Here is a 57,671-nt window from a genome sequence, read left to right on the forward strand (position 1 = left end):
CAAGCCTGGGAACTGGACAATCTTCCCTTTTTCTTCTTCGTTTCCCTTTGTCATATTACATACCTGCCTATACTTATTAGTTGCCTTTAGTTTAGCACGATATCATTTGGATAACAAAAAAAGCTTACCTGTATGAAGGCAAGCTTTGAATATGTAGGTTTATGGCGTCCCAGGAGAGATTCGAACTCCCGACCGACGGCTTAGAAGGCCGTTGCTCTATCCTGCTGAGCTACTGGGACGTGATTTGTTTTTCAAGGACAATATTTATTATATTCACATAGCATCAATAAGTCAACAGGTTTTGAAAAAAAGTTTAAATTTATTTTCATTAACATTTTCGCACCTTTTATTTGAAAGGAAAAGAACCTGCCGCAGCAGGTCCTAAGCTTTTAGAAAGACACTAGGTTCCTCTAAAAGCTTGGCTGCAAGGCTGAAATGATTATAACGGCGAAATTTTAAATTTAACGGCGATATCTTGGATATAACGGCGATATTTCAAATTTAACGGCGAAACTCTGGATATATCGGCGAAATCCACATTTTCCATACTCTCAGAACCTCCCAAAGCAGGTTCTACAGATCAAATGTTTGAGTCAATTCATCAAGTACTTCATGTTCATGCGTCAGGAACTCTACCGTTATTTTTTGATCAACAACATCTACCAATGCATATGTGCGCTCACTTCTTCCACGGGGTAGTAGAATGCTCCCTGGATTGAGAAACAATGTCCCATTGGTCATTTCTGCGCCCGAACTGTGGGAGTGACCAAAGAAAACAAATTCAGCACCAACTTCTTCTGCTCTGTAACGCAGCTTCATCAATGACATTTTAATTCCATAGTGATGACCATGAGTCACCATAATCGAATGTCCTTCTACTTTTTCTACGAGATCGTCCGGCAATCGTGCATCCATGTCACAATTCCCGCGAACATTCAAATATGGTGACATTGCAGGGTCATCCGCACTCAATTCTGAATCTCCACAGTGAATCATGGCATCTACGCTAGATTGATACTTCTTATTGAGTTCCATCAGTTCTTCTTTGGATCCGTGACTATCACTTACAACTAAAAGTTTCATTATGCTCACCCTTTAAATAAAGTCTGAGATTATATTCCTAAGTTTCTTTAACGCATGGCCACGATGACTGATTTGACTTTTTTCGTCTGGAGTTAATTCGGCCATCGATTTTTGGAGTGTAGGAACAAAGAAAATGGGATCATAACCAAATCCGTTCGATCCTCTCTTTTCTTTCAAAATCATTCCTTCGCATGTTCCTGTCACCGTTTTCGTTTCCATATCAGGGCCAGCAATGGCTAATACACAGTGAAAACGGGCAGTTCGCTCAGATTCTTCAACAGATTGGAGTTCACTCAAAACCTTCTCCATATTCGCCTCGTCACTTTTTTCTAAACCTGCATAGCGTGCAGAATACACTCCTGGTCGACCTTCGAGAGCATCTATTGCCAACCCTGAATCATCGGCAATCACCAGTTCACCTAATTCTTTCGCAACGGTTTCGGCCTTCAATATGGCATTTTCCTCAAACGTTTCGCCAGTTTCTTCGACATCCTCTATGTGAAGAAGATCTAGTAATGTTTGTACCTCATATCCGTACGGTGCAAACATCTGTTGAAACTCTTTTGCTTTTCCACTGTTTTTCGTTGCTATGATTACTCGTTTTGTCATCGGTCAACTCATCCCTTTATTGAAATCTTTTTACTATTTCACCTAATGCCTGTTGTTGAATTTGGAATAGCTCGTGGATTCCTTCTTGACCTAGCTTTAACATTTGGTGCAGCTCGTCCATTGTGAATGTTGCTTCTTCACCAGTACCTTGTAGCTCTACAAATTCACCTTCACCGGTCATGATAATATTCATATCAACTAATGCACTGCTATCTTCAATGTAATTCAGATCCAGTACCGCTCCATTCTCTTCAACAATCCCGACACTTGTTGCAGCTAAAAAGCTTTTCAAAGGAAAAGATGAAATTTTCTTATTATCCTGAAGCTTGGCAAGGGCCACTGCCATCGCAACGAAAGCTCCTGTAATCGAAGCTGTTCTAGTCCCGCCGTCAGCTTGAATCACGTCACAATCAATCCAGATTGTACGTTCTCCCAAAGCATCCAGATCAACTACCGCTCTTAAGGCACGGCCAATCAGACGTTGAATTTCCATTGTTCTTCCGGAAATTTTCCCTTTGGAAGATTCTCGGATATTTCTCGTTTCCGTTGCTCTTGGCAGCATGGAATATTCTGCTGTAATCCAACCTTTTCCACTGTTTCTCATGAACGGTGGCACTCGCTCCTCGATGCTTGCATTACAAATAACCTTCGTTTCCCCCACCGTTATTAACACGGAACCTTCCGGGTGCTTTACATAGTCTGTCTGGATATCGACATTTCGCAACTGATTCTTTTCTCTACCATCTGTTCTCATACTATTCCCTCCTGTATTTTCATTCGTTATGTAAAAATGGGTCCAATCAAAAATAGAAGAGGCGGCAATCTGCCAACCTCTTTTTTAGGTGATTCTATTATAGTATATCAAAAAATCGTTATTTAAAAACTAATTGCATTCACATTTTCTGGTCTTGTCACTGGTTCAGTTATCGTTTTTCCGTCTTTCGATACTGTGGTAGCCTCTCCATTCACTAGTACCGACACCCCTTTGATCCCTTTTTGCTCCGTTAAAGAAAGCACGAGGGAATTGAGCATATGTTCAGACACGATTTTTTCTTCAATGCTTCCGTAGACAGCTTCGTTAAAGTTTAAAGTCACTGTTCCGTCTTCAAGCTTGGGATCATCCAATAGCTTCGCACCGGTAAAATCGCTTGCAAGTGAAGAGGAATATCCAGGTCCATCAATTAATTCATTCACCACTGCCGTTATTTCATCTACTGATTTTGAGCTTACGCGCTTGGTCACCGGAACATAGTACGTCTTATCATCGGTTTGTGATACATAATAAACTGTTAGCGGTTTAGTACTCGTAGGATCTACCACACCCGAAGTATCGACATTGATTCCGACTTTTCTCGTTAACCCTTTGTCATCGATTGGTGTACCGTTGACAGGCATTTCAGTTAGCGGATATCCATTCACTCGAAGTTCTACCTTTTCAACCGAATCGAACTGAGTCAACGTCCAAGTTACCGATTGTAGAATTTTCTGCTCATCTTCAGGCTGGTAATTGTTAAACTCTGGAGAAAAATCTGCAATTGCCTTGCCGTCTTTAATATCAACTGTCACTTGTGTATCTGCCGGAAGTACAGCTCTAAACCCATTCGGTAACACATTTTGTACCGGACCGTTCACTACAAGGTATTCCAGGGCTTGTTTTGCCACGCTTTCCTGACCTGGAAGCGGTAAAGATTGGGAGACGACATAACCTTTTTTATCGATTAGATAAAGTTCTGTCATCACAGTTTCTGCATTTGCTTCTTCCTTGCTCACTTTTTTCTCTGATTCTCCTCCTTTAGCTGTATCTACCTTCTCCCCTTCTTTTAAGTAGGAAAGATCTTGAGGAGGATCAATCTTTTCTTTACCATCACCGAAACTAAGTAATCCACAACCTGAAAGATATACAGAAGATGCTAAAACTGTTACAGCAATTGACACCTTTGCTTTATTTGTCATTGGGAAACCTCCTAAAAGACAGTTTGTACTAACATATATACGAGCCCAATCCAAAAAATAGACCGAAACTTTTTGAAATAGGGTACAAACGATATAAAAACCTTTTTCAAAACAAAAAACCATTCAATCACAAGACTCTACTCTTGTAATTGAATGGTTTCTGCCTTTACTTCTCCAACATCCAGCCAATCCGAGGCAATGCTCGAAAAGATCGTCTGGGATCCTGTATTGAAAAAGCGATGTTCAGGTTCAAGCACGCCTCTATATAAAAGATTGTAATAATCAAGAATCGTACTTACTTCCCTGGCTGTTTCATCTCCTGAGCTTATTACACTGACTTCCTGCCCCATATAGGCTTGAATCTTAGGCTGCAGGAGTGGGTAGTGGGTGCATCCCAGAATCAACGTATCGATCCCTGAACCCTTTATCGAATGAAGGGTTTCTTCTACGATGTCCTCCGCCATTTGGCTGTCATACTCTCCACTTTCAACTAATGGAACAAACTTCGGACAAGAGAGCGATGTGACATTCAAGCTGCCGTGCAGGGAATGAAGAGCCTCTACATAGGCTCCGCTATTTATCGTTCCCACGGTACCGAGAACACCGATTCTCTTATTATAGGTATGCTTGATTGCCGCTCTCGCTCCAGGATGGATGACCCCTATCACCGGGATATCCAAATGGGTCTGTATTTCGTCCAGGGCAACCGCTGTAGCTGTATTACAGGCTATAATCAGCATTTTCATATCGTATTGCATAAGATATTGAGTCATTTCCCATGTGTACGCTTTTACATCCTGAGCTGATCTAGGTCCATAGGGGCAGCGGGCTGTGTCCCCGAGATAATAGATGGTCTCTTTCGGTAACTGCCTCATCACTTCTTTTGCGACGGTCAACCCGCCTACACCTGAATCAATGATGCCAATTGGTTGAATCACATTATTCCCTCATTCTGGTTTTATTTCTTGATGAAGTTTTGCTAAATTATCTTTTAATAATAGCACTTCCTGATCTGAGAAATCCGTTAAGACGCTCTGTAAATAATTCTGCCTTTTTTTAATTACTTCTTCAATAATTCTTTCGCCCTCTTTTAACATATGAATACGTACGACACGGCGGTCATTTTCATCCTTGACCCGTTCTACCAACTGATTTTTTTCCATTCTATCAACCAGATCCGTTGTCGTACTGCAGGCAAGATACATTTTATTTGAAAGGTCTCCAATTGTCATATCCCCATACTCAAATAGCCATTGCAAGGCGATGAACTGAGGGGGAGTAATCGTATATTGACTTAATATTTCCCTCCCCTTTTGTTTAATGATCGATGATATGTAACGTAGATCTTTTTCAATATCTGCAACGAGTTGTGGATCCCCGTTTGATTGATTATTCGTATTCGTCATCATGACTCTCCTTTTTATATCAGAAACTAGGTATGTACGCCTTATGAAAAAAGGGAAGTGATCGACATTCCTGTTTTTAGTTTCGATTAAATGATGGGACATAGGGCCCCTTACTAGCATTTTCGCCTTTTTCGGGTAAAAATTCAAGACAAGTTCACAAATGGCACAGAACTAAAAGAGACTGACTCTCTTTCAAACAGTAAAAGGTATTCTCGGAGAATCCTATTATTGTTTGTCTTTTAGAATCAGTCCCTTACATTTAAAGCTTGAGTTCCCCCATGCGAAGAAGCTCTACAACAGCTTGAGATCGCCCCTTCACTCCAAGCTTTTGCATGGCGTTGGAAATATGATTTCGAACTGTTTTCTCGCTAATAAATAGATCACTAGCAATTTCTTTAGTGGTTTTGTCTTGTACTAACAGTTCGAATACTTCTTTTTCTCTTTTGGTGAGCAACGGTTTGTGTGTAAAATCATTGTCCTTCAATTATGGTAACCCTCCTTGCCTTCGCCAGCTTTAAACCGCGGGGATGGGTATTATTGGTCGTCAGGATATCATATGTGAAGGTAGGGTTTAGAGTGACATAGAGAAGGAAGTTAAATGAAAAATAGGCAGCGCTTACTTTCACAAACTACACTGGGCTCGTGACCACCCTTTTGCAGTCGAGCTTCTTCTTCATTTCTTCCGTCCAAGGAACGCCTTTTCCAGTTTGCTTAGAAATTTGCACCATGGTCCCTCTACCTGTAAAGCAAATCTCATCTTTTTCATTCAGACCCATATAGTGTAAATCCACCGAAGAATGACCAACACGATTCGCCTTCACATATACCCTCAACATTTCGTCAAAGAATACTTGTTTCACAAAATCACATTGTAGATCTGCAACGACCGGAATCGTGTCGTGATTTGGCTTAATCCAGTTCTGCATAAATCCAATGTATTTTAAAAATTCGATTCTGGCTTCTTCGAAATAAGTGAATGGAATCGTATTATTCATATGTCCAAACATATCCGTCTCAGAAAACCGAACCTTTATATGGATAGAAAATGAGAATTCTTTTTGCCATGTTTCTATATCTTCAATGTATGTAAAATGTTTCAAATTGGCTCCTCCTTTTGTAAATGAATACAGAAATAAAAATGAATGATGGTTCATTTTTTATTATACCCTTTTTCTGAAAAATAAGAAACCTGTAAATGAAAGTCTTTTCTAACGCATTGGTAGCTATTAAAAAAAAACAGTAAAGGCCACTATACACTAATTTATGGGGATTCCTTGCCTTCTTCCTTAATTCTCCCCTCGACTTCTGGAGAAATTGGGGAATGTTTTTCGAGGTATTCGCTCATTACCTCGTACAGACTGAGATATAGTTCGGATATTCTACCGTTTTCTTTGGCATTTAGAAACATAGTAAACCCATCTCCCCCATTTGCCAGAAAGGCATTGGTGGCCACCCGATACATTTTAGTACGGTCAAGACTTACTCCTTGCACATGCGCGTCAATGATTCGTTCGCCTACAGGTTTGGCCGGCTCAAAATGAAATGAAAGGCCAGATACTTGAAGAAATTGTCCCGCTTCTTCCCCTACCTTTGCGACACTATGTTCTAATGCCTGCAGGATTTCCTCTCCTGTCAGTTCCAGTGTAACAAGGGCATTCCCAAACGGCAGTACTTCCAAGACTTCTCCTATAGTAATTGTTCCTTGATCGATGGAATTTCTAATTCCTCCCCCATTTTGGAATGCGATTTGGGTCGGGGCGAATTGATTCGCTTTTTCCAGCATGCTATCTGTTATGAGGTTTCCTAAATTGGTCTCTTTTGTTCGCACGTCATGACGAATTCCGTTTAATGGAACTGTTGTTGAGCCTATGGGCGTGATCTTTAATTGTTCAATCGGTTTCAATAATTGTGCTAATCGATTTTCAGCCCATGGATCTGGAGGGAACAATTCTTTCCCATGTTCATCTTGTGCTAATACCTCAATCACCTCTCCATTCCAGTCCGTTAGAACACCCTCTTTTGAAAAAGTGGCATGGACTTTCCCAAGAGCTTTCCCATACTCATAGGCTTGAACAATCAGTGTTGGCTCTGTTTTCACATTGTAGACAAGGGGAGTGGTCAGCTTCGTGTGAGAATGACCACCGATGATGATATCGAGTCCTTTTACTGTTTGGGCCATTCTTTTATCCTGGAGTAATCCTAAATGTGACAACAAAATAATATGCTTTACACCCATTGCCTGAAGCTTCGACACTTCCTCCATCACTCTTCGTCTCCCGTTTTGAAACTCTATTTCTTTACCAGGATCAGAAATAGTAGCTGTATCTTCCGTTGTCACCCCGATGATCCCTACCTTTACCCCTCTTACGGTTTGAATGATAGCGGGATAAATCTTCCCTCCTTCTGCGTTATCAGAAATCTTTTTTCTCAATAGGGGAGCAAGATAACCGTCTGAACCGACATCCACATTGCTACTCACAACCGGAAAGGACAACGTTTTGATAAATTCAGCCAATACACCGCTCCCTTTATCGAATTCATGATTCCCAAGCGTCATAGCATTATAGCCGATCTTATTCATTAATTCAGCATCAGCCTGACCGAGGTATTGATTAAAAAACAACGTACCAGAAAACACATCGCCTGCATCCAGAAGAAGGGCTTCTTTATCCTTTTTCCTTTCTTCTTTGATGGCTGTGTGGAGATATGGGATGTTTTCTAAATGTGCATGGGTATCATTCGTATGTAATATCGTTAAGCCGAATAAACCGCCCTTTTCGCTTGCCATCGTCTTTTCATCCAAATTCAAAGAGAGTGAGATAATCAATAATACAAGTACGACTAAATATCCAAACCGCTTCACATTCATCCCTCCTGTTTTCTTCAATAGTGTCTTATGTGTCTACTATGCATCAAAAGCCTATGATTTATGAGAAAAACAAAAAAGCACTCCCCCGAAGGAAAGTGCTTTTCATTAGTAGTGATTAATCAACCATATGGTCGCTTCCGAAGAAGTTTTTAAACATTTGGAAAGAGGTTTCTCTGTTTAGGGCTGCAATCGATGTCGTCAAAGGAATCCCCTTCGGACAAGATTGAACACAGTTTTGAGAGTTACCACAGTTTGCAAGCCCACCGTCGCCCATAATCGATTCAAGGCGCTCATCCTGGTTCATGGCACCTGTTGGATGCGCATTGAATAAGCGAACTTGAGATAATGGAGCTGGTCCGATAAAGTCTGATTTACTGTTTACGTTTGGACATGCTTCTAAACATACGCCACATGTCATACATTTCGATAATTCATACGCCCATTGACGTTTCTTCTCTGGCATACGCGGTCCAGGACCAAGATCGTAGGTTCCATCAATTGGAATCCACGCCTTTACTTTCTTCAAGCTGTCGAACATGCGACTGCGGTCTACCTGCAAGTCACGGACAACCGGGAAAGTACGCATTGGCTCAAGACGGATTGGCTGTTCCAATTGATCAACTAACGCAGTACAAGACTGTCTTGGCTTTCCGTTGATCACCATTGAACAAGCTCCACACACTTCTTCCAAACAGTTCATATCCCAGTTGATTGGAGTAGTATGTTCCCCTTTTGCATTGACCGGATTACGACGAATTTCCATTAATGCAGAAATGACGTTCATATTCGGACGATAGTCAAGCTCGAACTCTTCTTGAAAAGGGGCTGTTTCCGGGCTGTCTTGACGAGTAATGATAAAACGGACTCTTTTGTTTTCACTCATCATTTATTTCCCCCTTTACTCTTAGAATAGTCACGCTTACGTGGTGCAATAAGTGAAGTGTCTACTTCCTCGTAATGGAATTCAGGAGAATTGGTCACAGCATTGTATTTCGCCATCGTTGTTTTCAAGAATTCTTCATCATTACGATCAGGGAAGTCAGGCTTATAATGGGCTCCACGACTCTCGTTACGATTTAATGCGCCGATTGTAATTACACGTGCCAGTTGAAGCATGTTCCACAATTGACGAGTGAAAGTAGCTCCTTGGTTGCTCCATTTAGCCGTATCATTAATATTGATATTTTTGTAACGCTCCATTAGTTCCTGGATTTTCTCATCGGTCTGTTGAAGCTTATCATTATGACGTACCACCGTTACGTTATCCGTCATCCACTCTCCAAGCTCTTTATGGATGACATAAGCATTCTCAGTACCGTTCATAGACATGATGTTATTCCATTTTTCCTCTTCTTGTTTCACATAACGATCGAATAGAGAAGATGGAACCGACTCAGACGTTGTTTCTAAACCTTCAATATATTTAATCGCATTAGGACCCGCAACCATACCGCCGTAGATAGCAGACAGTAATGAGTTCGCTCCTAATCGGTTTCCACCATGCTGAGAATAATCACACTCACCAGCTGCGAATAAACCAGGGATATTCGTCATCTGGTCATAGTCAACCCATAATCCACCCATAGAGTAGTGAACAGCAGGGAAGATTTTCATTGGTACTTTACGTGGATCGTCACCCATGAACTTCTCATAAATTTCAATGATTCCGCCAAGCTTGATATCAAGCTCTTTTGAATCCTTATGTGAAAGGTCAAGGTAAACCATGTTCTCACCATTGATACCCAGCTTTTGATTCACACACACATCAAAGATTTCACGTGTAGCGATATCACGTGGTACCAGGTTTCCATAAGCAGGATACTTCTCTTCAAGGAAGTACCAAGGCTTACCATCTTTATACGTCCAGACACGTCCACCTTCACCCCGTGCCGATTCACTCATAAGACGAAGCTTATCATCCCCTGGAATGGCCGTCGGGTGTATTTGAATGAACTCACCATTAGAATAGTAAGCACCTTGTTGATACACGATCGATGCAGCTGAACCAGTATTGATGACAGAGTTTGTAGACTTCCCGAAGATAATCCCCGGTCCACCTGATGCCATGATTACGGCATCGGCTGCGAATGATTTAATTTCCATTGTCTGAAGGTTTTGAGCAACAATTCCTCGTGCCACTCCTTCGTCATCCACGACAACACCAAGGAATTCCCAACCTTCGAACTTGCTTACTAATCCTGCTACTTCATGACGACGTACCTGCTCGTCCAAAGCATATAATAATTGTTGACCAGTCGTAGCACCTGCGAAAGCCGTTCTATGATGCTGCGTTCCACCGAAACGACGGAAATCAAGTAATCCTTCAGGTGTACGATTAAACATGACTCCCATACGATCAAGTAAATGAATGATCCCTGGTGCCGCTTCCGTCATTGCTTTAACAGGTGGTTGATTTGCTAAGAAATCCCCACCATACACAGTATCATCAAAATGTTCCCAAGGAGAATCCCCTTCTCCTTTTGTATTAACGGCTCCGTTAATACCACCTTGTGCACATACAGAGTGAGAACGCTTAACGGGTACCAGTGAGAATAAATCTACTTGCGTTCCTTTTTCTGCTGCTTTAATTGTGGCCATCAGGCCGGCTAAACCGCCACCGACAACGATGATTTTGCCTTTACTCATCGTGACTCACTCCTTTTCCTACCATACTTCAGAGCATTTACTTATTCTATAAGACTCGTATATCGTTTCTGCTTATACGAAGGCGAAGATTGCACGCATACCAACAACGGATAATGCTACAAAAATTCCGATCGTAACATATGTAGCAATTAATTGAGAACGAGGTGTAACCGTAATTCCCCAGCTAACGCAGAATGACCATAGACCATTTGCAAAATGGAAAATCGTTGAAAGAACACCAAGTACATAAAAACCTAACATCAATGGATTAGATAGAATGTTTTCCATCATCTGAAAGTTCACTTCAGCTCCAAAGGCCGCTGCGACCCTGGTTTCCCAGATATGCCATGTTACGAAAATAAATGTAATCACTCCAGAAACACGTTGAAGTAAAAACATCCAATTACGGAAATAACCAAACTTACTTGCATTATTCTTAGACGTGAATGCAATGTAAATTCCGTAAATTGCATGGAAATACAATGGAAGGAAGATAATAAAAATTTCAAGGAAATAACGGAAAGGAAGACTTTCCATAAAGTGTGCCGCTTGGTTAAATGATTCTTCCCCACCAGTGGCAAAATGGTTCACGACTAAATGTTGTGTTAAAAATAATCCAACTGGAATAACACCTAGCAATGAATGAAGCCTGCGATAATTAAATTCTCGATTTCCAGCCATGATTTACCCCCCTTAATGATAAAATATGAATTCGTTTTCTAATGTAATTGATGAATGATTAGACGACGATACATATTTTATGTTGTTACACTAATGTGACAAGTTCATTTTACTCCCAAGGAGTGGAAGCGTCAAGAAAACGTATACAATAATTCGACAATATCGCAAAAATGTTTTTTGATATTTTGATAACAGAAAAGACGAGGTTTTGCCCGTTTAGTTGTTCGAAAATTCTAATAAATAAGCAATAATCATTATACCACCAAAATATCCCAAGGTCATTTTTTCAAGGTATGGGATGATAATTCCCCTTTTCATGTATATAATAGTTTTATAGAAAGAGGGGATTTACTTGGAACAGAAAAAAGAAGAAGTGCAGCAACCGTCCGTTCCAATCTTCGGATATGAAATGTTACGAGACATATTGATTCCAGACATCTTAGGCAAGCACACACCTGATATTTTATACTGGGGCGGAAAACAGCTTTCCCGTAAGTTCCCCCTTCATTCAACAGAGGAATTGTCTTCCTTTTTCAATGAAGCAGGTTGGGGAATCCTTACACTCCTGGAACAAAAGAAAAACGAGATGACCTTTGAATTAAACGGACCTGTGATCGAACGACGCCTGTCCCTGAAAACAGATGTTAACTTCAAACTCGAAACAGGGTTTATTGCAGAACAAATTCAGCTTCAAAGAAAATGCGTGGCAGAAGCTGCTGATGAATTACATAAACGGAGTCATTCCGTAAAAGTGGTTGTACGATGGGACGATAAAGACTTGATCGAATAGTCCCACTCTACTCCTAATAAAGGGTTGCCCTGAATATGCCAGGGCAACCCTTTTCTATATTGATCCTACAATGTGATTTCTTCCTTTTTCACTGCATCCAAGTGAAAGGCCGTATGTAAGACGCCGGCAGCTTTTTGCATGTTTTCTCCGTCCACAACTGCAGACACTTTAATCTCTGAGGTGCTGACCATTTTCACGACGATCTCATTCTGAGCCAATACTTCGAACATTTCCGCTGCCACACCTGGATTTGAAATCATCCCGGATCCGACAATGGATACTTTCGCAAGTCCTCTTTCATGTTCCACATGGGTGAAATTCAACCGTTCTTTATGTCGCTCCAGAACGGATAGTGTTTCCTCCAGGTCCTGTTCTTTAATGGAGAAGGATAAATTGGTGGTATTCTGATCGGTCTGGCTCTGAATAATGATGTCTACATTCAAATGATTTTTTGCTAATGTGGTGAATACAGAAGATAATCCTGTTAATGCGTTTTGAAGTCCAAAGACAGTTACCCTGATGATTGCATCTTCAAAGGCTACCCCTCTTACAATCAGGTTTTGTTCCATGCTTGCTTCCTCCTCAATATATGTTCCTTCAACTCTTTCAATGCTGGATCTTACCTCTAACGGAATTTGATAATTCTTAGCAAATTCCACAGCCCTTGGATGCAGGACCCCAGCCCCTAAATTGGCTAGTTCAAGCATTTCATCATAAGAAATTGAAGGTAATTTTCTTGCCCCTTTAATATAACGGGGATCGGTTGTATACACCCCGTCTACGTCTGTATATATATCACATCGCTCAGCTTTCAGCGCAGCCGCAATCGCAACCGCCGTTGTATCAGAGCCCCCACGGCCGAGTGTAGTGATCTCACCCGATTCAGTCATACCCTGGAATCCTGCTACAATGACCACCCTTCCTTCCTGAAGATGAGACGCCATTTTCTCAGTATGAATGTTTGTGATTCTTGCATTGCTGTGAACTGATTCGGTTTCAATCCCTGCCTGCCATCCCGTGAATGAAATGGCATCATGGCCTGATTGGATGAGAGCCATTGTCAGGAGTGAGATGGTCACCTGTTCCCCGGTTGAGAGCAGCATATCCATTTCTCTTTTACTCGGTTGCGATGTAATCTCCCTCGCCAGGCCTACGAGTGTATCCGTCGTTTTCCCCATGGCAGACACAACCACGACGACTTCATTTCCTCTTTCTTTCTCTTCAGCAATTCTTGACGCAACATTTTGAATTCTGTCCACAGACCCTACAGAAGTCCCACCGAATTTTTGTACAATAATACTCACAACTTCTCCCTCTTTCTGAGCGCATATTCATGACTCATTTTTTGATAGTGAAGAGTACAATCACAATCATCCTAACCGTTCATGGACATGGCCAGTTATTGACCCTGCGCTGATAATAAAAAAAAGCAATGAGAATAATATCTCATTGCTTTATGAACATACAGCAGAACATACGTAATAGGTTCATCGGCATTGTGAGATAGCTCTCCAAGATTAGATCATCTTGACAATCCTACATTTCTTAAATGTAGAACCAGCGGGAATAGTATGAGACTATAACCACTTCGGCGACTCTCCCCTTTCCAAGCATCTCAACGGAGCCCATACTCCTCTTCACCTGTACTCTTGAAGTTCGCACCTCTATCACCACTTTAAAAAGTGATAATGGTATTAAATTTTTGTTAATTATATCACACAGAATTTTGTGATTCAATGCACAATTCAAAATTAACTTCTGTTTATTTATTTGCTGTTTTCCGGAAACATTGTTGCTATTTCAATTAGCGAGTGATGGTTGATTTCCGCTCCAGGTGCTCGCTTTCCGCGGGGCGTGAGTTGAGCCTCCTCGGGCTTTGCCCTGTGGGGTCTCAACTTTCCCGCTATTCCCGCAGGAGTCGAGCACCTTCCGCTCCAATCAACAGAATGAAAATGAAAAACTTCATTTAGTTACTATGAAGCCATTAAACAATACCCTTATTAATAGAAGCTTAATCATCTGAAACTATCCTTCCTCGTTTCAAATATCCCTATTTCAGCTTCTCCACCAATTCCTTTGCCACTACTTCCGGAATTCCTATGTCAGTAAAATCCTCAACCGTAGCTTCCTTCATTTTCTTCATGGATCCAAAATGTTTTAGTAGCTGCTTCTTTCGCTTAGGTCCAATGCCTTCAATATCATCCAAAATGGATTGAAAGGCGCTCTTTCCTCTGAGCTGACGATGAAAGGTAATTGCAAATCGGTGAACCTCATCTTGAATTCGCTGTAAGAGATAGAATTCCTGACTTCTTTTTTCCAGAGGGACGATTTGCAATGGATTCCCATACAACAGCTCCGACGTTTGATGCTTATCATCTTTTGCCAATCCACCAATGGGGATATCGAGTCCTAATTCCAGTTCAAGGACCTCCCTGGCTGCTTCAATCTGACCTTTTCCTCCATCGATAATAATGAGGTCGGGAAGGGGAAGACCATCTTTTAGCACTCTTGAGTATCTCCTGCGAACAACTTCCCTCATGGAATCATAGTCATCAGGACCCTTCACGGTTTTGATCTTGTACTTTCGGTACTCTTTCTTCGCAGGTTTACCGTCTAAGAACACAATCATCGCAGAAACAGGGTCCGATCCTTGAATATTCGAGTTATCAAACGCTTCAATCCGGAACGGTGTGTAAATGCCCATATGTTCCCCGAGTCGTTCAATGGCTTTAATCGTACGTTCTTCATCTCTTTCGATAAGGGCGAATTTCTCTCCTAGTGCTTGATTCGCGTTTTTCTCTGCTAGTTTCACCAGCTCTTTTTTCTTTCCACGTTTAGGCTGTGTAATTTTCACATCCAACAGTTTTGTAGCCAGATCCACATCAATTTCTTCAGGCAAAAATAATTCCTTTGGCTTAAAGTGATTCGATTTCGAATAGAACTGACCTAGGAACGTAAGGAATTCATCTTCCGGTTCATTGTATAGGGGGAATAAAGACACGTCCCTTTCAATGAGCTTTCCTTGCCGGACAAAGAATACCTGTACACACATCCAGCCTTTATCAACAGAATAGCCGAACACATCCCGGTCGGTGAAATCTGTTGTCGTCATTTTTTGCTTTTCCATCGTAGCTTCAATATGAAGGATTTGATCACGGAATTCCTTTGCTCTTTCAAATTCCAGATTTTCTGATGCCTCGTTCATTTTTTCGGTTAACTGTTTCTTAATGCCTTTGTACCCTCCGTTTAGAAACCTGGAAATTTCATCTGTCATCTCTCTATAGGTATCCTTACTTACTTCTTTGATACATGGTGCGAGACATTGCCCCATATGATAGTAAAGACATGCCCGATCAGGAAGGTTCGTACATTTTCGTAATGGGTACAGCCGATCAAGTAGCTTCTTCGTTTCATTTGCTGCTCCGACATTTGGGTATGGCCCAAAGTAACGGCCTTTCCCACGTTGAACTTTACGGGTAGTGATAAGCCTTGGGTGCCGTTCATTCGTTAATTTAATAAATGGGTAACTTTTGTCATCCTTTAACATAACGTTGTATTTAGGATCATATTTCTTGATTAAGTTCAATTCGAGCACAAGGGCTTCTAAGTCGGATGACGTCATGATGTATTCGAAATCTTCTATTTCCCCTACCAGGCGTTGAGTTTTTGCATCATGGGATCCTGTGAAATAAGAACGCACACGGTTTTTCAAGACCTTTGCTTTTCCCACATATATAATTGTCCCTTGCCTGTCTTTCATTAAATAACATCCAGGCTGATCGGGAAGGAATGATAATTTATTCGAGATGTTCTGGTTCATTCATCTTCCTCCTTCCTAATATGATCTTACTTGTCTTTCCATTTATATAACGTAATGTCATGATAGATGGGATCCATGAGCTCATTCGAATGAAATTGTTTTTCTACTTTAATGAAGCGGTCAATCGGTACGCCTTGCTGCTTAAATCCTTCCACCACTTTATTCGTTAAGTAAATATCCCGATTATGATAATAGTCTGCATCCACCGAGAAGACTTCAAAGGTTTGCACTTTTTCATGACGATAAGGGACTTTGAGATACTCAAGCACCCTGGATTCTTCCCATGTATAAATGATAAGTGGATGCTCTTTCTCCTCTAAATAATGAGCGAGCTGGTAGACAGCCGGAACTTCTGACATATGACTATTTAATAGCTTCCCCGTATGGAAAACCTGAAACGTTAATAAGAGAAGGAGTAAAAGCAAGCGGGCGAGTGATTGTTTCCCTGAGCATATTTTCACAGCAATTAAGAATAATCCCATTCCGATTAAAGGCAGGGCATGTCGCGGCTTCATCACATTCTGAGCAAATAATGCCCATAGAAGATAACTAACTAAAAGGACAAGGAGAAGTCTGATGATTATACTACTCTCTACCCGCGCCTTCCATGCCATGAATAAGACGATAATCATCACGAGCAAAAGAGGAATGGATTCGCTCACCCCTCCTGTCCAGATCGTGTTCCGAAACACAAGCTTGATCACCCGTTGGTATAGACTGAGATCCGATGCCCCGATTGTGCCACCCCATTCTTGAAAATGTCCATTTGTAAAGGAAAGAGCTAATCGAAGAAAGCTGCCATATCCCCCTTCTGACATACTGATAGCTGAAACCCAGAGAAGCTGGAACAGAATCCCAATAAGAAGATAGAGAGGTGTCTCTTTTAATTTGATCAGTCCGCTCTTCCATTTCAAGTACAATAGCATCAGAATTCCCATGCCTAGGGCTAAATAGGACAACCTGATACCAAGCAGTATGCTGAACATGAACAGAGGGAGGATTAGAAATCCGTTATGATGTCTATCGTGAGCGAATAGTAACCCCCATATATACCACCACATCATACCGATTGCAGCCCCTTCGGACATCGGTTGATCCACCATCAGAATAGTAAAGCTGCTTGTATAAATGATAGCGAGCGCCAAGACTGAATAAGACGGATGAACGATTCTTCTTACTAATAGAAAAATGGGGATCGTCGCGCTTCCATATACCATTATATTAAAAAGTGACAACGCTTTGGCAGGGTCACCCACCAGTAGATGAAGGGCTTTTCCTCCCAAAATGAAATAAGGGTAGCCAGGAAAATGGGGCTGCATCTGGTACATATCAAAATGAAGGACACCTAGGGAGAAATCCACCATGTCCCAGGTAGCTGCAAAGGATGGGACCCATATCCATTGCAGGAGAAAAACAAGAACCACCGCTAATGCCCCCACCCCATTCGGCCAACTAATGTACTTCTCAACATTCCCTTTCACCAGCTTCACCCTCATACTTTGTCGACTATAGAATCATTTGTATAAAACAAAACTTAAAAAAAGAACCAAACGCCATTCCTTTAAAGAGTTTACACCTTTCGAAAAGGGTGTTCAATCTTTAAGAACAATGGGGTTTGGAACTTCTCCGCATTTATTTAGCTTGTGGACGTAGGTCAGAGACTCCCGTTTTCACTTTCTCCGCAGCTTTAACTGTCTTCGGCTTTGAAGAAGTCAGGAAGTAGATCGCTACGAAATAGCCGATATACGAGATCACTTCCTCAATGGAAGGCATAGAAGAATATCCGAATAACGCTTTAAGGAATATGCCGACATCACCAGATAACCATGGTGCACTTCCCGTATCCCTTAAGTAATGAGCATAATCGATCGGATGCTCAGGTAATAACCAAGTAAGGTCGTAAAGATGTGGAATCACACTGCCGATCATCCCTAAATCTTGCATCATGGAGATGGCCTGAACGAGCAAGCCTGCAGAGATCAGAATAATAAATGCACCGGTTACTTTAAAGAAGCTCTTCAAGGAAATTCTCATTGTGCCTTTGAAGAATAAATAGGCCACAACAGCACCGATCACTACGCCGGTAATAGCGCCCCATCCTTGCATTGCTGCTCCAATATCGCCACCTGTGATGGCTGCAAAAAAGAAGACGGTCTCTACTCCTTCTCGAAGCACAACAAGGAAGGAATGGATGACCATCCCGACGATGTTCCCGGTCGTAATAAATGTATTCATTTTCCCTTCCATATTGCCTTTTAAATTTCGACTATGTTTCGCCATCCAAAAAACCATTTGAGTAAGGAGGATAGAGGAAATCAACATAATGCTTATTTTCAAATACATTTCACTGCCCATGGCAGCAAATCCGGTAAAGACGACCTGGAAGAGCATAGCTACTCCGACACTTGCTAATACCGCTAAACCAGCTCCAAGCCAGACGAACTTTGTATAATGACCAAATTCCATTTTCTTAAGGTAGGTAGTAATGATCCCAATAATCAGTAAAGCTTCCAGCACTTCACGAAAGGTGATTAGCAATGCTTGTATTTCCATAGTAGCTCCTCCTTACTAGGTAAAACATTAACAGTTAGGTTTATTTGCGTTTTCGTATGGCATAGACGATTGCCGCTGCCAGTCCCCCGACAATCAGGATGATGGGCAGCCAGTTTTTTAAGTTCGAAATATCTGTCCATTCTTGTTTTTGGCTGGATTTATCGGTTTCACTTTCAGCGAAATGCCCCACTTCCAGGCTTTTAATGCTGAATTGCTTTTGAAGGGAAGAAAGTATCGACTTCTTACTTTCTTTAAACACATCTTGATCGGAATCTTTTGTCCCGACTCCGAATAAACCAGGGTTTCCTAGGGATTCAAGTGCTTGATCGAACTCTGAACGTATTTTTTGATCCAGTTCAGGGTTCTCACTTTCCACCTTTGGAGATAGCGTTTTATATGTAGCAAATCCTTTTGCCAGTAATCGCTTACTAGTATCATATTCAGAAAAGTTTTTATCAATGCCCTCTAACCTTCTTGCGATATTAAGGACGAGTAATTCATCTAAATGTTCGATTGCTTGTTCTTTTTCATTCTTTTCAAGTTCGGCGAGAATGACCTCGGAAGGCTTTTCACCCATATGTTGGTCCACTTCTTCTTGAACTGTTTTATAAATCTTTATAGACTCTGAATAGTTTGGAGGGTCTTCATCGAGCTTAATTATAATATTTTTATAAGCCTCAGCTATTTTCTCTTCACTGGGATCGCCATATGAGTAGGCTGATGCTGGTGAAGGTAGCACAAAATTACAAAGTAAGAATAGTAGTGCAACTGTGAAGAATGTCTTTTTCATGTGTGTTCCCCTCCTATTTTCAATGATAATGATTATCATTCGTATTGTCAATAAAAAATAAGCACTTCATCATTGGAATGAGAGTACTTATTTTCTGCGAAAAGAATGGAATTATGAGTATTCAATCACTTATTTTGCAAAATGATTCGCTCTTTCATTAACCGGAATTAGATGGGCATGTTCTTGAACATACACTTTCTCAACGGGTTTCTTCATTTCTTTAAAAATGGCCGGAAGTACTGAGGACATATAAGATTGAAACTTAATAAAGGATCTCCCCGTTGTACGAACATAGTATAAAATCGGGATTTCTTTCACCCTGAATCCTTTTCGTACAAGGTTCAGCGTCAAAACCTGAGCATAATTATAGTCATGGATAATGTCTGCATGTTCCATCGCCTGCCTGGAGAAAGCTCTCATTCCGGACTGACCATCATAGATCCATTTTCTCAGGAGCATGGATTGAAGTGCCGTAAAGCAATAGTTCCCCAATCGACGATGAAGCTTCATCCCATTGATCGTACCTAGGAACCTTGATCCCATTGTATAGTCTGCCTCCCCATTAAAGATTGGCAACAAAAGATCCGGTATCTGTTCGGGCGGATATTCACCATCTGCATCGATCATCACCCCTATATGGGCACCTAAATCAACCGAAACATTCAAACCCTCTCTTACAGCAGCTCCGAGACCCCGATTTTCTTCAAACGTTACAATGTGATCTGCACCAGCCTGTTGTGCGACTTCAACGGTATGATCCGTTGAGCCATCGTTGATCACCAACACTTCTACCTCCACCCAAGGATGAATCGATCGAGGAACTCGCTTAATGACGTCGCCAATCGACTCTTCTTCATTATGAGCAGGCATAAATACGATGACTTTCTGTTTATTCATGTTGCTTCCAACTCTCCTTTAATGCCTCTTTTAATACAGGTCCTCTGCTATGACTTGGGTAGGGAGCACCCAATAGGTAAGCGATGGTTGGCGCCATGGAGACAAGGCTCCTTTTCTCCTGGACTTTCTCCCCTTGTTTCACACCTGGGCCGACCATAAAGAATGGAACATATCTTTCTCCTTCATCAAGGTGACCATGCCCTCCGATTCCATCTGCCTGACCATGATCTGCACATATCATTATAGTAGTATTCTTCATCTTTCCTTCTGATTCCAACCACTCAACGTATTCTTGGATCAAAGCATCTGCCTCTTCAATTTTTTCAATATATTCATCGTACAAGACGCCTCTACTATGGCCGATTTGATCGGTACCGATCAATTGAACAATGAATAGATCCGGGTCTTGTTCTTGCATGATTTTTTTCGCTTTATTAATAATATTTCGATCTGCTTTGTCTTTATGCATAACAGCCGTTACGGTTTCAACATCCTTGCCGAAGGAATCAACCAAATGTGCGATCCCTAACATTTTTCCCTTTTTACCTACTTTTCGAAGGGAATCAAAGATGCTTTCTACCTTGATCCCAAGCCTCCACACCATATTCGATTTCATTCCGTGTTCTCTCGGATAGGTGCCGGTGAACATGGAAGAGAAGCAGACAACCGTCCTTGCAGGATAGACCGTTTCCATATTTAAGTATTCGGTCCCCTTGTCCATCAATTCATCCAGATACGGAGTATTCGCTTCATAGAACCGCTCTTTCCTCATCCCATCAATAACAATCACAACTACTTTATCGTTTAAGGATTCCTCTTGCGCCGGTTCATCATTCGTAAAGGAATCATACTGCTTCGGCTTCCAGTCAAAGAGAAAATAATGAAGGATGAACGCAAGAGTCACCACTCCTCCGTAAAGATAGAAATACGTCATCGGAAGGACTTCTCCATTAGACAAATTCGTCATGATCCCATCCCATACTGCTAAAAGTAATAAAAATTTCGGCAGTTGTTCTTGGGCATTCCCGCTGGTGGAGTCACTGTTTTTCAATACTAGCTTCCAAAACCGGGTGAAATTCAACCAATCCGTCCCGATGCGAAGATGATAGTAAAACGTTCCCCAGAAAAAGACAGTAAAAAAGAAATAGAGTCCGATCGCTAGTCCCCATAGTGCTAAATCAGGTGACTCAAAAAGCAGTAGGAATCCTATGACGGGGACCCACAAATAGTTACGTAAGAACAATGGAAAGTCATAAAAGAAATAGATAATAAATAATGGAATAGTAAGCAGTAAACTGATTAGGAAAGGAAAGACTTCACCGTGAAGCAATCCTTGAAAATGAAAGATCATCATCGTACCAATTACAAATATCGGGGTGAACGGCTTTCCTTCATTCAGCAGGTTCCATCCTCTGGCAGCTACTTTTTCAAATTTTGATGCACTTTTCAAACTCATTCATCCTTTCATCCTGATCCAACGTTTAATATGTTTGATCGAAACAGGTGATAATACTATTACAACTCCTCCTACTAGATAGGAGAAAAGAAATTTTAAACCATGACTAAACAATGCCATTGAAAGACCATACTCAAGTGGAATCCCAATTGAGCGTAAGGTATAACTCATAATAGACTCATACGTACCAATTCCTCCGGGAGCAAATTGAAACAACTGTCCAAGGATGGTTACACTATTGACCCAAACCGCTTCTCCAATGGCTAACGGATTCCCCATGATTGTTCCGACACCATAAAGAATCGCTCCCTCTAATAACCAGCTTGTGAGGATAAGGGCGGTAATCCATACACCCCTTGCCCCTCTCAAGGCATCTTTCAGCATATTGACATGTCTTTTAAACAAGTCAGGGAAGATCATCCTAATGCCAAACCCACCAGCTAATAGGAAACAAACTAATAAACCAATCGAATACAAACTGGGAAGCTTAAGGGCTAGTGAAAAATACGGGAAACCCAGTACAACCAAGAATAGTAAAGACAATGTGTCCATTACCCTTAGCACAAACACGGAATGGAATGACCTCTCGACACTGATGTTTTCACGTTGATTCATCACCATGACACGTACCCCGTCCCCAACTTTCAAAGGCAATAAGTGATTCAACAGCAAACTATAAAACAATCCGATTAAAGTGCTGGTCAATCTTACGTTAGCATTCAGGTAAACTTTCCATGCGACCCCTTTTAAGAGAAACGAAAAGAAATAGATTCCCACTATCATAATAATCGTAAACGAATGGGAGAGCATTTGCCTACCTATTTCAAGCATATATTCTTTATCAAAATAAACATAAAGTAAAATGAAAAATAAACTCAAAAGGAGGATTCGGACGCCATTTATGACGAGTCTATAATACGCTTTGTTCATGTTCTTTCATCCATTGAACCGTCCTCTTTATGCCTTCCCTAAATGAGACCGCTGGAGAATACCCTAGAACCTCTTGCGCTTTTCCGATATCCGCCCAAGTCGAAGTGACATCCCCGACTCTCCTATCACTAATCTTCAATTGAAGAGATGGAAAGTGGATTTTTAGTTCACTTATCAATTCACTCATGGACACGGGATGACCATTTCCAAGATTAAATGTCCCTGTTTCCTTACTTTCGATCGCCTTGCTGGTACCACTCACGATATCATCTATGTACGTATAATCCCTCTTGTTTTCAAGCCCGTAAATCGGGATTTCCTGCCTATGCATAAGTTTATTGATGAAAGAATAAATGGCCATGTCAGGCCTCCCCCATGGTCCATACACTGTAAAGAAACGAAGTATCGTCAAATCCAAGTCATAAATGGACGCATACGCCTTGCAAAAAGCTTCGGCACCATACTTTGCAGCAGCATATGGAGACACGACCGCTCCCGTTGCATCGTCCTCTTTGGAAGGTCTTTGATCGATATTCCCATAAACAGATGAGGATGAGGCAAATAAGAATTTCTTGACGCCACTTTCCCCAGCCAACCTTAACGTGTTAATCGTAGCTTTGATATCATAGTCTACATATTCATTTGGGACATGTAACGAATGGGAAACCCCTGGAATAGCAGCTAAATGAATGACGCAATCTGCTTTAAATTGATGAAATACATCCTGCAGCTCTTCTTCATCAACTAACAAATCCTTTTGGACGAAGGAAATTGTACCCTTGTCTTGCACAAAGGATAACTGTCTTTCTTTCCTCTCTTGGGAATAATAGGGATGAAAACTATCTATTAGTAATAACTCATGACGCTCTTCAAGCAGCTTCCTTGATAGATTGGACCCAATAAAACCGGCTCCACCTGTAATAATGATTTTCAATTTCTTACACCTCGTACCATTACGATTTAATCATTTTATATTGTATCTTACTTTGATAAGAATGTGAAAAAGGGTTGACCCCCTTTGCGTCAAAAAGCACTGCCTCTTCAAATTCATACGAACTTGAAAAGGAGCCTTCTCACACTTGATCAGGGTCAACCCAAATGACTATTTATTCGCTTTCGCAATCACATCATTCAACATTTTTTCAATGTTGGTTCTTACCGTTTCTGCTTTTTCTTTATCTTGTGACTTAACAGCTTCTAAGTAGCTTTGAGCATCCGTTGATAAGGCTTGATATGACTCTTCCCCCATGAGAGACTTGATATCTGAGGAAATAAGATCAATGAACAATCCGCCTTCTAAGGCAGTGATAACAGATTTATCTTCTCCCCAATTCTCTTCGCTTTCTTCATATTCATGGAGGGCGATTTTAGAGAACCCACGAATAAATGCGTGGTTTACCACTTCAGGATCGATCGATTTCACATCCGTTTGCAGATCAAATTGTTTGTTGATGGATTCTGCTTCTTCAGGTGCATTTCCTGATAAGTAACTGGCAAGAGACTGATAGAATGCCCAGCCTTCTGCTTGCTCCGCTTTTGCAGCCTCAGGATTTTCTTTCGCTTCTTCAGAGGCTTTCGTAGCATATCCGTTAGGAATGGCCCCAGAAGCTAGATAAAAGGTCTTCATTAACGTTTTATCAACGACTTGTTTCCCAAGCTGGAAGCCCAGTTCATCATCTTCTTCAACCGCTTTCTCTATTTCCTGGAATCCTCCGTTTATTGCATCAACCATATTCGTACCATAAGCTTGATCCCTTTTTTGTACAGTCGGTTCAAGAATTTCATAAAATTCTTTTGCTTCTTCCATTTCTTCGTTTACTTCTTCTTTGTTGCTCCAGTTTTCAGCTATTTCAGTGAATTCATGCTTCACTGTTGTATAGAATACCTTTTGCATTAATTTATCGAATAATTGAGCTACTACCACTTGATCAAGGGACCCGTCTTTTCCTGCAGCAAGTGCTGTTGAAATATGTTCATCAACAGAGTCTTCAAACTCCTGGTCACGCTTTTGAACTAGTTCCTGTAATTGATCTTCATAGATTGAAGTCACTTTATCATAATCAACTTTTTCATCTTCTTTTGCGTTCGCAAGTTCAGCATTTGCTTCTTTAAATGCAGCTTGGAAATCAACTTCTGCAGCTTCGCTTTCCTCTTCTACCTGTTCTGTATCACCGGATGAAGAGGATGTTTCTTTCCCCTCATTCTTCTCGCCGGATCCGCAACCTGCCAACACAGTTCCTGTCAGTAAGAATGCAGCAAATATCTTGGTTAAATCTCTCTTTTTCATATGTATAAACCCCCGAATGTTGTTAAATGATAATGATTTTCAATTCCATTTAAAATTATATCGAGAATGATTATCATAGTCAACGTTTTTTGACAGATTAGTGAAGGAAGTTTTATTTGGTCAAAAATGGGATGATACTGGAGCAGTACGGGGACGAGGATCGGATGGAGAAGTGTGAAGTACTAGTAGAGTTCGTTCAGATATTAAATGGAATGCGGTAATAGAGATGAAACCAGTGCGGAAAGCGGGTATGGTGCGTAGCTTATGAGGTTTATTGGGCCACTATTGTAGTTTATTGGGCCACTTTCAGAGTTTATCGGGCCACTATTGTAGTTTATCGGGCCACCTTTAGGGTTTATCGGGCCAAATTGTGAACAGTGACACCATATTCCTCCAATCAAGTATAACTCCCCCTTCCCAAAACACAAAAAAAAACCGGAGCCACAATCGCAGCCCCGGTATTTCTGTCACTCGTTATTAAGCATGTTTGTTCAATAATTCAGCAAGTGCTTCCTTAGGTTGGAAACCGATTACTTTGTCCACCACTTCGCCATCTTTAAGGACAACTAGAGTCGGGATACTCATAACCCCGTATTTACCTGCTGTTTCTTGGTTTTCATCTACGTCAACTTTGACGATTTTTACTTTGTCGCCCATTTCGCTATCTAGCTCTTCAAGAACTGGAGCGATCATTTTGCATGGTCCACACCAAGGTGCCCAGAAATCCGCTAGTACCAGTCCAGAATTTGTATCAGTTGAAAATGATTGATCAGTAGCATGTGTAATTGCCATTTATATGCGCCTCCTAAAATCTTTGAATGTACCGTTAGTATATCACCGTTTATTTGGGGATGCCATTAATCTGCTCGTAGGTAATATTCCCTTCTCAAAACGGAATATACAAATGAAGAAAAAAATAAGGAGCAGCCATTGAAGCAGCTACACCCTTATCCTTAATATATGTCTACCCTCTAACCGCTCCTGTAAAACGCAGGATTATGAAGAGGATACCTTCAGCTTTTTGAATTCTTCTGTAAGCATCGGTACGACTTCAAATAAATCCCCAACGATTCCATAATCGGCTACGTTAAAGATGTTTGCTTCAGGATCTTTATTGATCGCCACGATCACTTTCGAATTCGACATACCAGCTAAATGCTGGATGGCTCCAGAAATACCACATGCGATATAAAGATCAGGCGTTACGACTTTACCTGTTTGACCAATCTGTAAGGAATAGTCACAGTAATCTGCATCACATGCCCCGCGGGATGCACCGACTGCTCCACCTAGAACATCGGCTAGTTCATTAAGCGGGTTGAATCCATCTTCGCTCTTCACTCCACGTCCACCGGCAATGACAACTTTCGCTTCAGAAAGGTCCACACCTTCGCTTGCTTTACGAACGACCTCTTTAATAATCGTGCGTAGGTCTTTGATATCAACGGAAAGGGAAGAAACTTCTCCTGAACGTGAATCATCTTTCGCTAATGGCTCGATGTTATTTGGACGGATTGTTGCAAAGATCACTCCGTCAGTGACAATTTTCTTTTCAAATGCTTTCCCGGAATAAATCGGTCTTGTGAATACGAGATTTCCTCCAGCTTCCTCAAGGTCAGTCGCATCAGATATCAATCCGGTGCTCAGCTTGCTAGCCACTTTAGGTGATAAGTCTTTCCCTAGTGCAGTATGTCCGAAAATGATTCCTTCAGGCTTCTCTTGTTCGATGACCGAAAGAATCGCTTGAGAATAGCCATCTGACGTATACTGTTCCAACTTGTCGTCTTCCACGATCACAACTTTGTCTGCACCAAAGTGAATCATTTCTTCACCTAAAGCGCTTACACTTTTGCCGATTAAAACACCTACTACTTCTCCGCCTTCTGATACTGTTTTACCAGCTGCAATGGCTTCAAAGGAAACATTACGTAATGATCCGTCCCGAACTTCTCCAAGTACCAATACTTTTCTCGCCATGTTAAATACCCCCTGAATGTTAGTTATTCCTGTGACTTTACTTTATATAACTTTCGCTTCATTGCGAAGAAGTGAAACAAGTTCTGATACTTGAGCATCCAATTCGCCTTCTAATACTTTACCTGCTTCCTTCTTCGGTGGAAGGTAGATTTCAATTGTTTTGGTCTTCGCTTCTACATCATCTTCGTCTAAATCGATGTCATCCAATTCCACTTCATCTAAAGGCTTCTTTTTCGCTTTCATGATTCCTGGAAGTGATGGATATCGCGGTTCGTTCAAACCTTGTTGAGCTGTTACTAAAAGTGGAAGAGTTGTTTCAATTACTTCTGAATCCCCTTCTACGTCACGTGTAACTGTTACAGTTTCACCGTCAATTTCCAGTTTCGTGATTGTTGTTACATAAGGAATATCAAGTTGTTCTGCTACACGTGGTCCAACTTGTCCAGATCCGCCATCAATAGCAACATTACCTGCAAGGATTAAATCTACTTCCTGCTCTTTTAAATAGTGGGCAAGAATTTTGGCTGTCGTGAATTGATCTCCATGATCTAGATCATCTTCTGTATTGATGAGGACTGCTTTATCTGCACCCATCGCTAATGCCGTTCTCAGCTGCTTTTCGCTTTCTTCTCCGCCAACCGTTACGACAGTTACTTCTCCGCCATGTGCGTCGCGAACTTGAATCGCTTCTTCCACTGCATATTCATCGTAAGGATTTATGATAAATTCCGCTCCATCTTCAGCAATTTGACCGTTTTGGATCGCAATTTTCTCCTCAGTATCAAACGTTCTTTTCAAAAGTACATAGATGTTCATCCGTAGTCCCTCCTAATAATGTAAACATTCTTTCCCTTAAAAAGATTTCGACAATTTAACCCCTTTGAATGGGCAGCTTGAAAAAATGTTTCATTCAAACTGCCCCTCACTAAGAGTTTACTATATTACTAGAATGTATTCTAGCCTTTAAAGTGCGGTTCTCTCTTTTCTACAAATGCTGAGATTCCTTCTTTGGCATCATTCGATACAAAAATTTCACCAAAAAGATCGGATTCTCTCATTACGCCTTCATAGAAGCGATCATCTTTTGTATAACTTAGCAGCTCGATAGCTGCTTTCATCGCACCAGGGCTTTTCTTGGCAATTTTATCGGCCATTTCCTTCGCTTTATCAAAAAGTTGATCTTCAGGATATGCTTTATTGGCAAGACCCCACTGAACAGCTTCATTTCCACTGATTGGCTCACTCGTTAACAGCATTTCAGCGGCTTTTGCTCTTCCTACCAGTTTCGGTAGTCGCTGAGAACCAGCAAATCCAGGAACAAGCCCCAATTGAAGTTCTGGTAGTCCGAGTTTCGCATTTTCACTTACTAACCGGATGTGACAACCCATGGCAAGTTCTAATCCACCGCCTAAAGCGGCCCCATGGATGGCTGCAATGATCGGCTTAGAAAAATTCTCCATCCGTTCAAAAACATCCTGGCCTTTTTTCGCCAATTTAGAGAATTCCTCACCGGTCTCGATAGTCGTGAATTCTTTGATGTCAGCTCCTGCTGAAAAGAAGCGCCCTTCTCCTTTCAGTAAGATCACCCGTACATCTGCGTTGTTTTCCAGTTCGTCAAGCATGGCATCTATTTCTTTAATGAGCCCGCTCGCTAATGCATTAGCGGGGGGTCTTTGAATCAGAACCGTTGCTACTTGCCCCTCTAATTCCCATGATAAATTTTCCATCTCTTATCCCCCTATGCTAATTTAGTTCCTGCCGCCACATCCATGAATCAATAGCTTGTGAATGGCAGGGACTTGAGCTACTAAGTCATATTTCTGGTCATTCATCACCCAAGTTGTGGCACTCTCATCCAACGTACCAAAAATCATTTGGCGTGCCAAGCGAACATCTAGATCTTGAGAAAATTCCCCGGATTCAATTCCGCTGATCAATATTTTGTCGACTAATTGGAGATAGCCCTTTAACACGTCATTAACTTTCAAGCGGATATCCTTATTGGATTGTCTCAATTCTAACTGTGTAACGATGGCCAGGTGATGATCATCCGACAGTATTCTACAATGATTTTCAATCATCACTAATAATTTCTCTGAAACTGTCTGTTTTCCTGCTATAACTTCTTCAATTTTTTCGACAAAGAGAACCATCTTCTCTTCGAATAAAGAAATCAGGATATCTTCTTTATTTTTAAAATAAAGATAAATCGTTCCATCGGCCACTCCTGCTTGCTTCGCGATCTTTGACACTTGTGCCTGATGATACCCATTCTCAGCGATAACAATCACAGCAGCGTCGATAATTTGTTTGTATTTAGGTTTATTTCGTTTCATAAGTTCTTGACCTGCCTTAACAAAATATGAATGACTGTTCATTCATATTTTAATAATAAAATGTTTCTCATCGATTGTCAAGAATAGACACCCTGTCCATTTCCGGACCAAAAAGAAAAACCATTGAGTACTAGTTTAACTTGTTTTCTGTTCATTATCTATTCTTTCACGCTCTTCTTCTACAAGTGCCCTTCGTAAAATTTTCCCTACAGCTGTTTTCGGGAGTTCTTTTCTGAATTCATAAATCCGTGGGACTTTATAGGCAGCCAGGAATTTACGTGAATATTCATTGAGTTCCTCTTCCGTAAGGGACTCTCCTTCTTTCAGTACAACATATGCCTTCACGGTCTCTCCCCGGTAAGGGTCAGGGACGCCTGCTGCCACGACTTCCTGGATGGCCGGATGTTCATAGAGGACCTCCTCGATTTCTCTCGGATAGATGTTAAACCCTCCGGCAATGATCATATCCTTCTTGCGATCGACAATATAGAAATAGCCTTTCTCATCCATGTATCCTAAATCACCAGTGAGCAGCCAGCCGTCCTTTAACGTTTGTTCCGTTTCTTCAGGTCGATTCCAATATCCCTTCATCACCTGTGGTCCTTTGACGACAATTTCTCCGATTTCATTCGGGGGAAGAGGTTCTCCCGTTTCCATTGAAAACACTGCACTGTCCGTACCTGGCCATGGTACGCCGATGCTACCCTTGATCCTCGCTTTATCCCAAAGGAAGTTGGAATGCGTGACGGGGGATGATTCAGTTAAGCCATAACCTTCTACGAGCTTCCCACCAGTGACTTCCTCGAATTGTTGTTGTACTTCCACGGGTAATGGTGCACTTCCACTAAGACATGAATCAATCGATGACAGATCATACTTCTTAATATCCGGATGATTCAAGAGACCAATATAGATCGTAGGGGCACCTGGAAATAGGGTTGGCTTATGTTTCTGAATCGTCTTCAACGTCGTTTCAGCATCAAATTTAGGAAGCAGGATCATCTTATATCCTTGCATGATCGACAGAATCAGTACTGCAGTCATGCCATATACATGAAAGAACGGAAGAATGCCGAGCATCCTTTCTTCCCCTTTCTTACACTTATACAGCCACAGGTCACACATGGAAGCATTCGCTACCAGGTTTTTATGTGTCAGCATGACTCCTTTAGGAAACCCTGTCGTACCGCCGGTGTATTGCAGAAGGGCTAAATCATTTTCGAAGTCGAATTCTTCCGTGGTTATTTCAGGCTTCGACGTTTTCATGATTTCCGTAAATAAATGGTTCTGCCCGGAATGATTGACTTTCACGACAATCCCATACTGCTTCTTTTGAATAAATGGATAGATGAGGTTCTTGGGAAATGGCAGGTAATCTTTGATAGCGGTTACAATTATATGCTCGAGATCGGTATCTTTCATCACCTTCGACACTCTTGGATATAAAATATCTAATGTAAGAATCACCTTAGCACCGGAGTCCTTCATTTGATATTCAATTTCCCGCTCCATATACAATGGGTTGGTTTGTACGACAACTCCACCTGCGTATAGGATTCCGTAATACGCAATGACGGATTGAGGCGTATTGGGAAGCATGATTGCCACTCGGTCGCCTTTCTTGATTCCTAACGATTTAAGATAATGGGCGAATTTGAGAGCAGACTCATATAATTCGGTATAGCCCAGTTCCTTGCCCATAAATTGTATCGCTACTTTATCCCCATAAAGAGTTGCTGCTTCGGTTAAATAGGATTGTAATGGTTTCGGGGTGAGGACTAGCTCGTTTGGTATCTCCGCTGGATATTCAGCAAGCCATGGTTTGTTCATTGTAATCCCTCCTTATTGATTTTTTAGAAAATTCCTTCTATTTATTATTATAATATAAGGTGACCTCAGTTACAATTTGAATTAACAGACTTCGATACTTTCATCCTATCAATGAAGCTTGACCTTCCTTACAAATCCTTTTTCCAAAGAAAAAAGACTGCCTAATTAACCATATGACAGTCTGATTGTACAATATTATTATTTTGAGATTATTTCTATCTTTCTTTACAACTGTTTTCCATTAAGTAAAGAACACTATATAAATGATGCCAACTAGAATAAAGCCCCCACATAGGGTGAGTAAAACCTTCGCCAATGTTTCCATATTCCCTCTCCTTACGATATACCGGCTCCTATTACATAGGATAACCCGACTGAAATCGCCAATGAAATGAAACCTACAGCCCGATTATCATTTTCAATTTCTTCATCAATTCTAAACTTCGGTGTGAGAAATTCATAAATGAAATACCCAATCAGCAATAGTAAAAAGCCGAACACACCCCATCCTATTGTTGTTAGGATGGTGTCATTGTGGCTGATCGAATGTCGAAAAATATTTGCTATCCCAAATATTTTCCCTCCTGTCGCCATGGCCACAGCCATATTCCCTTTTTTAATTTCTTCCCAGTTTCTATACTTCGTGACCAGTTCAAAGACGGCCAGGAATAGAACCATACATAAGATGACCACGCTGTAGTTTCCTGCAGTTTGAACAAATTCATTTTCCCAAAAATTCTCCATCGTAAAGCTCCCTTTACTTTGTTATTTACTTTTTTTCAAACGTAATGGACATGGCCTACTTAAACTGAACGACTGTTACACCCGTTCCACCTTCACCGGCATCCCCGAACCGGATACTTTTAACCGAGCGGTGATTTTTCAAGTACTCCTGCACTCCTTGCCTTAAAGCTCCCGTACCTTTTCCGTGAATGATAGACACACGGGGATAAGCCGCAAGCAGCGCATCATCGATGTATTTCTCCACTCTAGATAATGCATTTTCAAAGCGTTCTCCACGTAAATCAAGTTCAAGGCTGACGTGGAAATCTTTCCCTTTCACCGTGGCCATTGGTTTGGTTTCGACTTTTTGTTGAGATTGAATAAATTCAAGATCAGCTTCTTTCACTTTCATTTTCATAATCCCCATCTGAACCTGCCATTCTTTAGCTGACACCCGTTCAATCAAATGACCTTTTTGATCAAAGCTTAGAACTTTCACTTCATCTCCCGGTTTTAACTCATGCGTTGTTTGAGTGGTTTTTTTCTTTAAACCGGACGTCTTCAACTTCGGAGTTGCTTCTTCCAGCTGCTTTTTCGCTTGGATTAGTTCATGCTCTTTGATCTGGGCTGATTTTTCCTGTTGCATTTTCCGTAAATCTTTAATCACTTGTTCAGCTTCAGTCTTGGCCTTTTCAACGACTTCAGCTGCTTTTTGTTGAGCTTTTTCGTAAAGGGTATCTTTCTTATCGTAATACTCCATCATTTGTTTTTGCATATCTTTATGCATCTTCTCTGCTTGCCTTAAGAGCTCATGGGCTTCCTCAAGCTCTCGTTCCCCCTGGCGTCTGCTGTCTTCTAGTGATGCAATCATATTTTCCACTTCTTTACTATCGGTCCCAATATGTGACTTTGCTCGATGAATGACTGAATCAGTAAGCCCCAGTCGCTTTGAAATCTCAAAGGCGTTACTTCGTCCCGGAACGCCAAGCAGTAGCTTATAGGTAGGACTTAATGTTTCTACATTAAATTCCACACTGGCATTCACGACTCCTTCACGATTATATCCATACGCTTTCAGTTCAGGATAGTGGGTGGTCGCTACAACCCTTGCACCTGTTGCATGTACTTCATCCAAAATGGAAATGGCTAATGCCGCACCTTCTTGAGGGTCTGTACCGGCCCCTAGCTCATCAAACAGAACTAAACTCTCATGGTCCACCTTTTTCAGAATGTCCACGATGTTGACCATGTGGGATGAGAAAGTACTTAAGCTTTGCTCAATAGACTGTTCGTCTCCAATATCGGCATAAACAGTACGAAAAATGCCAACTTCAGATCCGTCCAATGCCGGGATCGGAAGGCCAGCTTGCGCCATCAGGCTTGTTAAGCCCAAGGTTTTAAGAGTAACGGTTTTCCCACCCGTATTCGGTCCCGTGATGACAATCGAGGAAAACTCATTCCCCAATTCGATATCATTCGCTACTGCTTCATCGATCGGTAGGAGGGGATGACGGGCTTTATTCAACTTGATTCGACGTTCATTGTTGATCTTCGGTTTCGAACCTTTAATCGATCTCCCGAATTTCGCTTTTGTGAACATAAAATCAATGTCTGCTAGGATGCTGACAATCAAAAGCAATTCCTCTCCCGATTCTTGTACACTTTCGGTTAGCTCGAGGAGGATCTTTTCGATTTCCGTTTGTTCTTTTAAGCGGAGTTCACGGAGCTGATTATTCAGCTGGACAATGGCCTCGGGCTCGATAAATAAGGTTTGTCCCGAAGATGATTGGTCATGGATGATTCCACCATATTGACCCCTGTACTCCTGTTTAACAGGAATGACGTATCGGTCGTTCCGAATCGTGATGATCGCATCGGACAGCATTTTTTGAGCATTGGAAGAACGGATCATCCGCTCTAGCTTCTCCCGGATCCGGCCTTCGTTTGCACGGAGTTGTGTACGGATCGAGCGTAGTGCTTCACTTGCTGTATCAAGTATTTCACCATTCTCATCCACGACTTTTCGGATATCCTGTTCTAAGTGAGGAAGGGGGATCACCGTACCCATTTTCTCCTGTAGCAGAGGAATATCCACCTCTTCCTCCAACAACTCGTCTACAAACAATGTCATCTTCCTGCTTGCCCTGATTGTGCTTGCCACTTGAATGAATTCAGATGGAGATAGCATACTGCCGATTTGTGCACGCTTGACGTGGGGACGTATATCAAAAATCCCCCCAAGTGGTGCATGACCCTTCAAACGGAGAATGGTCATGGCCTCATCCGTCTCTTCATGAAGAGACATGATTTCCTCAAACTCAACAGAAGGTATGAGAGCGGAAACCCTTGCATGCCCCAGGGCAGATGCGGCATATTGCTTTAATAGTTCTTTAATTTTGTCAAACTCTAGCGTCTTTAATACTTTAGCATTCACGGAATATATTCCACCTTTTATCAGTTTCGCTTAATAAATTTGATTAGCTCTTGTTTATCCCATGTATTGATGACCGTGTCTTTCTTGATCCACCCTTTTCGAGCTGTCCCGACCCCTATTTCCATAAATTCAAGATGATCTGTACTGTGAGCGTCTGTGTTGATGACAAGCTTCACATTCTGATCCTGGGCCTTTCGAATATTTTCAGCAGATAGATCCAGCCTATTTGGGTTTGCATTCAGCTCTAAAACGGTATCGGTTTCTTTCGCAAGTTGAATTAGAAGATCTATATCGACGTCATAGCCTTCTCTTCGACCGATGATTCTTCCGGTTGGATGAGCGATAATATCCACATGGGCACTTTTCAGGGCAGTGGTCAGCCTCTCCATGATTTTATCTTGAGATTGTGAAAAGCTCGAATGGATCGAGGCGATCACAAGATCCACCTTTTCAAGAACCTCATCTTCATAGTCCAATGTGCCGTCAGGAAGTATATCCATTTCGATTCCTGAAAGAACCTCAATATCATTATACTTCTTATTGATTTCTTTGATTTCTTCTATTTGTTTTAATAATCGTTCGGTTGTAAGTCCGTTCGCCACCCGTAAATACTTGGAGTGGTCTGTGATCGCCATATACTGATACCCTTTAGAACGGCACGCTTCCACCATTTCTTCAATCGAGAATGCACCATCCGACCAGGTGGAGTGCATATGAAGATCCCCTTGGATATCTTGTATTGAAAGGATAGGATAATCCTTATGGAAGTCTTCCACTTCTCTACCGTCTTCCCTCAATTCAGGCGGAATCAATGGCAAGTCAAAGTGGTGATAAAATTCTTCTTCTGTTTTAAAGGTCTTAATTTCGCCTGTTTCATTATTCTCCACACCATATTCGCTAATCTTTTCACCACGTTCTTTGGCCAGCTGACGCATGCGGACATTATGATCCTTTGAGCCTGTAAAATGGTGAAGGGTCGTAGCAAATTCTTCAGGCTTTACGATTCTGAAATCTATGCTCACATCCCACTTGTATGAAAGGGTAAGAGAAACCTTTGTATCCCCTGCTGCAATGGTTTCAACGATATGGGGTAGTTTCAACAACCCTTCCTTTACCGCTTCAGGTTGCTCTGTTGAGATAATGAAATCCAGATCCTTGATCGTTTCCCTCATTCTCCTTAAGCTTCCAGCCCTCGAATATGTTTGAATACTATCCATCTCGGAAAGATATCCTTCTATTTCTTCTGCTATTCCCATCATAAATCCAATCGGAAGGCGGTCAGGTCTCTTACCAACCTGTTCAATGGAAGCAAGGATCTTCTCTTCGGTCTTTTTGCCGAAGCCTGCCAATGCCTGTATTTTATTTGTCTTACACGCTTCTTCCAGGTCCTCGATACTTTCGACTCCAAGCTCACTATACAGCTTCGCAATTTTCTTTCCACCTAAACCAGGCAATTGGATAAGTGGGATCAGTCCCTTAGGAACCTCTTCTTTCAGCTCTTCAAGAACAGAGGACGACCCTTTCTCTATGTACTCTTCAATGACTCCAGCCGTTCCTTTGCCGATTCCGGGGAGCTTCGTGAAGTCACTGATTTCCTGTAAACTCCGGTCATCATTCTCCAGTGCTGCTGCCGCTTTTCGGTAGGCAGATATTTTAAACGAATTTTCACCTTTTAACTCCATATATATTCCAATTGTTTCTAATAATTTTATAATATCTTTTTTATTCAAGAGATTCACCTACTATCTTAGAATTAGACTGTTTCGTGACATAAGAGATGGCATACTACACGTTTGATTAGAGCGGAAAACTCTTTCAACTGCCAAACTACTCCATCTATATAGTAGCAAAATTGATATAAAAAGAAAAAAGACTGACTTATAAGATGAACATTTTCCGTTAAGGAATCCTTAACGAACCTGAGTTGCATACTTATAGTCAGCCCTTTTTCAGCCTACATATTCAATCCACCAAGATTTCACCATATCAGAGAAAACAGGAGTATGTTTCACCATCGCTTGCGCAATAAACGAGTTATTGATGAGTGTTTGAACCGACTCGATCGGCAATAATACAGCAATAAATAATAGAATGAAAATCATTAAGTATGCTTCAATAAAGCCTAATATCCCCCCGCCAAGTACATTTAACTGCTTTATTAATGGAAGATGGGCAACAAAGTCAAGCATCGATCCAATAATCTGCAGAATGATGCGGGATGCGAAGAAAATCATCGCAAACGCAATGACCCGATAGTATGCTTGATCTAAATGGGTCGATTCAAAGATCATATTTAAAGTTGATTGCTCGTCCAATACAGGATAAGGAATCCACAATGTTAGCTTAGGTGCAAGCTGATCATAATATATGTATGCTACAATAAAAGAGACAATAAATCCGAATATGTGGACGACTTGTAAAATGAATCCACGCTTTAGACCTATGAAAAATCCTAATACAAGGATAATTAGTAAAGCTAAATCTAGCATCTTATTTCAATCCTTTAATCGTTTAATTTCTCGTTCCAGCTCTTCAAACTTCTCTTGCAGTTTGAGATAATCATTCACGGCATTCACCGCTGTCAAAACGGCGAGCCTACTTGTGTCGAGAGACGGATTCATGGAGTTTATTTCTCTCATTTTGTCATCCACTTTAGAACAGACAAATCGAATTTGACTTGTTGATTCAGTCCCAACAATCGTATATTGTTGACCATAAATGTCAACAGTGGTGCGTTTTTTTTGTTCTTCAGACAATCTGAAAGCCCCCCATTCATAAGAATCCTACACATAATCATACCATGAAATATCTTGATGTTGGAAGGATTTTGTCATATTAGCTCACATTTTTTATTAAAATCAAGAATTTTGTCATAAGGAGAGAGAAACGTGGCCAATACCGTCATACAGACAACGAAAGCAACAATCGACCAAATGAAAGACCATTACAAACAGGTGTTAGTAGATAAGCTGCCTCCAGGGGCCATATTTGTAGCTAAGCCAACGGGTTGTACGGTTACCGCCTATAAATCCGGGAAAGTGTTATTTCAAGGGGCGAATGGAGAAGGTGAATCAAGTCAGTGGGGAACAAGCGTGTCTCCCAAGGTGAAATCCCCTTCTAAAGGGTCGACGACATTGCCTGATAACTTCGCCAACTGGTCTGTCGTCGGATCAGACGAAGTCGGCACAGGTGATTTCTTCGGACCGATCACAGTGGTGAGTGCTTACGTAAAGAAAGAGCATATCCCCCTCATGAAGGAACTAGGTGTCAAAGATTCAAAAAACTTATCTGATCCTCAAATCACCAAAATAGCCAGGGACTTAATTACCACTATTCCCTACTCACTGCTCATCCTGCACAATCCTAAATACAATGCGATGCAGGAAAAAGGAATGACCCAGGGAAAAATGAAAGCTCTCCTCCACAATCAGGCCATTCTTAAACTGTTAGAAAAAATGGCCCCGGAACTGCCTGAAGGCATCTTGATTGATCAATTCGTAGAAAAAAATACATATTTCAAACACATAGCTGCCCAAAAGGAGATCCAGAAAGAACGGGTTTACTTCAGCACAAAAGGAGAAAGCATCCACCTTGCAGTTGCCGCTGCATCGATCATTGCCCGCTACGCCTTTTTGAAGGAAATGGACAAGTTGAGTGAAAAAGCAGGTGTCGTCATACCAAAAGGGGCAGGAAACCATGTAGACGTGGCTGCCGCCAAGATCATCAAGAGAAAAGGAATCGAAGAATTAAAAACTATGACGAAATGGCATTTTGCCAATAGTGAAAAGGCGATAAAATTAGCAAAGAAATAAGGAAAGCCCCGCCCTATACCGGTGGGGCTTTTGTTCGTTTGTTGGGTAATTAGCTGTTGATTTTTGTTGATTATTTAGCAGTTGAAATACTACTTTTTGTTGCCTGTTGAATATCCGCATTTTTTCTCCTATCAAAATTCAGCTTACTTTCTCCTGTCAAAATACCTCCAATTTTCAACAGGCAAACATCAGATAAAAAAAGATGCCAGACGAATGTCTGACACCTCTTCACCAGAACCGGGTTATCCTCTCAACTCGGCTCCCGCTTTTTCTTTGACTGTTGCGAGCACTTTATCATGTACTTTCACTACTTCTTCATCCGTTAATGTTTTCACAGGATCGAAGTACTTCAATGAGAAGGCAAGGGATTTCTTCCCTGCTTCCATATGCTCTCCTTCATAAAGATCGAAGACAGAAACTTCCTTCAGAAGCTTTCCTCCTGCATCCTTAATGATGGATTCTACTTCTCCTGCTTTCACGTCTGCATCGACAACAAGGGCGATATCTCTTGTAATTGATGGGTGACGTGGAATTGGCGTGTAACTTAGTGCCGGCTTTTCATAATGGAAGATGGGTGAAGCCTTAAGTTCGAACACATAGGTTTCGTTAAGATCCAATTCTTTTTCCGCTTCCGGATGGATGGCCCCGACGAATCCTATCACTTCTTGATCCAAGAGTATTTCAGCTGTTCTTCCTGGGTGCATACCATCTACGGCTGCTTGGCGGTATGAAATCGCGTTTGCAACACCGATCTCTTCAAACAGTCCTTCCAAGATTCCTTTTGCTACGAAGAAGTCAACCGGCTTCTTTTCTCCCTGCCAAGGGTGTAGATGCCATAAACCTGTAAGCGCTCCGGCAATATGCTCCTCTTCCCGGGGAAGCTCTTCACCAGATTCATTTAAGAATACAGATCCGACTTCATAAAAGGCAAGAGAGTCATTTTGGCGTGCTTTATTGTATGAAACCACTTCAAGTAGCTGTGGAATGATGCTTAAGCGAAGATTGCTGCGTTCCTCACTCATCGGCATTAATAAGCGGACCGGTTCTCTTACGTCCAGTGCGTATTGGGTTGCTTTCTTGTCGTTTGTTAAAGAATATGTGATCGCTTGAAGGAGTCCGGCCCCTTCTAAATAACGGCGAACCGTACGACGTTTTAACTGATGATTTGAAAGTCCACCAGGCGTTGACTCTCCCTGTGGAAGAGTCAGCGGAAGGTTATCATAGCCGTAAAGACGGGCCACTTCCTCCAATAAATCTTCAGGGATGGTAATGTCTCCCCGTCTTGTAGGAGCTGTTACGGAGAACGTTTCTCCATTGACCTCTCCATCAAATTGAAGACGGCGGAAGATATCTTCCACTGTCTCAACTGAAATCGATGTTCCTAGTGAAGAATTAATCTTTTCCAGCGTAATCTCCACTTTAACCGGTTCAACGTCCATTTCGTTAAATAAGACAGTGCCTTCAAGAACTTCACCTTCAGCATATTCAGCCATCAGCCCAGCTGCTCTCTCTCCTGCTTTCAGAACACGGTTAGGATCCACTCCCTTCTCGTAACGAGTGCTTGCTTCACTTCGTAGACCGTGGTCTTTCGAAGCTCCCCTTACAATCGGACCAGTGAAGTAAGCTGCTTCGAGAAGAATCGTCGTTGTATCATTCTGAACTTCTGAGTTCGCTCCTCCCATCACTCCAGCTAGAGCAACAGGCTCAGTGCCATTTGTGATGACAAGCTGGCTGCTGGATAGGGTTCTTTCTGCATCATCCAGTGTCACGAAGGTTTCTCCATCCTTCGCACGACGGACAAGGATCTCCTTTGACCCAAGACGATCGTAGTCGAAAGCGTGAAGGGGTTGACCATATTCCAATAGCACATAGTTCGTAATATCAACGACATTATTATGTGGTCGGATACCGGCTGAAATCAGTGCGTTTTGCATCCATAGAGGAGATGGACCGATTTTGACGTTCTTAATGATTTTCGCTCCGTATAGAGGATTGTCTCCCTTCGCCTCTACCTTTACAGTTACGTAATCAGAAGCTTTGTCACTTCCTTCAGGTACCGTTGGTTGCGGAAGCTTCACTTCACGGTCCAGAATCGCAGCTACTTCGTACGCCACTCCCAGCATGCTTAAGCAGTCAGAACGATTGGGTGTTAAGCCAAGCTCTAAAATCGCATCGTCAAGATTCAATAGTTCAACTGCACTCCTGCCTACTTCCGCTTCATCTGAGAACACATAGATCCCTTCTGCATGTTCTTTTGGTACAAGTTTGCCTTCGATTCCAAGCTCTTGTAGGGAACAGATCATACCGTGAGACGCTTCACCACGAAGCTTGGCTTTTTTGATTTTGAAGTTTCCAGGTAGGACCGCTCCTACTTTCGCAACAGCCACTTTTTGACCCTGTGCTATATTTGGCGCCCCGCAAATGATTTGTACAGGTTCTTCTTCCCCTACATCCACTAAGCATTTATTTAATTTATCCGCATCAGGGTGTGGTTCACATTGCAGGACATGGCCGACTACCACATTTTTGATCTCTTCCCCGATTCGTTCAACACCTTCAACTTCAATCCCACTTCTGGTAATCTTCTCTGCTAATTCTTCAGGTGTTGTACCTGATAAGTCTACATAATTTTCTAACCATCTATATGAAACAAACATGTGTGAATACCTCCTATCGATTTTCTTCTATTCTTGAGTTCCGAACTGGGTCACAAAGCGCGTGTCGTTTGTGTAGAAATGACGGATATCATCAATACCGTACTTCAGCATGGCAATACGTTCAGGTCCCATACCGAATGCGAATCCTGTGTATTTCTTAGAATCGAATCCTGCCATCTCAAGAACGTTCGGATGAACCATTCCTGCTCCAAGGATCTCAATCCAGCCAGTCCCTTTACATACACGGCATCCTTTTCCACCACATATTTTACAGGAGATATCCATCTCTACAGAAGGTTCTGTGAATGGGAAGAAACTCGGACGAAGGCGAATTTCACGGTCTTCACCAAACATTTTCTTGGCAAACACTTGCAAGGTTCCTTTTAAATCACTCATTCGGATGTTTTCATCGATGACAAGTCCCTCGATTTGTGTGAATTGATGAGAGTGTGTTGCGTCATCCGTATCTCGTCGGTACACTTTCCCTGGGCAAATGATTTTGATTGGCCCTTTTCCTTTGGCCATTTCCATCGTTCTTGCCTGTACAGGTGATGTGTGGGTACGCAGTAGTGTCTCTTCTGTTATATAGAAGGAATCCTGCATATCACGAGCCGGATGTCCCTTCGGAAGGTTCAGGGCTTCAAAGTTATAATAGTCCTTTTCTACTTCCGGTCCTTCTGAGACGGTATAACCCATCCCAATGAATAGATCTTCGATTTCTTCCACAATCATCGTGAGCGGATGATGATTCCCTTTTTTCACAGGGCGTCCTGGTAACGTGACATCAATCGTTTCAGATGCCAGCTTCTTTTCTACTGCCTCTTTTTCAAGAATGGCTTGTTTGGCTTCAATGGTTTCTGTAATGGCTCCGCGAACTTCATTCGCAAGGGCCCCCATTTTCGGGCGTTCTTCTGCAGAAAGTTTCCCCATGCCTTTTAAGGCTTCGGTGACAGGGCCTTTTTTACCTAAATAAGCGACACGAATCGTGTTCAGTTCTTTTAAATCAGTTGCTTCATTAACCTTTTCGATTGCTTCTTGTTGAAGGGAACGTAATTTGTCCTCCATTATTCTTCCTCCTTTAATATAAATCGTCCGAATGGTCATTTGAATGAGTTTATAGAAAACTAAACAAATAAAAAAACCCCATCCCAAAAAGGGACGAGGTTTATATCGCGGTACCACCCTTATAAGCATATCCCATGGTTATTTTGCTTTCGCAAAAAACCTTTTAGGCAGATACACTCACTTCATTCGGATAACGGCTTTGCCGGAGCATCTTTACATTCATTAAGCTGAATGGTCCCGATGCCAACTCGAGAGGTGAAATCTTCGCATCACGATTTCTTAAGAATGCTTTCAGTCCAGGGCATTCTTTCCCTTAAAGATCATCATGTGCTACTTTCCTCTTTCAACGTTTTTAAGTTATATGTGCATTATTATAGTGAATTTCGAAGCAGATTTCAAACTTTTTCAAGGATTTCACTGCCCATTTTTAAAATAGTACAGCAATATACCTGCCGCAATCGCTACATTCAATGATTCACTCTTCCCGTAAATCGGGATGAAGAGGTTCTGATCTGTTTCCGTTAGAAGATCTTTCGACATGCCGTTCCCTTCATTGCCTACGATTAACGCATAGGAAGAACTGGGCTTTATCGTAGTATACTCCACACCATTTTCCAGAGCCGTTCCATAAACAGGGATATTCCGCTCCTTCAATTTCGAAATGGTCTCAGTAAGATCACGTCTGACAATCGGGATATGAAAGTGACCTCCTTGCGCAGATCGTAATACCTTAGGATTATATGGGTCCACCGTTCCTTTACCCAACACAATCATATCAATCCCTGCTGCATCTGCCGTTCGAATGATGGTTCCGATATTACCGGGATCTTGAAGGCCATCCAAAAGCATGAACGTTTCCGCTTTATCACGATCATGTTCATCTTCTTTTTGCTTACAAATAGCAAAAATCCCTTGGGAAGTTTCGGTATCAGATAGGGCTTTTCCCACTTCATCTGATACCATAGTCATGGAAACCGAATCCGCCGTCCATTGTTGCGGAAGATCGATTCCTTCCACAACAATCAGCTCAAGGACCGTATCCTCCTGCTTCATTGCTTCTTCCACAAGGTGAACCCCTTCAACTATGTATGTACGAGTGAGATCTCGTTCTTTTTTGGTTAATAACTTCTTCCATTGCTTCACAACAGGATTTTTCGAGGATTGAATAAACTTCAATCGTATCCGCTCCTTTAGATTACTATTCAAGGTCTCATTATACCTTAACTTTCCTACATAATAAATTCAATTTGAGACAAGATAACAATGAATTCCTCAACTATCAAAAAAGGAGAAATGTGTGATGAGTCTTAACTTACGAAATGCAATCATACACAACGTGTCTGGTAACAACCAGGACCAACTAAGAGACACCATCGTAGATGCAATCCAAGGGGGAGAAGAAAAGACCCTTCCTGGACTGGGTGTGCTTCTTGAAGTATTCTGGGAAAACGCAGACCCACAAGAACAGAAAATGGTTCTCGAAACGTTAGAAGAATCATTACAGCAGCTACAAGCACAGTAAGGACAAGGGTAACCCTGCGAATGGGTTACCCTTATTTATTGTCAATTTCGATTCAAATATTCGATTTTCAGGAATGAGAAAGTCCGGTCGACCGAGCTAATACGGGCTGATTAGGACTCCCACCATTCAAAAATTCATACGCGTCTCGATTATAGGTACGTATTTAGTACCGCGAAAAAAATGCCTAGGATTCAATAGAAATCCCAGGCATCTCTTTTTTAGCTCTATCTCAGTAGGCTTCAATCGAACGTAATCTTCGCCACTGTATCCGTGTCTAATTTCTTGATCACTTCGGTAATCAATTTAACGGCATTTTCATAATCATCTCGATGCATCATTGCTGCATGGGAATGAATATAGCGTGTGGCCACTGTGATTGATAAAGCTGGCACACCGTTTGCTGTTAAATGAATCGCACCTGAGTCCGTACCACCGCCGACAATTGAATCAAATTGATATGGAATGTTATGTTCATCCGCCGTATTAGTTACAAAATCACGGAGTCCCTTATGTGAAACCATCGACGCATCATATAAAATGATCTGTGGTCCATCTCCCATCTTGCTTGATGCTTCTTTGTCAGAAATACCTGGAGTATCTCCTGCGATTCCAACATCCACACCAAAGGCAATGTCGGGTTGAATTTTGGTTGCAGACGTTCTCGCTCCACGAAGACCTACTTCTTCCTGGACTGTACCAACACCATACACGACGTTCGGATGCACCTCATTTTGAAGATTCTTCAATACATCGATGGCAATCGCACATCCAACGCGGTTATCCCACGCTTTCGCAAGAAGCATTTTCTCATTATTCATCACCGTGAATTCAAAATGAGGGACAACCATATCGCCCTGCTTCACTCCCCATTCCTGTACTTCTTCACGGCTTGATGCACCAATATCGATAAACATATCTTTGATGTCAACAGCTTTCTTCCGCGCTTCTGGAGTAAGGATATGTGGAGGTTTGGATCCGATCACACCGGTTACTTCCCCTTTACTTGTCACAATGGTCACTCGCTGAGCAAGCATGACCTGAGACCACCAGCCGCCTACGGTTTGAAAGCGGAGGAATCCTTTGCTGTCGATTTGAGTGATCATGAATCCTACCTCATCAAGATGTCCAGCCACCATGATTTTAGGACCGTTCTCATCGCCGACTTTTTTAGCGATCAAGCTTCCGAGATTATCCGTAGTGATTTCATCTGCAAACGGTTCTATGTATCTTCTCATGACATCCCTTACTTCGCGTTCATTACCCGGTACCCCTTTAGCATCGGTTAAATCCTTGAGCATCGTCAATGTTTCATCTAATTTCGTCATTATTTCGCCCCCCTAAATGTTACTTCTTTTTCATTATACTAAAACGTTTGTCAATCATCAAAATTCCCTGATTTTTCATAACTAGGAAAAAGAAGTTCTTACAGGTTAATATCCTTCTTTTTGACGATTATAATTCACTTCATTTTTCTTCACATACGCATCAAATACTTCTTCATGAGAAAAGCCTAGAAGTTCTCCCAAGTAGACGTAATGCCGGAACAACTGTTGGAAATGTTCCACGGATCGTTCTTCAGCAAAGTGATTGACCTCTTTAAATACTTCCAAAAACTGTTTCGACACATCTTCATTTGTGTAATTGGTTTCACCCAAATCAAATTGCATGATACCAATTTCGATTCCCAGTGATAGAATAAAGTGGATCCCGTCTACGAATTCTTCAAGAATAACTTCCTTGGATGAGGATGGCTTCTTACTCCAGAACTTAAAGCTTCTCGTTTCATTTGCCAGTTCCCCTACCTCAACCAGCAAAGCAAGTATCTTCTTTTCAATTAAATCTTCCTGCTTTAATCCGTGTTCTTCTTCAATATGTTCATCTAGCTTCTTTTGCATGTCCAATAGCGCTTCAACATTCATGTTCTTCTCTCCCCTTAGATGTCTGTATTTATTGCACTCTCTCTTAGTATGACAAATTTTTAAACAAATTTTAAATAATATGAAACCTTTTTTCGTTTTTATCGTAAATAATAGTGGAAGAAATATGCCTATGGAGGTAATGGTTATGCTTTGGCTTATACGGTTAGTGATTTTTTTCCTTATTCTTTACCTTTTATACAGCAGCGTTAAATACATTATCAACCCAAAGCGAAAACTGGAGCTTGCCCAGGAACAGAAGCGTTTCTACTTTCTCGATGATCAGGAAAATGTCCGAAAGAATTTTCACATAACGTATAAGGGTGTACGATTTGAAGGGGAAAAATATCTTGGTTCAACTGAAAAGTCATTCGATGTTGTTTCCATCTTCGTATGGACTAAAAATGTTTCCTCATTAAAAGGTCTTACCCGAGAGGACTTCGAATACCTCCAGAACGAAATCAAAGAAAGATATCCCGATGCCAAACTGGATTGGAAAAGCCCGATTAACGAATTCCTTCAAAAAGCCCAACAAAAAAACGACTAGCATAGCTGGTCGTTTTTAATTTTCATTTACCTGGAAAGAACTCTCTCCACTGAATGACTTTGACTTTTTCTCTCAATAGGTAGAATAAGACGATGAGTGCGATGAAAATCATGACGAGAATTGGTGGGGAAAATTGTTTGATGTATTGACCGAAAACGGTATAAAAAAACGCCAGGGGCACGTTAGAAAGAACAGAAGCACGAATAAAGGGTTTTAGCTCCTTCTTCCGTTCAAGCAGACAAAGATTAAGTAATTGATAATGAACAAATGGAATCAACCTAAGCACCGCGATCTGGCCAGTAGTCAGAGTAGCGTTCCTCCCAAACCATCTTTCCTTCAGTCTTAGGAGCTTTTCATAAAAAGGCGTAAAGCTTTTGATAACAAAATAAAAAGTGACAGATAAGAGCGTTAATCCCATTAATGAATACAGAGTGCCAAAGATACTTCCGAACAGGACTCCTCCCGCCATGCAGACAAGTGCTACGGGAATGAACAGAAACTGCCTGAGGATATGAAATAAGATAAACAGAACAGGAGCCATATACCCACTGGCCTCCATGAAGGCGAATGCAGCAACCAACCGTTCGTCCATGGCTATCGTGACCTCCTTCTGCTATTCTAAGCTGTTTAATTACTCTCTCTCTATATGTATGTAGCGCAAACGGGGGAAAGAATGAAAACTTTGGTTTCTACAATTTGGCATTCAGCCAGATAAAAAACAAGCAATGGAGCATGACGAGTAACGGGAGGCCCAATGAAAATGGTTTGTGCTTCGTTTTATGTCTGTACACTTTCATTCCAAGGTAAGCTCCGACACTTCCTCCAAGGATCGCAACCTGCCACAGTACACGCTCACTAATGCGGTATTCATGTCGCTCTGCTTTTCTTTTATCCCTGCCCATGATGACAAAGCCGATGATATTGATGATGATTGCATATAAATATAAGATACTTGTAAGTGTACCCATGGTTTCTACCTGCTTTCCATTGATATTTATATAAGAAAGGACCGGCCGGGGGGCCAGTCCTTTTTAACTACTAACGAGTTAGTAGTTTATTATTTGTTTAGTTGAGCTTTAGCAGCATCAGCTAATTGGTTGAATGCTTTTTCGTCAGAAATCGCAAGTTCAGCAAGCATTTTACGGTTTACTTCGATACCAGCAAGCTTTAATCCGTGCATTAAACGGCTGTAAGAAAGACCGTTCATACGAGCAGCCGCATTGATACGTGTGATCCATAGTTTACGGAAATCACGTTTCTTTTGGCGACGGTCACGATAAGCATACATGTATGATTTCATGACTTGTTGATTTGCTACTTTATATAAAGTATGTTTGGAACCGTAATAACCTTTGGCTAATTTAAGAACTTTTTTACGACGTCTGCGTGTTACTGTTCCGCCTTTTACGCGTGGCATAATAATTCCCTCCTGTTTCTATTACTTCTTATTTTAGGTTGTCGAGCATGTGACGAATACGTTTGAAATCTCCTTTAGAGACAACAGCCGCTTTACGTAGTTTACGTTTTGCTTTAGTAGATTTGTTTGCGAATAAATGGCTTGTATAAGCGTGTGAACGTTTAAGTTTACCAGAACCTGTTTTCTTAAAACGCTTAGCTGAGCCGCGGTGAGTTTTCATTTTTGGCATGAGCTTTTCCTCCTCGGGTCCTTTATTTTTCGTTAACCGGTGCAAGCACCAAGAACATACTACGACCATCCATTTTCGGTTTTGATTCAACGGTTGCTACATCTTTACACTCATCACTGAAGCGATCCAGAACACGTTGACCAATTTCTTTGTGCGTAATCGCACGACCTTTAAATCGGATTGACGCTTTAACTTTGTCTCCTTTTTCAAGGAACTTACGAGCGTTACGAAGCTTAGTATTGAAATCATGCTCATCAATCGTCGGGCTTAAACGTACCTCTTTAAGATTGATGATTTTTTGATTCTTACGCGCTTCTTTTTCTTTCTTCTGTTGTTCAAACTTAAACTTACCGTAGTCCATGATACGAGCAACGGGTGGTTTTGCAGTTGGAGCAACAAGAACAAGATCAAGATTTACACGTTCTGCAATTTCAAGAGCTTCATTCTTGGTTTTAATACCAAGTTGCTCACCGTTTTGATCGATAAGACGTACTTCACGGGCACGAATCGTTTCGTTTAAGATCATGTCTTTGCTAATAATTAGCCACCTCCAAGGTTTATTAAAAGAATACACGGCTTTGGTCGACGCACTCGCATCTTTTGTATGTATTAAACACACAAAAAAAGATGCGAGTGTCGAAACACCCGCATCTGATTATTAAGCTTATATAAAGGCTTTAATAGTCAATCACATACCTGTAAACAACTTTGAAAAGCGTTATTCAGGTGAGAAGCGGGTAGCTCCTGCTTGTACCAATCTGTATTCAATTCACCTTAGATAATATATCACATGACAATACCGCTGTCAAATAATCATTTAATATCACAACGTATTTCATACTATCAGACATCTAAGGAGAGTGCAATAGTTTTTTTGAAATTTCCATAAGAGGGACGGACCTCAAACTGCACACTTATTGTAAACTACAATTGACAAATGGAGGTCCGTCCCTCTTCTTTTTACTCTTCTTTTTACTCTTCTTTTTACTCTTCGTTTTATCGTTTTGCTTCTTTTGTGATGTGGCCGATGAATTCGCCAAGGGATATTGTTTCTGATTTTTGTTCTCCGTATTTACGGACGTTTACAGCTGTTTCCTTGATTTCATTGTCTCCCACCACAAGCATGTAAGGGACTTTACTCATCTGTGCTTCACGGATTTTATAGCCGATTTTTTCATTACGGTCATCGATGTCGACACGTAATCCTTCAGCTTGAAGTTTTTCTTTCACTTCTTTCGCATAGTCGAAGTGCACATCCGGAGATACCGGGATCACCTGTACTTGAGTTGGAGCGAGCCACGTCGGGAATGCTCCTTTGTATTCTTCAATTAGGAATGCCACGAAGCGTTCCATTGTAGATACGACTCCTCGGTGAATTACAACCGGACGATGCTGTTTTCCGTCTTCTCCTACATATGTTAAGTCAAAGCGTTCTGGAAGTAAGAAGTCAAGTTGCACAGTTGAAAGCGTTTCTTCTTTTCCTAGAGCTGTTTTCACTTGAACATCCAGTTTGGGACCGTAGAATGCCGCTTCCCCTTCTGCTTCGAAATACTCAACATCCAGTTCATCCATGGCTTCCTTGATCATTCCTTGTGCACGGTTCCACATTTCATCGTCATCGAAATACTTCTCCGTATCTTCAGGATCACGATAAGAAAGGCGGAAAGAATAGTCATTCAGATCAAAGTCTTTGTATACTTCCTGAACCAGGCGTACGACACGCTTGAATTCTTCCTTGATTTGATCAGGGCGGACGAAGATATGAGCATCATTCAGAGTCATACCACGGACACGTTGAAGTCCTGATAAGGCACCTGACAATTCATATCGATGCATTAGCCCAAGCTCAGCGATACGAATCGGAAGTTCGCGGTAGCTATGGATGTCGTTTTTGTAAATCATCATATGATGAGGACAGTTCATCGGACGAAGAACCAGGTCTTCATTATCCATTTCCATTACCGGGAACATGTTTTCCTGATAGTGATCCCAGTGACCGCTTGTTTTATAAAGTTCCACGCTCCCCATAACCGGAGTATATACGTGGTCATAGCCAAGGCGCTCCTCTTTATCAACGATGTAACGCTCGATGATACGGCGAATCGTCGCACCCTTTGGAAGCCACATCGGTAAACCTTGTCCAACTTTTTGAGAGTTCATGAATAAATTCAATTCTTTACCGATTTTACGGTGGTCACGCTCTTTCGCTTCTTCTAGAAGGCGCAAATGCTCTTCCAGATCTTCTTTCTTGAAGAAAGCAGTTCCGTAAATCCGTTGAAGCATTTTGTTATCACTATTTCCACGCCAGTATGCGCCAGCGATACTCAACAGCTTGAATTCTTTAATTTTATTTGTAGAAGGAATATGGATTCCACGGCAAAGATCGAGGAATTCTCCTTGCTCATAGATTGAAACCTGCTCACCTTGAGGAATCGCCTCGAGTAGTTCAAGCTTATACTCGTCACCGATTTCTTCGTACATTTTCTGCGCTTCGTCGCGGCTTACTTCTTTACGAATAACCTCTAGGTTTTCACCAGTGATCTTCTTCATTTCTTTCTCAATCAGTGGAAGATCTTCAGGAGTGAACGTATGCTCCGAATCAATATCATAATAGAATCCCCCTTCAATGACAGGTCCGATTCCAAGCTTTGTTTCAGGATATAGACGTTTAATGGCCTGGGCCATTAAATGAGCAGTACTGTGGCGAAGGACTTCCACTGCCTCGTCTGAAGGAGGAGTGACGATTTCAATCGCTCCATCCTCTTGGATTCCTGTACGCAAATCAATCAATTCACCGTTAAGTTTACCTGCGAGTGCCTTCTTCTTCAGTCCTGGACTGATAGACGCGGCAATCTCTTCTGTTGTCGTTCCTTTAGGAAACTCCTTAACATTTCCATCAGGGAACTGCATTTTCACTACTTCTGACATGTGATTTCACTCCTTATGTGATGTAAAATTGGCTTTTTCCCGTTCCTTACAATCATCAGGACGGATGAATTGACCTAAAAAAAACAAAAAACCCCGCCCCTTCACGATTGAAGGGACGAGGTTAATAAATAAACTCGTGGTTCCACCCAACTTCTCATTGTACAAAAATGCGACAATGACTTCATTGAAAACGAATAACGACATTTAGCCGTCAATCATTACTATGAATCCTTACTGGATTCAGTTCACAATTGAAGTTCAGAGGTGGTAAATACTTCTAACGAATTAGGAAGCTTGCAGCCTTGTGACTTCCCTCTCTGTGAATGGAATAGGAATATTGTTATCCTCATCATAACCTATGTTTATTGACTTATTATGTAGGTATTATAATCGGTTATGTTTTGAAAAGCAAGAGGAATCGGCAAACAGTCTATTCATTCGCAAGATCCCACGAAGGATAAAGAAGTGTATCAGGAAAATAACTTAACGGTAACAAATCGACCCGTTCTTCAAAAATATTCTGAAGCGTCCTGATTAATTGATGGTCTCCGTTTCCGTAGATGAAAATCTTTGCAGGAGCAAGGGAAAGTAACGGTGCAATTGTATACGAATCAACGTATAATGGGTGGTTCGTAAGCAGGCGTTTATCAATCGCTTTCGTCAATTCCTGCCTGGATATCTCTTTCATATCTTCATCAAAGAAACGAAACCCATATCCTGTTGAATAAAGATGAATCGTCCTCATCTTCAGTTCCCTAGAAGCCAGATACTCCCTCAGCATATGAACAAACATCTGATATTCCTGCTCCATCTTGTATTCTTCGATAGCAAGATCCACGACTTTAAGCAGTCTTTCCTGGAGTTCCTTTAGTCTGAACTTGCTGAAAGAATCAAATGATATCGGGGCTTTCCCCTCAAGCAACAGCTCCAGGCTTCCGTGGACATACCTCACCTCGTCCCACTCACTGATCAACTCCATCAATTCAGGACGTTCCCCCATCCTCATCTCTGATACGATTTCTAATATTTGATTGATTTCATGACTATCTTCATAGAAGTACTGTTCTCTCAAGAGGAGTTCTGACCAGTCCATGCATTTTTCATTTATGACGAATTGGGAAACCCCGTGGAATAGTTTTTCTTTTTCTTTAAAGAAAGGGGAAACTTCTATAGATAGATTATAGTGAGCTTTATGTTGAAAAAGCGTTTCGTGAAACCATGATTGGATGAATTCTTTATTGAGGTATTCTTGAAGCTTTAACGCATCTCTTTTTTGCTTGAAAATAAATTCAATCAAACTTTACCGCCTCCTTAAACCCAAATCCCTGATTTATATATATGGGAGGCTTGTATGAATTAGAAGTTTATCAGGGAATTTAATTTTCTCTTTTCTTAAACTTAGTTGTTCTTGAAGTGATAATTAGGCTCTGTCCTATCAGGTGAACGTTTGAGGAATGTCGATTTCCATCAAAAAATCTAAAACAAATACATCTACAGCAAAAAGAGAGGATAATCCGTGGGGACGTCCTCTCTTATAAACTATTCTCTTCTGTTTCTCCCATCGATCAAAACGGGTTGGGATAGGTATTTGATCCGCTCCATGATTCGTGCGGCTTTTAGTTTTTCTTCTTCTCCTCTTTGACTGTATGTTAAGTGATGAGTCAATTCGTTGAAGTTGAAGTTGGATGTGAAGAAGGTCGGCAGGTTCTCGAGCATTCTGTACTGGAGGATAGTGCCTAGGATTTCATCCCTTCCCCAACTGGACATGGTTTCTGCACCGATATCATCTAGCATGAGGATCCGGGCTGATTTAACCATCTCTAATTTTTCATTTACAGAGTTATCGCCCAGTGATTGTTTGATTTCCCGGAAGAATTCGGGAACGTATACAATCAGGGAGGCAATCTTCTTCTCGGCAAGTTCATTGGCCATAGCACCTAACAAATAGGATTTGCCCACTCCGAACTTCCCGTAAAAGTATAAACCCTTCATTTTTGTTCCTTCTGTATAATTTTCCACAAAATTCTTCGCTAAGCGCACAGCCTCTAAACGGCTCTTTGAATCAAGATCAAGGGTCTGGAAGGAGGCTTGTAGTATATCCTTTGGCACATACAGACTTTTGATGAGACGCTGTGAGCTCGTTCGTTCATCATGAATGACTTTTCGAGGGCAGCGGTGGTATTCGATATCAATCGTGCTCCCTCTTATGACTAAATGAGGGTCATACCCCTCCATCATATTCTTACATTCCTCTAAAGAAGGACAGTACCGGCATTCTTTACTTTGAGAAATGTATTCATAAAGCTTCATCAAGCTTGCATTGACCATATCATTTGTTACAAGTCCTTCGTTCTTCCGGATAAAATCTTTTACATCATTATTTTCGAGGATCTCTTTTTTCATTTGCTCATATCTCTGTTGAAACGAACCAGAAGTCGCCAACCTTTTCAGGGTGTTGTTTATTTTCTCCACCGCTACGTTCACCTACTTCCGAAAATTTTTGAGCTCTTCTTCAAGTTTTTTCTTTTCTGCTTCGAAATCGTATTCTTCCACCGGGGAATCGGTTTCTTTGGCCGTCTCCTCTTCCTTGAACCATTCAGGAAGTTTTTCCGTACGAATCGGCTTTCGTCGCCTGTTCGATTTCGTTTCCTTTTTCCCTTCAGCCCATTCTTGATACTGCTTGTGTTCCTTTTTCGCTAAAACCATCGCTTCACTTGCTGTGGTCACCTTTTTCCTTGACCAGTGGGATGCGATTTTCTCCATATATCCCTTCGTGAGCTTCATATCCGTTTTCAGCAATACATATTGAACCAGGACATTCATGACACCAATCGGTAACTTCTGTGACATGAGGACTTCTTCAACAGCCTGGAGGTCTGCCTTAGAAGGAGCTCCTCCATTTGAAATGTCCGATAGAACATCCTTCGGCGAAGTGGTTTCCAGATATTCAATAAGCTCTTCTTCTTTCGAGAGGGATTTATCCGATTTCACAGGTGCTTTATGCTCGATTCTTGTCGTCAAATCCGGCAGTTGATCACCTGATTGCAATCCATACCAATCTCGTGCGGTTTTACGAAGTAATTCCACATCAATGGTATCATCAGCATCCAGGGAGCTTAAGACGATATTCTTCATTTGAAGAGGATCGATACCGTATAAATAGCTCAGCTTTAATACGGTTTCCTTCACATGGGGTGTAAAAGCTCTACGGGGAACCATCGATTCGGATAGTCCTGCCAGTAGTAGCTGAAAATCAAAATCAACTTCATCCAGTGAAAGACCATCGTTCTTCCCATATTTCAAATATTGTTCACCTGATTCCGTTGCAGAATCCACATTGGCATCATGGTGAAGAAAGTTAATTTGCTCAGATGTAAATACATCCTGAAACGAACGGGTGATGTTTGTATACTGCTTCTTATCTACAGATACGTCCGTAAAAAATTTCTTTAAGCGTAAATAATGAGTACGCCCTATTTTACGATAAAGATATACATTCAGCATACCATCATGAAAGAATTCCTCGGGAGTCAGGGGGGGCTGCAATTCATAGAGAAAGCTGCGTTCTTCCCCGTCCCTTGTTTCATAAGCCTTTAATAACCCAATCCCCTCAAGCTTCATCCTCGCCTCATACACGTCCTGAAGGTTGACTGACAGAACGTTCATCAGATGATAATGGGTGGAATCTGTCGACCACAGGCGGTTCTCTTCAACCTCTCCCCATAAACTCGTATAAAGACTGTAACAAACGGTACCGATTAAAGGCTGATATAAGAATGTAATGATTTTCCGATCATATTCCTGAAGCATCCCATTTGTCCCTACAGTGTAGTGATCGATTGGTTGTATTTCATTCCAATGCTTCTTCATCATAGTTGGATTCTACCTTTCATAAAAAACTCAGGAAAATCTTATTGTTGATTTTCCTTACGAACTAAGTTGATTGGTCCGGGAACCTGTTTAACAAAGGAAAAGATAAAGAGAAAAGAGCTAAAGAATTCCATCTTCAGCTCATTCTACTACTCTTTTTTTATTAATTCCTTTAGTTCGTCTATAAACACATTAATATCTTTAAACTGTCTATATACAGATGCAAAACGGACGTATGCCACTTCATCTACTTTAGCTAGGTGATCCATGACCATCTCGCCGATCTTCACGGATTCCACTTCAGATGCACCTTGATTCCGAAGGTCTTTCTCGATATCCGTTGAAATCTTTTCTAATCTTTCAAGAGGGACAGGACGCTTCTCACATGCCTTGATCAGTCCTCTTAAAATCTTTTCTCGACTAAACTCTTCTCTTACCCCTTCTTTTTTCACCACAATCAAAGGAAGCTCTTCAACCTTCTCAAAGGTAGTGAAGCGAAACGTGCATTCTTCACACTCTCTCCTTCTTCTGATTGAACGTCCTTCATCTGCAGGACGGGAGTCCACTACTCGTGTACCATTATGCTGGCAAGACGGGCATTTCATAATATCAGCTCCGTTATAACATACTATTACCTTCATCATATAAAAAAGCCGGGACATACACAAGCGTATAAAGGATTTACCGTTATTTCACTTTTTTCATGTCACTGTCGAGTCTCTGATAATAATGGTTAATTTGTGCCTTTAAGACGGTATATGTACCAAAGATTTTCCCTTTATCTGCGCTGATTTTAAAATCGATTGCCGTTTCGGATGGTCTAACGGTAATGACCGTAGCAACAATGAACAGTTGAGGCATCCCATTTTTCCGGACTGTGATTTCCCCTCTGTCTTTCGATTGGGAAATCACTTCATACTCAGATGATGAGAATAAATCTAAAACTCCATTAAATGCACCTTGATGCATGGACTTAAAATAGCGTGTTTGCAATTCCTTATCCTCATGTGCGTCAGACGTCTCACACTCTGATTGAAATCGTTTTAACAAAGTTCTTATTCCGCTCATATAAAGTTCCTCCCTTTATTTATCCTTATTTTACACGAAAGAGACAAGATTGGAAAATAAGAGAAAGGAGACGGATAAATATAAAAAAAAGATAAATATAAAAAAAAGAGATGCATGAAACATGCATCTCTTTCGGGTTATTATCGATTAAAGGGCTTGAGCCTGAGACTTTTTCACTTGTACCGGACCCATTCCACGTGGTAATTCAATCGTTTCACGAGTGTCCGCACCTAGTGCCTCTGCAATATATTCAGCAGCGATATTAGGATCTAATTCACCGCAAGTATATACATCAATGCTTGCATAACCATGTTCAGGAAAACTGTGAATCGTTAAGTGTGATTCAGAAATGATCACTACTCCACTTACACCTTGAGGAGCAAATTTATGAAATGCCACCTCTCGTACCTCTGCACCTGATTTAAGCGCAGCATCTACGAATGTTTTTTCAATACCTACTACATCGTTTAATTTTTCAAAATCGCAACCCCATAATTCTGAGATTACATGACGACCCATTGTTTCCATTTTCGTATTTCCCCCTTTGACATCATTTTTTTCGTCAAAATGAACGCATCCTTTGGCAAAATCTTAATTACCACGGGGGAAAGTTAGTCCGAAGAGGTCCTAACCCTTTAAGTAATTAAATCAGTATTCATTTGCTAATAAGAAGTTCACGAAAAATAGTATACTTTGTTTAAATCTCTTTTGCAATAAATTTCTTTAAACTTTTTCAGATGGGAATGGACCTGTTGTTTTGACATTTAGGCATAAAGAAAAAGAACGCGTCAGCAAAGACACGTTCTAAGGATAGGGCTTATTGTTTATGTTGATTCTTTCAAACGTTCACTTCTTGTTTTGCGTTCATTTTGGTTGCCACAAATTTAGCCAGATCCACAACGCGGCAAGAGTAGCCCCATTCGTTGTCATACCAGGCAAGAACCTTCACTTTTCGATCCCCCATAACCATCGTGGATAATCCATCAATGATTGCTGAATGTGGATTCGTATTAAAGTCGATTGAAACTAGTGGCTCTGTCGTGAATTGAAGGACACCATTTAAAGAACCAAGAGAAGCTGTAATGAATGCTTCATTGATTTCATCTACTGTTACGTCCCTATTCACATCAACAACTAGGTCCACTAACGATACGTTCGGTGTCGGCACCCGTAGTGCCATACCGTGAAGTTTCCCGCTTAACTGAGGAAGAACCAATGATAGCGCTTTCGCGGCACCCGTCGTTGTAGGGATGATCGACTGCCCGCATGCTCTCGCTCTTCGCAAGTCTTTATGTGGATTGTCGATATTTTTTTGGTCATTCGTATAAGCATGGACCGTCGTCATGAGACCGTTTACAATTCCGAACTGCTCATCTAACACCTTCGCAACAGGCGCTAAACAGTTCGTTGTACATGAAGCATTGGAAATCACACTGTGTTCTTCTATATTTAATGCGCTTTCATTTACGCCCATCACAATCGTTACATCTTCATTTTTACCAGGTGCCGTCAAGATGACTTTTTTGGCTCCTGCTTCAAGGTGTAGACTTGCTTTGTCTTTAGAATTGAATTTTCCTGTTGCTTCGATCACGATATCAATATTTAGATCGTTCCAAGGTAATGCTTTAGGATCACGATTGCTCAATAGTAGGACACGTTTACCATTCACGATGAGTGCGTCCTCTTCAGTTACTACATCTGCCTGAAATGTACCGTGATTTGTGTCATACTTTATTAGATGTGCTAATGTTTCAGCCGGGTAGCTTGCGTTAATGGCTACAACCTCTAAGTCATCCTCTAATATCGCTTTTCTGAAAACCATTCTTCCGATACGCCCAAAACCATTGATTGCAATTTTCGCCTTCATAAATCCGGCTCCCCTCTATATTAATGTTATACTTATATGTTTATTTTCTAAAAATAGTATAACATATTTGGAGAATTAGTTAATAAGTATTTTGCGGTTTTTAAATGTTTTATAATTCTGACAAATGAGCTTATTGAATGTATATTTTTGTGGTTTCAATTCATACATGTTTTTCATGGCTCAGGGCTTATCCATTCTATTTTCTATAAGCAAGTGCTCGTTGATTTCATCTCAAGATTGCTCGCTTCCCCGGGGAGGAAGTCGAGCCTCCTCGACGTTCCGTCTCCGGGGTCTCGACTTTTCCTCATTTCCCGCAGGAGTTAAGTGCCTTCCGCTCCAATACACTCTGTGCTTCTATATACAAGTACTATTCAACTTATTCCGGTCGTAAAGTCTTGGAATACTAGAGCACCATTAACAATTCTTGTTATGCATAATATAAAAAACCGACAAGCTGTATTCTTGTCGGTAAATTGTTATGCTATGGTTTCAATTCCCACTCCACTAAAAGGGCATCTAGCTGTCTCTTAGTTTCATGCAGCGATCCGTTGTTGTCGATGACAGCGTCGGCTAAAGTAACTTTGTCTCTTAGGGGATATTGGGAAGCGATACGGGCTGCTGCGTCTTCATGGTTGTAGTGATTTCGCTCCATTAATCGTGACAATTGGGTTTCTTCGTTGACGTATACGACAAGGGTGCGTTC

Annotated in this window: 57 protein-coding genes, 1 tRNA gene, 1 riboswitch and 1 other annotated feature (2 of these 60 running past the window's edge); of the genes, 4 read left to right on the forward strand and 54 right to left on the reverse strand. The window is 41.4% G+C overall.

The features are described from left to right. The 14 genes from FGG79_RS11065 to FGG79_RS11130 all read right to left on the reverse strand — a co-directional run. A protein-coding gene (locus FGG79_RS11065) for a tetratricopeptide repeat protein (protein ID WP_138778251.1) crosses the window boundary here: on the reverse strand, positions 1 to 54 show its beginning. It extends 948 nt beyond the left edge of the window; the window shows 54 of its 1,002 coding nt (coding positions 1-54); it begins with the start codon at positions 52 to 54; its stop codon lies off the left edge, out of view. Between the two features lie 108 nt (positions 55 to 162). Beyond that, a tRNA-Arg gene (locus FGG79_RS11070) sits at positions 163 to 239 on the reverse strand. A 334-nt stretch (positions 240 to 573) separates the two neighbouring features. Then, on the reverse strand, positions 574 to 1,083 hold the full coding sequence (locus FGG79_RS11075) for a metallophosphoesterase family protein (protein WP_138778253.1): 510 nt from the start codon (positions 1,081 to 1,083) through the stop codon (positions 574 to 576). Positions 1,084 to 1,095: 12 nt separating this feature from the next. Then, on the reverse strand, positions 1,096 to 1,692 hold the full coding sequence (locus FGG79_RS11080; RefSeq protein WP_138778255.1) for an XTP/dITP diphosphatase: 597 nt from the start codon (positions 1,690 to 1,692) through the stop codon (positions 1,096 to 1,098). A gap of 16 nt (positions 1,693 to 1,708) precedes the next feature. Then, a complete protein-coding gene (rph, locus tag FGG79_RS11085) occupies positions 1,709 to 2,446 on the reverse strand; it encodes a ribonuclease PH (RefSeq protein ID WP_138778257.1) in 738 nt (245 codons plus the stop codon). A 122-nt stretch (positions 2,447 to 2,568) separates the two neighbouring features. Then, the gene (locus FGG79_RS11090) at positions 2,569 to 3,645 is read right to left on the reverse strand and encodes a GerMN domain-containing protein (protein ID WP_138778259.1); all 1,077 of its coding nucleotides are present in this window, start codon (positions 3,643 to 3,645) and stop codon (positions 2,569 to 2,571) included. Between the two features lie 137 nt (positions 3,646 to 3,782). Next, complete coding sequence (gene racE, locus FGG79_RS11095; RefSeq protein ID WP_138778261.1) at positions 3,783 to 4,583, reverse strand: glutamate racemase; 801 nt, start codon at positions 4,581 to 4,583, stop codon at positions 3,783 to 3,785. 9 nt (positions 4,584 to 4,592) lie between these two features. Continuing rightward, positions 4,593 to 5,051 carry a MarR family winged helix-turn-helix transcriptional regulator gene (locus tag FGG79_RS11100; protein WP_138778263.1) on the reverse strand — a complete coding sequence of 153 codons (459 nt, stop codon included), beginning with the start codon at positions 5,049 to 5,051 and terminating at the stop codon, positions 4,593 to 4,595. Between the two features lie 259 nt (positions 5,052 to 5,310). After that, positions 5,311 to 5,535 (reverse strand): helix-turn-helix domain-containing protein, encoded by a 225-nt coding sequence (locus FGG79_RS11105; protein WP_032087424.1) that lies wholly within the window; start codon positions 5,533 to 5,535, stop codon positions 5,311 to 5,313. Positions 5,536 to 5,680: 145 nt separating this feature from the next. Continuing rightward, entirely contained in the window at positions 5,681 to 6,151 is a 471-nt protein-coding gene (locus FGG79_RS11110; RefSeq protein WP_138778265.1) for an acyl-CoA thioesterase, read from the reverse strand. A 161-nt stretch (positions 6,152 to 6,312) separates the two neighbouring features. Next, positions 6,313 to 7,914, reverse strand: coding sequence for a bifunctional metallophosphatase/5'-nucleotidase (locus FGG79_RS11115; RefSeq protein ID WP_171050898.1), 1,602 nt, complete (start codon positions 7,912 to 7,914; stop codon positions 6,313 to 6,315). 121 nt (positions 7,915 to 8,035) lie between these two features. Continuing rightward, positions 8,036 to 8,803, reverse strand: a complete 768-nt coding sequence (sdhB, locus tag FGG79_RS11120; RefSeq protein ID WP_138778269.1) for a succinate dehydrogenase iron-sulfur subunit — start codon at positions 8,801 to 8,803, stop codon at positions 8,036 to 8,038. Then, the gene (gene sdhA / locus FGG79_RS11125) at positions 8,803 to 10,566 is read right to left on the reverse strand and encodes a succinate dehydrogenase flavoprotein subunit (RefSeq protein ID WP_138778271.1); all 1,764 of its coding nucleotides are present in this window, start codon (positions 10,564 to 10,566) and stop codon (positions 8,803 to 8,805) included. Before sdhA ends, sdhB begins: the two co-directional genes overlap by 1 nt. Positions 10,567 to 10,638: 72 nt before the next feature. Beyond that, entirely contained in the window at positions 10,639 to 11,247 is a 609-nt protein-coding gene (locus FGG79_RS11130; RefSeq protein ID WP_138778273.1) for a succinate dehydrogenase cytochrome b558 subunit, read from the reverse strand. Between the two features lie 352 nt (positions 11,248 to 11,599). Here FGG79_RS11130 and FGG79_RS11135 point away from each other — a divergent pair, with 352 nt between their 5' ends. Next, positions 11,600 to 12,037, forward strand: coding sequence for a YslB family protein (locus FGG79_RS11135; protein WP_240794257.1), 438 nt, complete (start codon positions 11,600 to 11,602; stop codon positions 12,035 to 12,037). A 65-nt stretch (positions 12,038 to 12,102) separates the two neighbouring features. Here FGG79_RS11135 and FGG79_RS11140 read toward each other — a convergent pair whose 3' ends face one another. The 21 genes from FGG79_RS11140 to zapA form a co-directional block, all read right to left on the reverse strand. Then, positions 12,103 to 13,341, reverse strand: a complete 1,239-nt coding sequence (locus FGG79_RS11140; RefSeq protein WP_138778275.1) for an aspartate kinase — start codon at positions 13,339 to 13,341, stop codon at positions 12,103 to 12,105. A gap of 192 nt (positions 13,342 to 13,533) precedes the next feature. Next, positions 13,534 to 13,712: riboswitch (Lysine riboswitch) on the reverse strand. Between the two features lie 375 nt (positions 13,713 to 14,087). After that, positions 14,088 to 15,857, reverse strand: a complete 1,770-nt coding sequence (gene uvrC / locus FGG79_RS11145; RefSeq protein WP_138778277.1) for an excinuclease ABC subunit UvrC — start codon at positions 15,855 to 15,857, stop codon at positions 14,088 to 14,090. A 26-nt stretch (positions 15,858 to 15,883) separates the two neighbouring features. Further along, positions 15,884 to 17,338, reverse strand: coding sequence for a glycosyltransferase family protein (locus FGG79_RS11150; protein ID WP_138778279.1), 1,455 nt, complete (start codon positions 17,336 to 17,338; stop codon positions 15,884 to 15,886). A gap of 151 nt (positions 17,339 to 17,489) precedes the next feature. After that, a complete protein-coding gene (locus tag FGG79_RS11155; protein WP_138778281.1) occupies positions 17,490 to 18,410 on the reverse strand; it encodes an FTR1 family iron permease in 921 nt (306 codons plus the stop codon). A gap of 40 nt (positions 18,411 to 18,450) precedes the next feature. Then, positions 18,451 to 19,200: a hypothetical protein gene (locus FGG79_RS11160; protein WP_138778283.1), complete on the reverse strand. Its 750-nt coding sequence runs from the start codon at positions 19,198 to 19,200 to the stop codon at positions 18,451 to 18,453. 129 nt (positions 19,201 to 19,329) lie between these two features. Beyond that, positions 19,330 to 20,097, reverse strand: a complete 768-nt coding sequence (locus FGG79_RS11165) for a glycosyltransferase family 2 protein (protein WP_138778285.1) — start codon at positions 20,095 to 20,097, stop codon at positions 19,330 to 19,332. Next, positions 20,090 to 21,547, reverse strand: a complete 1,458-nt coding sequence (locus tag FGG79_RS11170) for an alkaline phosphatase family protein (protein ID WP_138778866.1) — start codon at positions 21,545 to 21,547, stop codon at positions 20,090 to 20,092. The genes FGG79_RS11165 and FGG79_RS11170 overlap by 8 nt, the downstream gene beginning before the upstream one ends. Before the next feature lie 6 nt (positions 21,548 to 21,553). Further along, complete coding sequence (locus FGG79_RS11175) at positions 21,554 to 22,483, reverse strand: lysylphosphatidylglycerol synthase transmembrane domain-containing protein (protein ID WP_138778287.1); 930 nt, start codon at positions 22,481 to 22,483, stop codon at positions 21,554 to 21,556. Beyond that, positions 22,464 to 23,417, reverse strand: coding sequence for a GDP-mannose 4,6-dehydratase (locus FGG79_RS11180; protein ID WP_138778289.1), 954 nt, complete (start codon positions 23,415 to 23,417; stop codon positions 22,464 to 22,466). The genes FGG79_RS11175 and FGG79_RS11180 overlap by 20 nt, the downstream gene beginning before the upstream one ends. A gap of 168 nt (positions 23,418 to 23,585) precedes the next feature. Next, a complete protein-coding gene (locus tag FGG79_RS11185) occupies positions 23,586 to 24,770 on the reverse strand; it encodes a hypothetical protein (protein WP_138778291.1) in 1,185 nt (394 codons plus the stop codon). A 477-nt stretch (positions 24,771 to 25,247) separates the two neighbouring features. Then, positions 25,248 to 25,562: a thioredoxin gene (gene trxA / locus FGG79_RS11190; protein WP_138778293.1), complete on the reverse strand. Its 315-nt coding sequence runs from the start codon at positions 25,560 to 25,562 to the stop codon at positions 25,248 to 25,250. A 204-nt stretch (positions 25,563 to 25,766) separates the two neighbouring features. Next, positions 25,767 to 26,747, reverse strand: coding sequence for an electron transfer flavoprotein subunit alpha/FixB family protein (locus tag FGG79_RS11195; protein WP_138778295.1), 981 nt, complete (start codon positions 26,745 to 26,747; stop codon positions 25,767 to 25,769). Positions 26,748 to 26,789: 42 nt separating this feature from the next. Then, entirely contained in the window at positions 26,790 to 27,563 is a 774-nt protein-coding gene (locus FGG79_RS11200; protein WP_138778297.1) for an electron transfer flavoprotein subunit beta/FixA family protein, read from the reverse strand. A 140-nt stretch (positions 27,564 to 27,703) separates the two neighbouring features. Next, positions 27,704 to 28,474 carry an enoyl-CoA hydratase gene (locus FGG79_RS11205; protein ID WP_138778299.1) on the reverse strand — a complete coding sequence of 257 codons (771 nt, stop codon included), beginning with the start codon at positions 28,472 to 28,474 and terminating at the stop codon, positions 27,704 to 27,706. A gap of 21 nt (positions 28,475 to 28,495) precedes the next feature. Continuing rightward, a complete protein-coding gene (locus tag FGG79_RS11210; RefSeq protein WP_138778868.1) occupies positions 28,496 to 29,083 on the reverse strand; it encodes a TetR/AcrR family transcriptional regulator in 588 nt (195 codons plus the stop codon). A gap of 135 nt (positions 29,084 to 29,218) precedes the next feature. Further along, a complete protein-coding gene (locus tag FGG79_RS11215) occupies positions 29,219 to 30,919 on the reverse strand; it encodes a long-chain-fatty-acid--CoA ligase (RefSeq protein ID WP_138778301.1) in 1,701 nt (566 codons plus the stop codon). Positions 30,920 to 31,249: 330 nt separating this feature from the next. Further along, complete coding sequence (locus FGG79_RS11220) at positions 31,250 to 31,657, reverse strand: DUF350 domain-containing protein (RefSeq protein WP_138778303.1); 408 nt, start codon at positions 31,655 to 31,657, stop codon at positions 31,250 to 31,252. Positions 31,658 to 31,712: 55 nt separating this feature from the next. Next, complete coding sequence (locus FGG79_RS11225; RefSeq protein ID WP_138778305.1) at positions 31,713 to 34,070, reverse strand: endonuclease MutS2; 2,358 nt, start codon at positions 34,068 to 34,070, stop codon at positions 31,713 to 31,715. Positions 34,071 to 34,090: 20 nt separating this feature from the next. Next, positions 34,091 to 35,809 carry a DNA polymerase/3'-5' exonuclease PolX gene (polX, locus tag FGG79_RS11230; protein WP_138778307.1) on the reverse strand — a complete coding sequence of 573 codons (1,719 nt, stop codon included), beginning with the start codon at positions 35,807 to 35,809 and terminating at the stop codon, positions 34,091 to 34,093. 210 nt (positions 35,810 to 36,019) lie between these two features. Next, the gene (locus tag FGG79_RS11235; protein WP_138778309.1) at positions 36,020 to 36,559 is read right to left on the reverse strand and encodes a CvpA family protein; all 540 of its coding nucleotides are present in this window, start codon (positions 36,557 to 36,559) and stop codon (positions 36,020 to 36,022) included. A gap of 6 nt (positions 36,560 to 36,565) precedes the next feature. Next, the gene (zapA, locus tag FGG79_RS11240; protein WP_138778311.1) at positions 36,566 to 36,826 is read right to left on the reverse strand and encodes a cell division protein ZapA; all 261 of its coding nucleotides are present in this window, start codon (positions 36,824 to 36,826) and stop codon (positions 36,566 to 36,568) included. A gap of 132 nt (positions 36,827 to 36,958) precedes the next feature. On the opposite strand from zapA, the gene rnhC reads away from it, so the two are divergent. Next, positions 36,959 to 37,882: a ribonuclease HIII gene (gene rnhC, locus FGG79_RS11245; RefSeq protein WP_138778313.1), complete on the forward strand. Its 924-nt coding sequence runs from the start codon at positions 36,959 to 36,961 to the stop codon at positions 37,880 to 37,882. 242 nt (positions 37,883 to 38,124) lie between these two features. On the opposite strand, the gene pheT is transcribed toward rnhC, so the two are convergent. From pheT to FGG79_RS11260, 3 genes are all read right to left on the reverse strand, one after another. Continuing rightward, positions 38,125 to 40,539: a phenylalanine--tRNA ligase subunit beta gene (gene pheT, locus FGG79_RS11250; RefSeq protein WP_138778315.1), complete on the reverse strand. Its 2,415-nt coding sequence runs from the start codon at positions 40,537 to 40,539 to the stop codon at positions 38,125 to 38,127. 27 nt (positions 40,540 to 40,566) lie between these two features. Next, positions 40,567 to 41,604, reverse strand: coding sequence for a phenylalanine--tRNA ligase subunit alpha (gene pheS, locus FGG79_RS11255; protein ID WP_138778317.1), 1,038 nt, complete (start codon positions 41,602 to 41,604; stop codon positions 40,567 to 40,569). Positions 41,605 to 42,018: 414 nt separating this feature from the next. Then, positions 42,019 to 42,780, reverse strand: coding sequence for a TrmH family RNA methyltransferase (locus FGG79_RS11260; RefSeq protein ID WP_138778319.1), 762 nt, complete (start codon positions 42,778 to 42,780; stop codon positions 42,019 to 42,021). Between the two features lie 124 nt (positions 42,781 to 42,904). Here FGG79_RS11260 and sspI point away from each other — a divergent pair, with 124 nt between their 5' ends. Continuing rightward, positions 42,905 to 43,126, forward strand: coding sequence for a small acid-soluble spore protein SspI (gene sspI / locus FGG79_RS11265; RefSeq protein ID WP_138778320.1), 222 nt, complete (start codon positions 42,905 to 42,907; stop codon positions 43,124 to 43,126). Positions 43,127 to 43,365: 239 nt separating this feature from the next. Here the strand turns inward: sspI and FGG79_RS11270 are convergent, their stop codons facing one another. Both FGG79_RS11270 and FGG79_RS11275 read right to left on the reverse strand, forming a co-directional pair. Then, complete coding sequence (locus FGG79_RS11270; protein WP_138778322.1) at positions 43,366 to 44,451, reverse strand: M42 family metallopeptidase; 1,086 nt, start codon at positions 44,449 to 44,451, stop codon at positions 43,366 to 43,368. A 105-nt stretch (positions 44,452 to 44,556) separates the two neighbouring features. Beyond that, a complete protein-coding gene (locus FGG79_RS11275; protein WP_138778324.1) occupies positions 44,557 to 45,045 on the reverse strand; it encodes a dUTP diphosphatase in 489 nt (162 codons plus the stop codon). A 145-nt stretch (positions 45,046 to 45,190) separates the two neighbouring features. Here FGG79_RS11275 and FGG79_RS11280 point away from each other — a divergent pair, with 145 nt between their 5' ends. After that, positions 45,191 to 45,589 (forward strand): sigma-w pathway protein ysdB, encoded by a 399-nt coding sequence (locus tag FGG79_RS11280; RefSeq protein ID WP_138778326.1) that lies wholly within the window; start codon positions 45,191 to 45,193, stop codon positions 45,587 to 45,589. Between the two features lie 22 nt (positions 45,590 to 45,611). On the opposite strand, the gene FGG79_RS11285 is transcribed toward FGG79_RS11280, so the two are convergent. The 14 genes from FGG79_RS11285 to coaE form a co-directional block, all read right to left on the reverse strand. Then, the gene (locus FGG79_RS11285; RefSeq protein WP_138778328.1) at positions 45,612 to 46,181 is read right to left on the reverse strand and encodes a TVP38/TMEM64 family protein; all 570 of its coding nucleotides are present in this window, start codon (positions 46,179 to 46,181) and stop codon (positions 45,612 to 45,614) included. Positions 46,182 to 46,278: 97 nt separating this feature from the next. After that, on the reverse strand, positions 46,279 to 46,557 hold the full coding sequence (locus FGG79_RS11290) for a DUF1294 domain-containing protein (protein WP_138778330.1): 279 nt from the start codon (positions 46,555 to 46,557) through the stop codon (positions 46,279 to 46,281). 89 nt (positions 46,558 to 46,646) lie between these two features. Beyond that, positions 46,647 to 47,006 (reverse strand): 50S ribosomal protein L20, encoded by a 360-nt coding sequence (rplT, locus tag FGG79_RS11295; RefSeq protein ID WP_138778332.1) that lies wholly within the window; start codon positions 47,004 to 47,006, stop codon positions 46,647 to 46,649. A gap of 28 nt (positions 47,007 to 47,034) precedes the next feature. Next, positions 47,035 to 47,235: a 50S ribosomal protein L35 gene (rpmI, locus tag FGG79_RS11300; protein WP_032087387.1), complete on the reverse strand. Its 201-nt coding sequence runs from the start codon at positions 47,233 to 47,235 to the stop codon at positions 47,035 to 47,037. A 22-nt stretch (positions 47,236 to 47,257) separates the two neighbouring features. After that, positions 47,258 to 47,776 (reverse strand): translation initiation factor IF-3, encoded by a 519-nt coding sequence (infC, locus tag FGG79_RS11305; RefSeq protein WP_171050915.1) that lies wholly within the window; start codon positions 47,774 to 47,776, stop codon positions 47,258 to 47,260. A 74-nt stretch (positions 47,777 to 47,850) separates the two neighbouring features. After that, positions 47,851 to 47,991: a sequence feature (ribosomal protein L20 leader region), on the reverse strand. Positions 47,992 to 48,231: 240 nt separating this feature from the next. Then, positions 48,232 to 50,163: a threonine--tRNA ligase gene (gene thrS, locus FGG79_RS11310; RefSeq protein WP_138778334.1), complete on the reverse strand. Its 1,932-nt coding sequence runs from the start codon at positions 50,161 to 50,163 to the stop codon at positions 48,232 to 48,234. A gap of 430 nt (positions 50,164 to 50,593) precedes the next feature. Continuing rightward, the gene (locus tag FGG79_RS11315) at positions 50,594 to 51,460 is read right to left on the reverse strand and encodes a putative sporulation protein YtxC (RefSeq protein WP_138778336.1); all 867 of its coding nucleotides are present in this window, start codon (positions 51,458 to 51,460) and stop codon (positions 50,594 to 50,596) included. A gap of 242 nt (positions 51,461 to 51,702) precedes the next feature. After that, the gene (gene dnaI, locus FGG79_RS11320) at positions 51,703 to 52,635 is read right to left on the reverse strand and encodes a primosomal protein DnaI (RefSeq protein ID WP_138778338.1); all 933 of its coding nucleotides are present in this window, start codon (positions 52,633 to 52,635) and stop codon (positions 51,703 to 51,705) included. Positions 52,636 to 52,647: 12 nt separating this feature from the next. Next, the gene (locus FGG79_RS11325; protein WP_138778340.1) at positions 52,648 to 54,033 is read right to left on the reverse strand and encodes a replication initiation and membrane attachment family protein; all 1,386 of its coding nucleotides are present in this window, start codon (positions 54,031 to 54,033) and stop codon (positions 52,648 to 52,650) included. 149 nt (positions 54,034 to 54,182) lie between these two features. Beyond that, positions 54,183 to 54,638, reverse strand: coding sequence for a transcriptional regulator NrdR (nrdR, locus tag FGG79_RS11330; RefSeq protein ID WP_034757001.1), 456 nt, complete (start codon positions 54,636 to 54,638; stop codon positions 54,183 to 54,185). Positions 54,639 to 54,720: 82 nt separating this feature from the next. Beyond that, on the reverse strand, positions 54,721 to 55,101 hold the full coding sequence (locus FGG79_RS11335; protein WP_138778342.1) for a cytosolic protein: 381 nt from the start codon (positions 55,099 to 55,101) through the stop codon (positions 54,721 to 54,723). Positions 55,102 to 55,248: 147 nt separating this feature from the next. Continuing rightward, the gene (gene speD / locus FGG79_RS11340; protein ID WP_138778344.1) at positions 55,249 to 55,629 is read right to left on the reverse strand and encodes an adenosylmethionine decarboxylase; all 381 of its coding nucleotides are present in this window, start codon (positions 55,627 to 55,629) and stop codon (positions 55,249 to 55,251) included. A gap of 310 nt (positions 55,630 to 55,939) precedes the next feature. Then, positions 55,940 to 56,968: a glyceraldehyde-3-phosphate dehydrogenase gene (locus FGG79_RS11345; RefSeq protein WP_138778346.1), complete on the reverse strand. Its 1,029-nt coding sequence runs from the start codon at positions 56,966 to 56,968 to the stop codon at positions 55,940 to 55,942. A 481-nt stretch (positions 56,969 to 57,449) separates the two neighbouring features. Further along, positions 57,450 to 57,671, reverse strand: partial view of a dephospho-CoA kinase gene (gene coaE / locus FGG79_RS11350; RefSeq protein WP_138778348.1) — the final stretch only. 384 nt of this gene lie beyond the right edge of the window; 222 of the gene's 606 nt are visible here — the last part of the coding sequence; its start codon lies off the right edge, out of view — the gene reads right to left on this strand; the stop codon is at positions 57,450 to 57,452.

Origin of the sequence: Bacillus sp. BHET2, from assembly GCF_005938125.1 — a bacterium.
Taxonomy (GTDB): Bacteria; Bacillota; Bacilli; order Bacillales; family Bacillaceae_B; genus Rossellomorea.

Coding starts and splice junctions, on each gene's coding strand:
- FGG79_RS11075 (WP_138778253.1), bottom strand. CDS start 1,083: ATGAAACTTTTAGTTGTAAGTGATAGTCACGGATCCAAAGAAGAACTG.
- FGG79_RS11080 (WP_138778255.1), bottom strand. CDS start 1,692: ATGACAAAACGAGTAATCATAGCAACGAAAAACAGTGGAAAAGCAAAA.
- rph (WP_138778257.1), bottom strand. CDS start 2,446: ATGAGAACAGATGGTAGAGAAAAGAATCAGTTGCGAAATGTCGATATC.
- FGG79_RS11090 (WP_138778259.1), bottom strand. CDS start 3,645: ATGACAAATAAAGCAAAGGTGTCAATTGCTGTAACAGTTTTAGCATCT.
- FGG79_RS11100 (WP_138778263.1), bottom strand. CDS start 5,051: ATGACGAATACGAATAATCAATCAAACGGGGATCCACAACTCGTTGCA.
- sdhB (WP_138778269.1), bottom strand. CDS start 8,803: ATGAGTGAAAACAAAAGAGTCCGTTTTATCATTACTCGTCAAGACAGC.
- sdhA (WP_138778271.1), bottom strand. CDS start 10,566: ATGAGTAAAGGCAAAATCATCGTTGTCGGTGGCGGTTTAGCCGGCCTG.
- FGG79_RS11130 (WP_138778273.1), bottom strand. CDS start 11,247: ATGGCTGGAAATCGAGAATTTAATTATCGCAGGCTTCATTCATTGCTA.
- uvrC (WP_138778277.1), bottom strand. CDS start 15,857: ATGAACCAGAACATCTCGAATAAATTATCATTCCTTCCCGATCAGCCT.
- FGG79_RS11155 (WP_138778281.1), bottom strand. CDS start 18,410: ATGGAAATACAAGCATTGCTAATCACCTTTCGTGAAGTGCTGGAAGCT.
- FGG79_RS11160 (WP_138778283.1), bottom strand. CDS start 19,200: ATGAAAAAGACATTCTTCACAGTTGCACTACTATTCTTACTTTGTAAT.
- FGG79_RS11165 (WP_138778285.1), bottom strand. CDS start 20,097: ATGAATAAACAGAAAGTCATCGTATTTATGCCTGCTCATAATGAAGAA.
- FGG79_RS11175 (WP_138778287.1), bottom strand. CDS start 22,483: ATGAACAAAGCGTATTATAGACTCGTCATAAATGGCGTCCGAATCCTC.
- FGG79_RS11185 (WP_138778291.1), bottom strand. CDS start 24,770: ATGAAAAAGAGAGATTTAACCAAGATATTTGCTGCATTCTTACTGACA.
- trxA (WP_138778293.1), bottom strand. CDS start 25,562: ATGGCAATTACACATGCTACTGATCAATCATTTTCAACTGATACAAAT.
- FGG79_RS11195 (WP_138778295.1), bottom strand. CDS start 26,747: ATGGCGAGAAAAGTATTGGTACTTGGAGAAGTTCGGGACGGATCATTA.
- FGG79_RS11200 (WP_138778297.1), bottom strand. CDS start 27,563: ATGAACATCTATGTACTTTTGAAAAGAACGTTTGATACTGAGGAGAAA.
- FGG79_RS11205 (WP_138778299.1), bottom strand. CDS start 28,474: ATGGAAAATTTATCATGGGAATTAGAGGGGCAAGTAGCAACGGTTCTG.
- FGG79_RS11210 (WP_138778868.1), bottom strand. CDS start 29,083: ATGAAACGAAATAAACCTAAATACAAACAAATTATCGACGCTGCTGTG.
- FGG79_RS11220 (WP_138778303.1), bottom strand. CDS start 31,657: ATGGAGAATTTTTGGGAAAATGAATTTGTTCAAACTGCAGGAAACTAC.
- FGG79_RS11235 (WP_138778309.1), bottom strand. CDS start 36,559: ATGCTAGATTTAGCTTTACTAATTATCCTTGTATTAGGATTTTTCATA.
- pheT (WP_138778315.1), bottom strand. CDS start 40,539: ATGTTTGTTTCATATAGATGGTTAGAAAATTATGTAGACTTATCAGGT.
- pheS (WP_138778317.1), bottom strand. CDS start 41,604: ATGGAGGACAAATTACGTTCCCTTCAACAAGAAGCAATCGAAAAGGTT.
- sspI (WP_138778320.1), top strand. CDS start 42,905: ATGAGTCTTAACTTACGAAATGCAATCATACACAACGTGTCTGGTAAC.
- FGG79_RS11270 (WP_138778322.1), bottom strand. CDS start 44,451: ATGACGAAATTAGATGAAACATTGACGATGCTCAAGGATTTAACCGAT.
- FGG79_RS11275 (WP_138778324.1), bottom strand. CDS start 45,045: ATGAATGTTGAAGCGCTATTGGACATGCAAAAGAAGCTAGATGAACAT.
- FGG79_RS11280 (WP_138778326.1), top strand. CDS start 45,191: ATGCTTTGGCTTATACGGTTAGTGATTTTTTTCCTTATTCTTTACCTT.
- FGG79_RS11285 (WP_138778328.1), bottom strand. CDS start 46,181: ATGGACGAACGGTTGGTTGCTGCATTCGCCTTCATGGAGGCCAGTGGG.
- FGG79_RS11290 (WP_138778330.1), bottom strand. CDS start 46,557: ATGGGTACACTTACAAGTATCTTATATTTATATGCAATCATCATCAAT.
- rplT (WP_138778332.1), bottom strand. CDS start 47,006: ATGCCACGCGTAAAAGGCGGAACAGTAACACGCAGACGTCGTAAAAAA.
- rpmI (WP_032087387.1), bottom strand. CDS start 47,235: ATGCCAAAAATGAAAACTCACCGCGGCTCAGCTAAGCGTTTTAAGAAA.
- thrS (WP_138778334.1), bottom strand. CDS start 50,163: ATGTCAGAAGTAGTGAAAATGCAGTTCCCTGATGGAAATGTTAAGGAG.
- FGG79_RS11325 (WP_138778340.1), bottom strand. CDS start 54,033: ATGAAGAAGCATTGGAATGAAATACAACCAATCGATCACTACACTGTA.
- nrdR (WP_034757001.1), bottom strand. CDS start 54,638: ATGAAATGCCCGTCTTGCCAGCATAATGGTACACGAGTAGTGGACTCC.
- FGG79_RS11335 (WP_138778342.1), bottom strand. CDS start 55,101: ATGAGCGGAATAAGAACTTTGTTAAAACGATTTCAATCAGAGTGTGAG.
- speD (WP_138778344.1), bottom strand. CDS start 55,629: ATGGAAACAATGGGTCGTCATGTAATCTCAGAATTATGGGGTTGCGAT.
- FGG79_RS11345 (WP_138778346.1), bottom strand. CDS start 56,968: ATGAAGGCGAAAATTGCAATCAATGGTTTTGGGCGTATCGGAAGAATG.